Genomic DNA, 57,671 nt, shown 5'->3' with positions numbered 1-57,671 from the left:
CCGGTGCCCTGGCGGTGTCCGCGGGAGCCCAGCGCAACATCGAGGGCTGGGTGGAACGTCGTCGGCCCGGGACCGACGCGGCCCGCGCGGCCGAACGCATGCGCGTGGAGGCCGGCGGCTCGACCACCGGGCTCGGTGCGCAGGCCCGGGCGGAACGCGCACAGGCCGACCACCAGGCAACCCTTCCTGTTCCCAGCCCCCCAACCGCAACCGAGCACCAGGACGCGCCGCGCCCTGGGACCGGCGGCACCACTGAAGGACACCGCGACTGATGACTGGCATCATCTCCTCCGACGGCGAGAAGCGCATGGTTTTTGTCTCCGGGCGTGCGCACCCGGAGCTCGCCAAGGACGTTGCCCGCGAGCTCGGCACCGGGATCGTCCCGACCTCGGCCTACGACTTCGCCAACGGCGAGATCTACGTCCGCTTCGGTGAGAGCGTGCGCGGCGCGGACGTCTTCGTCCTGCAGTCGCACACGGCCCCGATCAACCAGTGGATCATGGAGCAGCTGATCATGTGCGACGCGCTCAAGCGTGCGTCCGCCAAGACCATCACCGTGGTGCAGCCCTTCTACGGCTATGCCCGCCAGGACAAGAAGCACCGCGGCCGCGAGCCGATCTCGGCCCGCCTCATGGCGGACCTGTTCAAGACCGCCGGCGCCGACCGCATCATGAGCGTGGACCTGCACAGCTCGCAGGCACAGGGCTTCTTCGACGGCCCGGTGGACCACCTGTGGGCCATGCCGCTGCTCACCGACTACGTGCGGACCCGGGTCGACCTCACGAACGTCGCCGTCGTCTCACCTGATGCCGGTCGCATCCGGGTCGCCGAGCAGTGGGCCGACAAGCTCGGCGGGGCGCCGCTCGCCTTCGTCCACAAGACGCGGGACGTCAACGTGCCCAACCAGTCCGTGGCCAACCGCGTCGTCGGTGAGGTCGAGGGCCGCAGCTGCGTGCTCGTCGACGACCTCATCGACACCGGCGGGACGATCGCCGCGGCCGTCCGGGTGCTGCTCCAGGCGGGCGCCAAGGACGTCATCGTCGCCGCCACCCACGGCGTGCTCTCCGACCCGGCGGCCAAGCGCCTGTCCGAGTGCGGAGCGCGCGAGGTGATCGTCACCGACACCCTGCCGATCTCGGCCGACAAGCAGTTCGACAAGCTCACCGTCCTCTCGATCGCCCCGCTGCTCGCTCGCGCGATCCGCGAGGTCTTCGACGACGGCTCGGTCACCTCGCTGTTCGAGGGCAACGCCTGACCTGCCCCGAGCCGGCTTGACCGCACGTCCCGGGCCCCGGCCCGCGTCTCTCGTCGGCGCGGTCCGGGGCCCGACGTGCACCCGCGCAGCCCGCACCCCCGCGCCCCCGGTATCCCCGCTATCCCGGTGTCACTGTCGCGCGGGGTGCGACGACCGCCACGACGGGCAAGGATGTGGCCATGGGACAGCACATGCACACGAAGAGCGGCCGGCGCCCCCGTGCGCGCGGGGGCATCACCGTGACCGGGAGCGGGGTCGTCGAGGCGGTCCCCGACGTGGTCCAGGTCGAGCTGGGCGCGCAGGCCACCGCGCCCGACGTGCAGCAGGCGATCGACGCTGCGACGGCCGGTCTCGACGCCGCACGCGCGAGCCTGCTCGACTCCGGGGTCGCCCCGCGCGACCTGGGCAGCTCCCAGTCCTCCACCTGGACCGAGCGCCCCGACAACGCCGCGCCGCGCACGACCGCGCGGCTCACCCTCCGTGTCCTCGTGCGCGACGTCGCGGCGGCGGGCGAAGCGGTCCGCGGCGCCTTGGCCGCGGCCGGCCCGGTCGCGCAGCTGGAGTCCATGCATCTGCGGGTGGGGGACCCCTCCGCGAACCTGACGCAGGCCCGCGACCGGGCCTTCGCCGACGCCCGCGCCACCGCCGAACAGCTCGCCGGCCTTGCCGGGCGCCGCCTCGGCAGAGTCGTCGACATCACCGAGGGCGGCGGCGGGGGAGCCGGCGCACGGATGATGGCCATGCGTGCGGACGTCGTGGGGGCGCCGTTCGGGGTGGACCCAGGGACCCAGGAGATCTCCGCATCGGTGACCGTCAGGTGGGAGTTCGACGGCGAGGTGCCCTGACGGGTATATTGGCCGAGTTGCCTCGGCGAGGGACGTCTGACGGGCCGGATGAGATCCGGGCGGTCATGGACGGTTCAGACCTCCGTAATCGACTGGGCGGTCGCTGTTCGCGCGTCCGTCATGTGTCCCGCGCCGATGCGTACCGCCCGTTTCCTGGATGAGGCAGCTTCACTCATCATGTCCCTCCAGGTGACAGCCGACTGCTCCCCACTGGTCGTCGGCCCACTTTCCTTTCCCTGGAGTCACACGTGTCTGACAAGAACAAGCTCGTCGCCGAGGCCCGCACCGAGTTCGGTAAGGGTGCCGCACGCCGCACGCGCCGCAACAACCAGATCCCCGCCGTCCTCTACGGGCACGGCACCGCACCGGTCCACGTCGCGCTCCCCGGTCACCAGACCATGCTCGCTCTCAAGCAGCAGAACGCGCTCCTGGAGATCTCGCTCGACGGCGAGATCCAGCTGGCCCTGGCCAAGGACATCCAGCGCGACCCGGTCAAGCAGGTCATCGAGCACGTCGACCTCCTCATCGTCAAGAAGGGCGAGAAGGTCGAGGTCGAGGTGTCCGTGCACGTCAGCGGCGCTGCAGAGCCCGGAACCATCACGATCCTGGAGTCGCAGACCGTCCTCATCGAGGCGCTCGCCACCAACATCCCGACCTGGATCGAGGCGTCCATCGAAGGCCTCGTCGCCGGTTCGGTCGTCTACGCCCGCGACCTCGTCCTGCCCGAGGGCTCGGCGCTCATCACCGACCCGGACGCGGACATCGTCCTCATCACCCTGCCCGAAGACAGCTCGGCTGACGACGCCGCCGCGGCCGAGGTCGCCGCGGCGCAGTCCGCAGCCTCCGCCTCGGCTGCCGAGAAGCTGCTCTAGCCCCTGGTGGGTCGGCCCGCGGCCGGCCCGTCAGCGTCTCACGAAGCGCCCAGCACCTCGGTGCTGGGCGCTTCGTCGTCCGTCACACTCCAACCAGGCATTGAGAAGGAGCACACCGTGTCCGATGATCTGTGGCTCGTGGTCGGCCTGGGCAACCCCGGCGCCGAGTACGCCGGGAACCGGCACAACGTCGGGCAGATGGTGCTCGACGTGCTCGCCGGTCGCTCGAGGGTGACCTTCTCCTCGCACCGCTCCCGTGCGGTCGTCGCGCAGGCGCGGCTGGGTGTGCTCCCGGGCGGAGCCCCCGGCCCACGCGTCATCCTCGCCAAGCCGTCGACGTACATGAACACCTCGGGCGGGCCGGTCGCATCCCTCGCGCAGTACTTCCAGGTGGATCCTGCGCACGTGCTCGTCGTCCACGACGAGCTCGACATCCCCTTCGGTGACGTGCGGTGCAAGATCGGCGGCGGCGAGGGCGGGCACAACGGCCTCCGAGACATCACCAAGGCGCTCGGCACCAAGGACTACGTCCGGGTGCGCACCGGGGTGGGACGCCCACCCGGACGGATGGACACCGCGGACTTCGTCCTCAAGGACTTCACCCCGACCGAGCGCAAAGAGCTCCCCTTCCTGCTCGACGACGCGGCCGACGCAGCTGAGCTCGTCCTCACCGAAGGCCTCGTCAAGGCCCAGCTGAAGTTCCACACGAAGCCCTGACCCGGTCGGCGGAGCCGGGACCGGCTCCGCCGACCGCGCCCGCCACGAGCCCTCGCGGGTGAACTTCCCCGGTCGCCGGTCGTCTCCTCGTGTTCTGATTTACGATCAGAGCCAGCCACGGTGAGGCGGGATATGACGGATATCGGCGGACTGCGCGCAGGAGACGAGCCAAGGGCGATCGTCCCCGGACGGGTGGCGCTCGCTCACGACTACGCCACCCAGCGCGGGGGAGCCGAGCGGGTGGCGCTGATCATGGCGGAGGCGTTCCCGGGTGCGCCGATGTACACGACGCTCTACGACCGGGCGCGGACCTTCCCGGAGATGGCCGACCTCGACCTGCGGGTCACCCGGCTCAACCGCTTCGGTCCGTTGCGCAGGGACCACCGGCTCGCGCTGCCGCTGCTGGCCCGGGCCGTCTCGACGTCTCCGATCGACGCGGACGTCCTGCTGGCGAGCTCGACGGGGTGGGCTCACGGATTCCCCACGGACGGCCGCAAGATCGTCTACTGCCACGCCCCGGCCCGGTGGCTCTACCAGCGGGACCGGTACCTCGGAGCCGGGAAGGCGGGGGAGACCCTGACCCAGCGGGCCCGCCGGTACGCCGCGACGGGCCTGCTCGGTGTGGTCTCACCCCCGCTGCGCGGCTGGGACCTGCGCGCCGCTCGCAGCGCAGACCTCTACCTCGCGAACTCGACCGTCACCCGGGAGGCGGTCCGGACCGCCTACGGCATCGACGCCGAGATCCTCGCGCCGCCCCCGGCGCTGTCCACAGGTGGAGAGCGGCGTCGGCCGGCCGGCCTGGACGCGCTGGCGGGTGATCTCGGGTCGGCTGGGACCTTCGTGCTCTGCGTGGCCCGGTTGCTGCCCTACAAGAATGTCGACATCGTCATCGAGGCGGCGGCGGACCACCCTGACCGGGGCTTCGTGGTGGTCGGGCAGGGGCCGGACCGGTCGCGGCTGGAGAGCCTCCTCGCCGTGAGCGAGGCACACAACGTGGTGCTCCTGGGTCGCGTCGACGACGCCGAGCTGCGGTGGCTGTACCACTCGTGCGCGGCGCTGGTCGCGGCGTCTTACGAGGACTACGGACTGTCTCCGCTGGAGGCTGCGGCATTCGGGCGACCATCGGTCGTGCTGCGCGACGGCGGGTATCTCGATACCGTCGTCGAAGGAGCTACCGGAGTGTTCTTCGACCAGCCCGAAGGTCCCCGCGTCGCGCGGGCGCTGACGGAGGCGCTGGCCGTGCGATGGGATCCGGAGGCGCTGCACCACCACGCCGAACGTTTCGGGGCGCAGCAGTTCGCTGGCCGTCTGCGGGAGATCGTCGGGGAGCAAGCACTGTTGGGCACCGCACCACGCAAGGAAGGCGGAACCGAATGACGATCCGAGAGTTCGTGCGCACCCTCTGGGAGGGCAAGTACCTGCTGCTTGCTGCGGTGGTGGTGGTGGTCCTGGGAACTGTCTTGTACCTGGACCGTCAGGACCCCCAGTACTCCGCGACCTCGACGGTCCAGCTCACGACGGCGACCTCGCCCCTGGAGACGATGCAGGAGACCGTGGTCACCGTCGCGACCAGCAACGAGGACGTGACCTCCGAACCGGTCGTCACGGCAGCCGCTGCCGAGCTCGGATACCAGGGTGAGCTCGGGGCGCTCGTCGCCACGGTGAGCGCCGAGCCCGGCTCCGAGGACGGGCTCTTCGTGAACATCAGGGCGGTGTCCGGCGACACGGACGAGGCGATCGCGGTGACCAACGCCTTCGCTGCCGCGTACGCGGCGCATCTGACGAGCCTGCGCGCCGACCAGGTCGCGGTGATCGACGCCCAGAAGGCCACGTTGAGCGCCCAGCTCGACCTGGTCCGTGAGCGCCTCGAGGTGGACCCGACCGACCCGCTGGCCACCGCCGAGCAAGGAGCGATCGTCTCCGGCTACCAGACGCTCGTCACCCAGGCCAACGTGCTGAACTCGATCAACCCGCCGGGCGCGGTGGAGTCCTCGGCGGACTCGGCCTCGCTCGTCGGTCCGAGCCCCGCGGTCGTCATCGCGATCGCGGTCCTGGCCGGGCTGCTCGCCGGGATCGGGCTGGCCTTCGCCCGCCGCGGCCTCGACCTGCGGGTACGCACCGCGTCCGAGGCCACGCGGCTGACCGGGGTGGCGGTCCTGGCCGAGCTCACCGGGGTGCGCGCTACCGACCGCCGGTACCGCAGCTCGCGGACGCTCCCCGTCTCGAGCATGGTCGCGACCCCGTTCACCGAGTCGATCCGCGAGCTGCGCACCGCCGTCCAGGTGTCGCTGTCAGACGTCGACCGCGTCGTCGTGGTCGTCACCGCCACCGACCCCCGGGCCGCGCGGTCCTTCGTCGCAGCCAACCTTGCGGCCTCCTTCGCCCTGAGCGGGCGGCGCACGATCGCTGTGTCCGGTGACCTGCGCAGGCCACAGCTCGATTCCTTGCTGCCGGCCCCGGAGGGATGGACCGGGCCCGACGACGAGCTGCGCCCCACGCAGGTCCCCAACCTCAGCGTGTTCCCGCTGCGCGAGGAGGAGATGGACCCCGCGGACTACCTCGCGTCCACGCAGGCTCGGCAGATCATGGACCGGCTGCGGGCGACCGCGGAGGTCGTGGTCGTCGACGCACCGCCGGTCCTGGCTGCTGCTGACGCAACGATCCTCGGCGGCTACGCCGACGGCACTGTGCTCATCGCCTCGGCCGGCCAGACCGACCGAGCTGTCCTGACCGAGGCCGTCGCCCGGCTGAAGATCAACAACGTCACGGTCGTGGGCCTGGCGCTTGCGGGAGTCCGTGGGAACAGGCGCATGCTGTACGCGTCGACCTACGGGGAGGAACGTCAGTCGCCCACGCAGATGACGACCACCGAGACGCCGGCGACCACGGCGACGGCTGCGGCTGCGACGGCTGCCGCGGCTGCGACGGCTGCGGCGGCTGCGGCGGCGGTGGCTGCGACCACGGCGCCCGCTGACGAACCAGAACCGAAGTCCGCCACCCAGGCGTCCGGTACGGAGGCCGCCGGTTCCCTGGCCGCCCCGGCCTCCGCCGAGGTCGACGCACCGGACGCAGCAGGTGCGGCGGAGCCTGCCCCGGAGACAGCGAGCGGCTCCACCCCCACCAGCACCGGCGCCGCCTCCGCGGACCGAGACGCCGGCCCCGCGGACCGAGACGCTGGCCCCGCGGACCGAGACGCCGGCGACGCGACCGAGGTCCGCCGCGACGACCTTCTCCCGGTCGAGGCCGTGCAGGGGCCGGGCCGGGAGAGCCCACGCAGCTGATGGCGAGCTCGCCGTCCACACACGCCCCGTCCGCACACTCGCCGTCCACACAACCGGGTGGCCGACCGCGGCCGTTGCGGGTCATGATCCTCGATCACACAGGTGAGCTGGGCGGCGCGGAGCTGGCGCTCGTGCGGATGTGCGAGGCCCTCGGCACCGAGGTCGACCCCCGCGTCCTGCTCTTCGCCGACGGCCCGCTGCGTGGGCGCCTCGAATCCGCGGGCGTCCCGGTCGAGATCGTCGAGCTCGACCCGGCGGTGGGCCGGATCGACCGGGGAGCCGCAGCCCGTTCCGCGGGGCTGCGCGCCGCGTTGGCGGCTATCCCGTTCCAGCTGCGGCTGGCGAGGCGTGTGCGCGCGCTCCGGCCCGACGTCGTGCACACGACGTCCTTGAAGTCGGACCTGCTCGGGATCGTGCCCGCCTGGGCGGCGCGGCGCCCGCTCGTCTGGCACGTCCACGACCGGATCAGCGAGGACTATCTGCCGGCCCTCATGGTGGCGTTGGTCCGCGCAGCCTCCCGTATCCCCGCGCGGGTGGTCGCGAACTCCCGAGCGACTGCGCGGACCTTGCCTGCGGGTGCCACGGTCATCTATCCCGGGTTCGCCCCGGGCCAGGCCCTCGACAGCTTCGACGAACGGGTGCCCCCTACCGGGCCGAGCGACCCCGTGGTGGTCATGATCGGGCGGATCAGCCCGACGAAGGGCCAGCTCGAGCTGGTCCGCGCCGCCCCGACGATCCTGGCGCGGTACCCGGGGGCGACGCTGAGGATCGTGGGTGCGCCGATGTTCGCCGCCCAGGACTACGCGGCGCAGGTCCGCGCCGAGGCCGAGCAGCTGGCCGTCGCCGACCGCCTTACCTGGGTCGACTTCACCGACGACACGGCCACCGAGCTCGACGGCGCGAGCGTGTTCGTCCACGCCTCCCCGGTCCCCGAGCCCTTCGGCCAGGTGATCGTCGAGGCGATGATCCGCGGTGTGCCTGTCGTGGCGACCCGAGGTGGTGGGGTCACCGAGATCCTCGCTGACGCTGACGCTGACGCTGACGCTGACGCTGACGCGAGCCCCGCCCGCCCCAGCCTCGCCGGAACCCGCGGTCTGCTGGTGCCCCCCGGCGACTCCCGCGCGCTCGCGGACGCTGTGCTGGCGGTGCTCGACCACCCCGACCAGGCCGTCGCCCGTGCCGCAGTCGCCTACGACTGGGCGATCGCGCGCTTCCCGGTGGCCTCGACCGCGCAGGCGATCAGCGCCGTGTGGGCGAGTGCAGCCGGACGCGGTCGATGACAGCGGCCATCTTCTCCCCCTGACCGGCCCAGGTCGGGATGTCGTCCAGGCCCGGTGCCGTACCACCGGGGGCCGAGCCCGCCGTCGCCGCGAGGGCACGGCGCACCGCCGCTGGGTAGTCGGCCGCGGGGGCCACGCTGACCTGCGGGTCGGTGCTGTCCCGGAACCCGGCCACCGGGGTGGCGACCACGGGATGGCCCACGGCGCGGTACTCGTAGAGCTTGAGCGGGTCGAGGCTGTCGGTGAACCGATTGACGAGGTGGGGAACGAGCAGCACGTCGGCGTGCTGGAGGTAGGCGGGGACCTGGTCCCACGAGCGTCGTCCCAGCGGCAGCACCCCGGCGTCCTTGAGCGCGCGGAACTCCGCCGACGTGAGGTCCAGGACCGGCCCGACGATCACCGCGGTCGCGTCCGCGCCGAGCTCCTGCGCGGTGGCCTTCATCGCCTCGACGTCGAAGCGGTCCCGGTGGACGGTTCCCAGGTACAACGCGACCGGTCCGTGCGGCAGGTCGCGCGGGCGCGGGACCGGGCTGCGGTACCGCTCGACATCCACCCCGTTGGTCACCAGGGTCACGGGGCGGGTCGCGCCCTTGACCTGGACGAGGTACTCCGAGCAGACCGTGACCTCCGCGCAGCGCTCGAGCAGCAGGTCCTCGTCGGCCACGAGGCGGGCGCGCTCGTGCGGAGTGCGGTCGGCCGCGAGCCAGTCGTCGGTGATGTCGTACAGGGCCGGCCAGCCCGTCGCGGACGCGAGGTTCGCCGCTGCCGGATCGTTGACCCAGAGCACGGGATCGGTGAGCCCGAGCTGCCCCGCCGCTCGGCGCACGGCCGCAGTCATGCGGTCGTCGACCCGCGGGTCGATCTTGCGCGGCAGCGCCTTGGTCGGCCGAAAGAACCACAGCTGGTCCGGGTGGACACCCTCGATCGCCTCAGCCCGGCGCACCCGGCCGCCCCAGCGCGGCCGGAAGCCGCGTCGCAGCTCGTGCAGCGGGTCCGCGGCCGGCTCGACGAAGAGGACCCGCAGGCCCGGGTCTGCGCGCAGCAGGCCTGCGATGAGGTACTGGTTGCGCCGCCACACGTGGTCCCAGTTCTCAAGGGAGGAGACCACGAGGTGGCGTGGGCTCGACGCCGTTCTCGGCGCATTTCTCGGTCTCATACGACCTCCTGGTAGACGGCGTCGGTCCCGGTGACCTGCGCGCGCGGGGTGAAGCGCAACCGTTGAGCGGACTGGGCGCGGCGTCCGTAGTCGTCGCGGCGCGTGGCGTCGTCGGCCAGCTCGGCGAGGTGCGCGCCCGCGGCCTCGGCCGCGTCGCCGGTGGTGGGAACGGGGAAGAGGGCGAGCGGATCAAGACCGGCGAGGGTCTCCAGGTGGCCGCCGGCGGCCGAGGCGACGACCGGCAGACCCGCCGCCATGGCCTCCAGGACGCTCAGGCCGAGACCTTCCACCGCGCACGGCGCGAGCAGCAGCCCAGCCGTGGTCATCTGGTCGAGCACGTCGCTGCGGGCACCGAGGAACACCACGGAAGCGCCCAGACCGGTGCGGTCGGCCAGGGCAGCGAGCTCTTCGCGCCGAGATCCGTCACCGGCGATCTCGAGGCGCCAGCCCCGAGCGGCCAGCCCCGACCGGGCGAAGGCACGGATGCCGACGTCGGTGTTCTTCTCGGCCTCCAGGCGCTGGACCATGAGCACCACCCGCCGCCGCCCCGCGGCGGGCGGACCGTCCGGGCGGTCTTCGACCCCGGGGTGCACGACGGTGCTCGCCCCGTCGATGTGGTCAGCCACGTACCGGCTGATCGCGATCTGTGCCGCGACCCGGTGACGGGCGGCTGCCGCGGTGACGCGGCCGGTCGGACCGGTGCCCCGCGGGCTGGCGAAGTGCCGGGTCGCCACGACAGGAGGGAAGCCCGCGGAGCCCAGGAGGCTCGTCGCCGCGAGGGTCGCCGCGACCTCCGCGGCCGTCATGTGGACGTGCAGCACGTGCGCGGTGGGAGCCCAGGCGCGCACCCGGGCGGCGACGTCGAGCATCGTCGCCGCGGGGAGGTGGTGGACGCCTGCCGGGGCCAGGGCCGCCCGCATGGGCGCCGGGTCGCCGCCGATCACGACGACCTGGTGGCCGTCGTCGGCCTGCGCCGTCGCGAGCCGGGCGACGTGCCGTTCGACCCCGGCGAACCCGTCGGACCGGATGGCGTGCACGATCCTCATCGGGTACCGCCCCCCAGCGGCAGCGCTCGGAACAGCGTGAGGTACGCGCCGGCGACCTGGCTCCAGGAGTGCTGCAGGGCGGACGCGCGGGCGGCCCGGGTGAGCGACTCGCGGTCCGCGCCGGTCAGGGCGAGGACCGCCTCGGCGATCTGTCCGGCGTCGGCGGGGGTGGCGTAGCCGTTGACGCCGTCGACCACCACCTCGGGCACGCAGCCGGTCGGTGTGGCGACCACCGGGATCCCGCAGGCGAGTGCCTCCAGGACCACGAGGCCGTACGACTCGTACGCGCTGGGCAGCACGAACATGTCGCTGGCGTGGAAGTAGCGGACGGGGTCGGGCGCTGCGCCGACGAGGTGGAGTCGCGCGTCGAGGCCACGCGCCGCGCCGTCGCGGCGGAGCTGATCGACCATGTCCGTCGTCCCGCCCACCACGACGAGGTGGACATGGGCGGGCAGCCGGGTGAGCGCCTCGAGCACGACGGGCAACCCCTTGCGGGCGAACTCGTGCCCGACGAACAGCAGGGCGACGTCGTGGTCGGTCAGCCCGAGGTCAGCCCGCGCGGCCAGGCGCTGCCGGGTGGTCGGGGGACGGTACCGGTCGACGTCGACGCCGTTGCCGATCGTCACGGTCGCCGGGCGCAGCCGCGGGTACGTCGCGCGCAGTGCGGTCTCCTCGGCCGCCACGAGGTTGACGACCCGGCGGTGCGTCGCCCCCCGGTAGCGCAGACCGTCGCGGGCCGCGATGAACAGGTGCATCGGGTTGCGGGCCATCCGCAACCGGTACCGTCCCCGTGCGCGCATGGCGACCTGGACGATCCCGTGGTTGACGTAGACGTCCCCGGCGACGGCGTCGTTGTGGCAGACGGAGACCGCATCGGGGTGGCGGCGGAGGAACCGGCGGGCGGCTATGGTTCCCACGGTCGAGAACCAGACGACCCGGGCCGCGAGGGCGACCTTGCCACGCAGCCCCGGGCCCGGGACGGGGAGCCAGCCGCCGTGGGCGTCGGTCAGGGTGAACTGGAGGGTGCTGACCCCGGCCCGGCGCCATTCGGCCTCCAGATGGTGGGCGACGGCGCCCACACCGGTCCCCGGCGCGATGACCGGCGCGATCTGGATGATCTTCATGCCTGCCTCACTGGCCCGGGCGCGGCCTGGTCCGGGGTGCGGCCGCCGCCGGCCACCTGACGAGGCGCCGTGCCCGGGAGGTCGTCCTCGGACGCCGCCAGGGCCTGCGCCCCCAGGCACACCCCGATCAGCAGGAACGGGACGGACACCACGACCGCTGACCAGAACAGGTCGAACTGGCCCTGGACCAGGCGCATGGCCAGGATGGCGAAGGCGAGGGTCCCGTACCGGCGGTCCAGGTGCCAGAGGACGACCAAGGCACCGCCCATGAGGAGGAGGAACCCGACCAGGCCCACGGTGCCGGCCGAGGACAGCACCTCGAGCTCGGCGTTGGGAGGCTGGAAGGCGTACTCCGTCCGTCCCGCCGTCCACCAGCGCAGCCCCACGCCGAACGCCGGGTTCTCCCGCCAGATGTCCAGGGCCTGCTGGTACCAGGCGAGGCGCTGGTGGGCGGAGTTGAAGCGGTTGGTCGACTCCAGCTGTTCCTGGATCACGGAACCCACGAAGTACAGGGCCGGCACGACCGCGACCAGGATGAGCTTGGACCGCTTGCGACCCGGCTCAGGTCGCAGCGCGACGATGAGGACCCCGATGCCGAGCCCGACGAGCGCCTGGCGGGCCTGGGAGGCGACGACCGCGAGCGTGCACACCCAGAACGCCGCCAGGGCCAGGGGCGGCGACCAGCCGACCCACCGGGGCCGGGCGTACGCCACGAGCGCGGCGAAGGCGACGACGCAGCCGATGAAGTTCTTGTGCATCGGCACGGGCCAGTCCAGGTAGACCGGCCCGGATTCACCCGCAGCAAGCTGCTGCACAGCGACGATGCAGGTCAGCACCGCGATCACGAGGCAGGCGAGGAGAAACAGGGTCAGGCCCGTGCGGGCCCTCCCCCCGCGCCCGACCGCCCATCCCACCACGAGCGCCCCGGCGACCGAGAGCCAGGAGTGGAACCACTCGATGGTGTTCTGCTGGTACGGGTTGAAGAGCACGGTGAACAACGTCGCGGCCTGGTAGGCGCAGGAGAGCCACAGCAGCGTCCGCATGGGCGGTGAGAACGGGCGTCGGCACAGCAGGACCGCGCACCAGAACGCCCCGAAGAGCGCGAAGTCGCTGAAGGAGAGGTTGGCGCCCTCTCCGCCGACCCGTTCGACGATCACCATCGCCGGCATGGCCAGCACGGGGATCGCGACGGGCTCGTGGGCGGTGAGCCCGATCGCCAGGACGAGGACGGCGGCCGCGAGAGCGACAGCGGAGTAGGAGGGGACGAGCATGCCGATGAGGACGAGGATCCCCAGCACCCCGACGACGAGGAGACCGTACGCGCCGAGGCGCCCGACCCGGCGACCGGTGCCGGGGGAGGCTCGCCTCAGCTCGACCCGACCCGCCCGCACCCATTCAGCCAGCGCGGTCATGCGGGGTCTCCGGCGCGCCGGGTACCGGTGATCGCGAGCTCGGCACGCACGGGTCCGCGCAGGTAGAGACGCAGGCGCCGGCGTGCGCCGGCCCGCCCCGGTCCGCTGAGCAGGAGGGCCCGCCCGGCCGCGCCCAGGACCGCGCCGACCTGCGCGAGGCGCCAGCCGGTGGACCCGTGGTGCTTGCGCAGGTACCGCTCCTGGGAGGCATGGAAGTGGGTCTCGCGCACGCGCGGGTCCGCGCTCGTCCCGCCCCCCACGTGCACCGCCCGCGCCTGCTGCACGACGACGTGCCGCCACCCCCTGCGGTTGGCGCGCAGCGCCCAGTCGGTCTCCTCGGCATAGAGGAAGAACCGCTCGTCGAATCCGCCGACCTCGGCAAGAGCCTCGGCGCGCAGCAGCAGCAGGGAGCCGATGACGAAGGACCGGTCGTCGGGCACCGGACGCAGCCGGCCCAGCCCGACAGCCTCGATCCAGGTGCCCAGCGGGGAGGGGTAGGGCCACCGGACCCGGGCGGGCGACCCGTCCGCGCCGACCTGGGCCGGGCCCGCGCTCGCGGCGCGGACGTCGCGGCGCAGTCCCCGGTGCAGCGCGTCGACGTCGTCAGGCAGCACGACCGCGTCGGGATTGAGGAGCAGCACGTCGCGGCCCGGGAGCTGACGGTTCGCGAGGGCGTAGTTGACCCCGGCGCCGAAGCCGCCGTTGCGTCCCGGGTCGAGGTAGCGCCCGCCGGCCGCCTCGGTCACCTCGCGGATCCGGGGGAGGGAGGAGTTGTCGACGACGGTGACGGTGTACCGGCCGGTGAGCGGGGCGAGCGCGGACTGGAGCAGGTCGGGGGAGCCGTAGGCGACGACGACGACCTCGGGCGGGTCGGGCTCGCCCAGGTCGATCAGGTCGCTCGGCTGACGGTGACCCGGCGGGCGTGCCGTGACCGGCGCCCGGCTTGCCACGACCGCGGAGTACATCTCGTGGTACCGCCGGGCCACCTCGGGCCACGAACAGGCTGCTGCCCGGGCCGCGCCCGCTGCCCGCAGCCGGGCCGCCAGGTCCGGATCCGTCCCGACCCGCACCAGCGCCGCGCCGAGCGCGACCGGGTCGCCGGGCGGAACGAGCACCCCCGCCTGCCCGACGACGTCGGCCAGGGCACCGGAGTCGCTCGCCACGACCGGTGTGCCGCAGGCCATCGCCTCCACGGCGACCCGGCCGAACTGCTCGACCCATCCCGGGGTGTCCAGGGACGGGATGGCCAGCACGTCCAGGCCGCGGTAGAAGGTGGGCAGCTCGGCCTCGTCGAGGGACCCGAGGAACGTCACCCTGTCGCCCAGCGACTGCCACCTGCGGCGCAGCGCGGGTTCCAGGGGTCCGCTGCCCGCCAGCCGCAGCTCGAGGCGGTCATCGTCGGCGACGGCCTCGAGCAGCACCTCGACCCCTTTGTGCGAGGCGAGACGACCGGCGTACCCGACGACGATCCCGGTGGTCGGGGCCGTCGTCTCGCGGGTGGGCCCGGTGGTTGGCCCGGCGGCGGACTCACTGGCGGACTCACTGGCGGCCTCGCTGGCGGACTCGGCGGACACGGTGGACACGGTGGACTCAGTGGGCCTGAGCTCGGCAGCGTCGAGCGCAGCCGGGGTGAAGACCACGGGGGACGTGGAGTCGTCGGGCGTACCGACTGCGGGGGTGGTGACGGCAGGGGTGAAGACGGCGAGGTCGATCCCGAGCGGGATCACCTCGGCCCGCCCTCGCAGGCCCTTCGCCGTGCAGATCTGCCCAGCCTCCTCGTTGCACACCGAGATCGCCGCTGCACCCCTCAGGGCGCGGGCCTCGAACCAGCGGAAGGGCGGTGGGTACCGCTTGGTGAGATTCTGCGCCGAGTAGAGGATGAAGGGTGCGGGCCGCGTGCGGGTGAGCACGGCGCGCAGGGTGCGCAGCGCGAGGATCTCGGCGGTGGCCAGAGCGAACGGTTCCTCGTGGATGTCGAGGACGTCCCACTGCTCGCCCAGGGCTCGCCACAGCGGTCGGGGGTCGTAGAGGAACAGTGCGGGATGGCTGCCCACCGTCCGCACCCCCCGCACCATCTCCCCGGGTCCACGGACGAGGGGGACGGTCGTCCCGCCCTCGTCCCACACCCGGGCGCAGAGCAGGCGGACGTCCACCCCGCGGGATCGCAGCTCCCGCTCGCGTGAACGCCACGTACCCATGACGGCACTGTGGGAGACCCGGAGGACCTTCATGTCGATGATTCTTGCCCCACACTCCTCGTCTCGCCTCCCGAATCACCCCAAGATCACCCATAGGAATCACCCCAAGATCACCCTTCGCGCTGATGCACACCCCCATGGGGTGCAGGACACTTCCGAAGAGGGGGCGGAAGAGGGGCGTCGGCGGACGTGTCGAATCGCCCCTGCCGACGAAGGGTGCGCAATGCGAGTTCTGGTAGACGGTGACAGGGGATACATCGGCACGGTGCTGGTCCCGTTCCTGCAACAGGCCGGGCACGAGATCGTGGGCCTGGACGCGGGGTGGTACGACGGGTGCGACTTCGGCCCCCAGCCCGGGGGCTACGAGCAGCGCACCGGTGACATCCGAGACGTGACGGCGGCGGACCTCGAGGGTTTTGATGCCGTGATCCACCTCGCGGCGATCTCCAACGACCCGATCGGTCACCTCAACCCGGGCGCCACGTACTCGGTCAATGCCCAGGGCGCCGTGCACATGGCCCAGGCGGCCAAGGCGGCCGGGGTCGAGCGGTTCCTCTTCTCCTCCTCCTGCTCCCTCTACGGTGCGGGCGGCGACGCCCCGGTGGCCGAGGACGGCACCTTCCACCCGGTGACCCCGTACGGGGAGAGCAAGGTGATGGCCGAGGAAGGGTTGTCGGCGCTCGCTGACGCCACCTTCTCACCCAGCTATCTGCGCAACGCGACCGCGTACGGGTCCTCCCCGCGGCTGCGCGCCGACATCGTCGTCAACAACCTCACCGGGACGGCGTTCACCCGGGACGAGGTGCGGCTGCAGTCCGACGGCAGCCCCTGGCGGCCCCTCGTCCACGTCGAGGACATCTCGAGGGCCTTCCTCGCCGTGCTCGAGGCACCCCGCGACCTGGTCCACGACCAAGCGTTCAACGTGGGCCGCGACGAGGACGTGGTGCAGATCCGCACGATCGCCGAGCAGGTCAGCGCCATCACCGGGTCGGCCGTCTCCTTCGCGGAGGGCGCCGGCCCGGACTCACGCAACTACCAGGTCGACTTCACCAAGATCCGCACCTGGCTGCCGGGCTTCGAGCCGCAGTGGACGGTGCCGGACGGCGTCCGGGAGATCTACCGCGACATGACCGCTCGGGGCATGTCGCTCGTGGACTTCGAAGGCCCGCGCTACGTCCGGCTCGAGAAGATCCACGAGCTGGCTGCCGCCCGCCGCCTGGACCTCGCCACCCTGCGAACCATCGGCTAGCCCGTTCGCCGGCGCAGCTCCGGACACCCGTCCCAGCCACCCGTCCCACCCACCCGTCCCACCCATCCGAGCCCCACCACCCAGACCCCATGGCCCAGCAGGAACACAGACCAGCACGACCACCGATGAGGAGAACACCTGTGAACGAGTCCGTCGCCCCCTCCCTCTCCCGGACATCGAGCGAGCCGCCCCTCCTGCCCGACCCGGATCCGAGCTGGGTCTGCCGGTGGTCGGGCGACCCCGCGGGGCGCGTCGTCCTGGACCTCGGGCAGCAGCCACCGGCTGACCTCTTCCCGCTGCCGGGCGACCCGCTGCCGGACCCCGAGCACCCGTTGCGCATGGTCATGTCCACCACGACCGGCCTGGTCCAGCTCGAGACGGACCCCACCACACCGCAGGAGCCGCGCGGGGTCGAACCGGCCGCGCTCGTCGCGCAGGCGGAGGCAGCCGTCGCCCAGGCGGAGGCAGCAGGGTTCGTGCGGCCCGGTACGCGGGTGCTGGAATACCCGAGCCCGCACGGGGGGTCCTGGGTCGACCAGCTCGCGGCGCGTCACATGGTCGAGGTGAGCGACGGCGAGGCCGAGCTCATCGTCGACATCTTCGGCATGATGCACGCAGCCGACCAGCGGGCCGCGCTCCTGGAGCGCGTGGGGCACCTCGCCGGTGACGGCGTGCTCCTCATGCAGTACCACACGGTGGCGGCGATCGTCCGTTCAGGGATCTGGAACGCGCTGCGGCACGGGCACTTCGCCTACTACTCCACCCCAGCCCTCGTCGAGATGGGCAAGGAGGTGGGCCTGGTCGCGGTCGGTGCGTGGGAGTACCCGCTCTACGGCGGCACGGTCATGCTGGCCTTTGCCAAGGAGGGCTCACCCTTCGGGGAGCAGACCCCTGACGTCACGGCGATGGTCGAGCGCGAGCTGGCCGAGGGGATCACCGACCCCGTCCACGTCGCCTCGCTGGGAGTCGCCCTCGACGAGTCCGTCGCAGCCATCGAGGAATATCTCGCGGGCACGACGGCGGCAGGTCTGACGGTGGCCGGCTACGGTGCGGCGTCACGCACCTCGGCGCTGCTGCGCTCGGCGCACATCGAGAAGGAGCACGTGGTCGCGGTCGCCGACGCCTCGACGGGGAAGCACGGGCGGACGATGCCGGGCAACCGGATCCCAATCGTCTCCCCGGCCGACCTCGTGGCCCTGCGCCCGGACCGGGTGCTGCTCTTCGTCCCGGACCTCCTCGACGAGGTGCGGGCGGCGTTGCCGCAGATCGAGGCCCAGGGCGGGCGATGGGTCGTGCTCGACCCGATGCCCCGCGAGGTCGTGCCGGTCACCGCGACCGATCCGGTCACCGCGACCGAGCCGGTCTGACGAGAGCGACAGGGCTTCGGGAGGCAGTGGTGAGACGTCCAGGCTCAGGCCACGCCGAGCGAAGCCTTGTACGCCGCCCACGACCCGGCCTGGCGGTCCCGCTCGCTGACCACCGTGATCGGCGCCGGCCACGGCACGGCGAGGTCGGGATCGAGGTAGTTGACCGTCACGTCCTCCCCGGGACCGTAGAAGTCGTCCATCCGGTAGACGAAGTCGGTCACCGACGTCAGTGCCTGGTACCCGTGCAGGAAGCCTCGCGGGATGTAGACCTGGCGGCAGAGCTGGTCGTCGAGCAGGAACGTCTCCATCTGGCCGAAGGTCGCCGACCCCGGCCGGGCGTCGATGGCGACGTCGAGCACGGCGCCGTGGGCGCAGCGCACGAGCTTGGCCTCGCCCTTGTTCGCGCGGCCGTGCAGCCCGCGCACCACTCCCTGGAAGGACTTGGACTGGTTCTCCTGCTTGAAGCCCGCAGGGTCGATCCCGGCGTCGGCGAGGATCGCGACGTCGAAGGTACGCGAGAAGTACCCGCGCTCGTCCCTGTGGGGAGTCGGCTGGAACACGATCAGATCCGGAATCGATGTCTTGATGATCTCCATATGCCCAGCGTAGGACACGATTCGGCGGTTCGCCCTGGTAGCCGCCCCGTCCGTGCAGACCGTCCCTCCCCCGAGCACACGAGGAGCCCCCATGCCTGAGATCGGACTCGAGACCCCAGAGGTCCACCCCGTCGGTGGAAACGGCCTGGGCGCGCCTGCGCCGGCTGTCACGGCCCCCCGGCGCACCTTCACGAAGTCGGCCGAGGCGCAGAGGCGCCTCCACGACCTCATCCCGGGCGGTTCGCACACCTACGCCCGCGGATCCGACCAGTACCCCGAGAACATGGCCCCGGTCATCGCCCGAGGGGCCGGAGCGCGGGTCGAGGACCTGGACGGCAACTGGTTCGTCGAGTACGGCATGGGACTGCGGGCGGTCACCCTGGGCCACGGCTACGCCCCGGTCGTCGACGCGGTCGTCCAGGCCGCCCGCGACGGCGTGAACTTCTCCCGGCCCAGCGTGTGGGAGCTGCGGGCGGCGGAACGCTTCGTCGAGCTGGTGCCGGGGGCGGAGATGGTGAAGTTCGCCAAGAACGGCTCCGACGTCACCACCGCCGCGATCAAGCTCGCACGAGCCGCGACCGGGCGGGATCTCGTGGCGATCTGCGGAACCCAGCCCTTCTTCTCCTTCGACGACTGGTTCATCGGCTCGACGGCGATGGCGGCCGGTGTCCCGCAGGCCCACCGGGACCTCACGGTCACCTTCCGGTACAACGACCTCGACTCCGTCCGCGCCCTGCTCGCAGCCCACCCCGGGCAGATCGCAGCCCTCATCCTCGAGCAGGCGACCGCCACGGTCGAGCCCGCACCAGGTTTCCTCGAGGGCCTGCGCACCCTCGCCGACGCCCACGGATTCGTCCTCGTCTTCGACGAGATGATCACCGGTATGCGGTGGGCGCTGGGCGGTGCGCAGGCCGTGTACGGGGTCACCCCGGACCTGTCCACCTGGGGCAAGGCCCTCGCCAACGGGTTCTCGATCTCGGCTCTGGCGGGACGGCGCGAGCTCATGGACCTCGGTGGGCTCAACACCGACGCCTCCCGTCCCTTCCTGCTCTCCACCACGCACGGCGCCGAGACGACCGGCCTCGCCGCCTACCTGGCGGCGACCGACGCCTACGCCGAACGGGACGTCGTCGGGATCATGGAGAGTCAGGGCGAGGCGCTCCGCAGCGGGCTGAACGCAGCGATCGCCGAGGCGGGGCTGGCCGAGGCGGTGACGATCATGGGGCGCGGCTCGTGCCTGGTCTTCGGCACCCGGGACCACGAGGGCAACCCGTCCCAGGCGATGCGCACGCTCTTCATCCAGGAGCTGCTCGACCGTGGTGTGCTGGCCCAGTCCCTGGTGATCTCGGCCGCCCACACCGACGACGACCTGGCGCTCACCATCGATGCCGCCCGCGGTGCGCTCGCCGTCTATGCCCGCGCCGTCGACGCCGGGACGACCGACGGGTTGCTGCGCGGGCGTCCCGTGGCCCCGTCCATGCGCGATCGGGCGGCACCTCGACGGCTCCCCGACCCACCCACGGCTGCGGCCGGACTGGAGGAATGATGAAGGTCGTCCTGTTCTGCGGAGGGCTGGGGATGCGCATGCGGTCCGGCACGGACTCGCTGCCCAAGCCCATGATGCCGATCGGGTCGCGCCCGGTCCTGTGGCACATCATGAAGTACTACGCGCACTTCGGGCACACGGAGTTCGTGCTCTGCCTGGGGTACGGCGCCCGCGCCGTCAAGGACTACTTCCTCGACTACCGGGAGACGCACTCCAACGACTTCGTCCTGACCAAGGGCGGCGAGCAGGTCGAGCTGCTCTCGAGTGACATCAGCGACTGGCGCATCACCTTCGTCGACACGGGGATGGAGACCGCGATCGGGGAGCGGCTGCGCCGCGTGCGCCGCTACCTCGAGGACGACGAGGTGTTCCTCGCCAACTACGGCGACGTGCTCTCCGACGCGCCGATGGACCAGATCGTCACAGACTTCCTGGCCACCGACGCCGTCGGCACCCTGCTCGCGGTCGACCCTCAGGACTCCTTCCACGTAGTGAAGATCGACGCGGACGGGAACCTGCGGGGGATCGAGCCGGTCGCCGACATGGAGATGCGGATCAACGGCGGGTTCTTCGTGCTGCGCCAGGGCATCTTCGACTATCTCGGCGAAGGGGAGGACCTCGTCATGGACGCCTGCATCCGGGCGGCCAGGGACGGCAGGTTCCGCGCCGTGCGCTACGACGGGTTCTGGGCTCCGATGGACACGCTCAAGGAGCGCTCCCAGCTCGAGGAGCTCTACCGGACAGGGCAGTGCCCGTGGGCGGTGTGGGCGGACCCGCCGGCCGCTCCGGGGCGCCGGGTTCCGGTGCTGGAGGTGCCTGAGGTGGCGCCCGCGCGGTCGTCCGTGTCGTGGCTGGAGGCCGCGTCGTCCTCGCCGTCGTCGTCCTCACAATCGTCGTCGTCGCCGTCGGGAGACGGACGATGATCAGCCTGGGGTTGCCGGCTGGGCCGATCGAGATCGTCTGCCTGGGTGCGCACCCGGACGACATCGAGATTGCCTGCGGCGGGCTGCTGCTCGAGCTCGGCGCGCGACGCGAGGTCCGCGCGACCTTCGCCTCCCTCACCGGGTCGCCCGCCCGCCGTGACGAGGCGCGCGCGGCCGCGGCGGCGTTCGTCCCGGGAGCCGACGTCCGCTTCTGGGACCTGCCCGACGGGCGGCTGCCGGCCCACTGGGGCGAGGCCAAGGCCGGGCTTGAGCTGCTCGCCCGGCAGACCAGCCCGGACCTGGTGCTGTGCCCCAGCAGGGACGACTCCCACCAGGACCACCGGCTGGTCGCCGAGCTCGTACCGACGGTCTGGCGGGACGCGCTGGTGCTCGAGTACGAGATCCCGAAGTGGGACGGCGACCTCCGTCCGGTCACCCACTACGTCCCGATCAGCAGGGAGAACGCGCGACGCAAGGCGGAGCTGCTCACCGCCTCCTACCCCTCCCAGCGGGGGCGGGACTGGTGGGACGAGGAGACGTTCCTGGCGATCCTCCGACTGCGCGGGGTCGAGTGCCGTCACCGCTACGCCGAAGGTTTCGTGATCCGCAAGGCCGTCCTGACGTTCGGAGAGTGATGCCCAGTGCGCCGGGGTAGGGCTGGGGTGCGGGGCGTGCTCAAGGTCGGGCTGCTCGGAGGGTTCGGTGTGGGCAACACCGGCAACGACGCGACCGCCGCGGTCACGGTCCAGCGACTGCGGTCGGTCCTGCCCGGGGTGGAGGTGCGCCTGATCACCTCGGTGGTCGACACCAGGGCGACGGCCGAGGCGTTCGACGTCGACGTCGTCACCCTGCACCGGGAGCGCTCACCGTGGACAGGTGGGTGGACAGGTGGGCGGGTCGGCCGGGGGGTCGCACGTCCCTGGAACGCGGCGCGTGACCTGGCCCGGATGTGGGTCACGGCCAGGAGCGTCGACGTGGTCGTCGTGGCGGGTGGGGGAGTCTTCGAGGGTGAGGCGTCGGCGGGGTCGCAGGGGTGGGTCGCGATGGCCGGACTCTTCGTGCTGTCGGTGGCCTCGTCGCTCGGCAGGCACCATCTGGCCTTCGTCGGGGTGGGGGGAACGTACCTCCCCTCGCGCTCCGAGCGGCGGCTCCTGGCCGCATCGATGCGCAGGGCGGACTACCGGTCCTTCCGCGACGAGGGAAGCCTGGAAGCGGTGGTCCGGATGGGTGGCGCGGGACCACGGGACCACGTGACGGCGGACCTGGCGTTCGCGGTGGACCTGCCGGCCGGGACGGACACCGTTGACCACACCGACCCGATCCGACCCGGACGGGTCGCCCTGGGGGTGATGGGATTCGACTGGATCACCCGCGACGCGCAGGGGTTCAACGACCGAGATCCCTACGTCCTGGCGCTCGTGGGAGCGACGGCACAGCTCGCGGCGGAGGGGAACGAGGTCATGGTCTTCTGCGGGGACTCCGCCGACGTCGGTGTGGTCGACCGGGTGACCGAGCTGGCCCACGACCAGCTCGCCGACGGCGGGCACTCGGACCTCGTCACGGCGAGCACCTCCGTCGCGTTCACCGACCACCTGCACGCGCTGGTGGGCTCCGACGTCGTGGTCTGCTCACGCTTCCACAACGCCGTCGCGGCACTGCTGCTCGGGCGGGCGACCGTGGCGGTCGCGGACCGGATCAAGGTGCGCGACCTCATGGACCGCGTCGGCCTGCACGAGTACGTCCTGGAGGCGCGGGGGATCACCGCGGGAGACCTCGTGCGGCTCGTCCGGCGGGCGCAGGAGCGCCGCGTCGCGATTGGGTCCGAGATCGCCCCCGTCGTGGCGAGGGTCCGCGCGCAGGCGACGGCGGAGCTCGACGAGCTCGCCCATCTGATCGAGGGATGGTCGAGCCTCTCCCGCCTGCGGGGGGACCACCGGCCGCGGGCGGGCGCCCGGCGGGCCGCACCGATCAGCGCTGGCGAAGACGTTGCTTCATCCAGCTGAGAGGTGCGCCTGGGGCGAAGCGCAACGCCCAGGCGATCTCGGACGCCGCCGAGACGTACGCGCGCTCCTGGACGAGCCGCTGGGACGCCCGGGCCGCGCTCCAGGCGGCGAACCGTGCGTTGGACTCGAGGCTGGCCCGGTAGTCGGGGACCAGGTCGGTCCGGCCCTTCTCCTGGGCGTTCCACAGGTGCAGCCGGACGATCATGTCGATGCTCCGGCACAGCTCACGGTGGCGCCGGGTGTTGTTGCCCCCGTGGAAGCGGTAGTCGACGAGCGTCTCGTCGACGAAGACGAAATCACCCTCCAGTGCCACCTTGAGGATCAGATCGAGGTCCTGGGCGCGGCGGAAGGAGGGGTGGAAGCCGCCGATCCGCAGGAACGTCTCCCGCCGGACCATGACGTTGGGAAGGATGATCCCGGTCGTGCGACGCAGGACGTCGTGGACCGAGCTCACCTGGTGCTGGTCGGCTGCCACGAGCTCGTGGCCGTCGGAATCGATCGTGCGCATGCCGCAGTAGCTGAGCACGGCGTCGGGGTGGTCCTCGAGCGAGGCGACCTGGCGAGCGATGCGCTCGGGGTGCCAGCGGTCGTCGTCGTCCAGGAAGACCAGGAGGTCCCCCGCGGACTGGGACACCCCGTAGTTGCGGGCCACAGACACGCCCGCATTCGCCTGGCGCAGGACACGGACGTCCGGGTGCTGGTCGGTGATCGCGCGCAGGGCTGCAGGGGCCGCAGAGCCGTCGTCGACCAGGATCGCCTCCACCCGAGGGTAGGTCTGCGCGGCGATCGAGGCGAGCGCCTCAGCCAGGTACGGACCCCCTCGATCGGTCGCCACGATGACGGAGACGACCGCCGGTCCTGTCCCGGCTGCTGCTGCGTGATTCACCCTGAACCTCCTGGTGGTGCGCCGACGGGGCAGTCCCGGCGGCGCGGAAGTGTGCCCGCGCGTGGTGCCCGTACCCGAAATAGTGTCGTGGGACCAGCCCGACCGCCAACCGTGCACGCCTTGATGAGAGGAAGTCACCCGATGGTCACAGCAGATGAGGTTCCCGGCGCGAGCGGTTCGGAGGGGAGACCGCTCCTCACGGTCGGTGTGCCGGTGTTCAACGGGGCACGGTTCCTCGAGCAGACCCTGCAGGGCCTCGCCGACCAGGACCTGGCTGACATCGAGGTGATCATCTCCGACAACGGCTCGACCGATGCGACCGCCGAGATCGCGGAGAAGTTTGCGCGGGCGGACCCGCGGTTCACCGTCTTGCGCAGCGAGGTCAACCGCGGGGTGCCGTGGAACTGGAACCGGGTGCTCGAGCAGGCGCGCGCGCCCTTCTTCATGTGGAACGCCGCCGACGACGTGGTGCGCCCCGGCCACCTGGCCCGCTGTCGGCAGGCGCTGCTGGACCATCCGGAGGCCTCGATCGCCTTCTCCCGGGTCGTGCTCGTCGACGTCGACAACGTGGTCGTGGGCGAGATGGACGACGACGGGCTGGACTTCGTGAGCCGGTCTCCGAGCCAGCGGGTCGACCACTTCCTCGACCGGCACGTCTATCAGGTGATCGGCTTCGGTGGGGTGATGCGCACGCCGGTGATCCAGGCGATGGGTGGGCTGCCCGGCTTCTACGGCGGGGACATCGCCCTCGGGGTGGCGATGGCCATGCGCCAGCCGTGGGTCCAGGTCCCCGAGCAGCTCTTCTACTCGCGTCGCCACGACGCCCAGACGAACAAGGTCCAGGGCTGTGACGTGCTCGACCAGGTCCGCACGTACGACCCGCAGTGGACCCGACCCCTCGCCTTCCCGCAGTGGTACCTCAACCACCGCCTGCTCGTCGAGGCCGCCGGTGCGCCCGCACCGCTGCTGGAGCGTGGGCGCGCCGTCGGGCACGTGCTGCGCCGGTGGACCGTCCCGAACTGGCGGTTCTTTCCCTTCGACATCAAACGCAACGTGGTCCGGATGACCCGCGGGCAGTACACGGGGGCCTTCTCCGAGAGTCGAGCGTGAGCCTGGTGAGCTGGCCCGGGCGCCAGCACATCAGCGACCGGGCGCGCGCCGTCGCGGGGCGGACCGGGCGGGCGGGGGTGGCGGGCATGACCCGCGCGCTCGGGGCTCCGCGGCTGGTCGCCTGGACGGTGGCGGCCACCCCCGACCCGGCGACCACCGTGGAGGAGGTGACCCGTGAGCTCACCCCGCTGCTCCCGGTCCGTCCGGCGGACGTCGTGGGGCACTATCTCCGCGGCTACGTGCTGCTGGGCCGTGGCGGGCAGGAGAAGCCGGAGATGATCTTCGTGCCGGGGGGACCGCGTGCCGTCATCGACGCCGTGTCCCGGCACGTGCCGAGCCGGGTGCGGACCCACCAGCGCCGCGGCGACGTCGAACTGGTCTGGGACGCACCGATGGCCGAGGTGGTGCGTCGGTGCGGGGATCGACCGGAGACGTGGATCATGGAACCGATGCCGCAGCTCTGGGAGGAGCTGGCCGGGCTGGGGCTCGCGCGCGCGGTGGGCGCCTCCCGTGACGGGGAGCTCGTGGCCGGGCTGTGGGGGATCGAGGTGGGTGGGACCTTCGGGATCATGAGCATGTTCCACCAGGAGAGCGCGGTCGGTGCGGTCGTGCTGGCCAGTGTGGTCGACGCGCTCACGCAGCGGTGGGACCTGATCGACTGCGGAGCGATGAACGCGAACTTCGCGCGCTACGGCGCGGTCGAGATCAGCCCGCAGGACTTCCAGCACCGGGTGCTCGCCGGCCTGGGCCGACGCGTCGACGCCGGGTGAGGCCGGGCGGGGCGCCGACCGCCCCGGGACGGCGCTCCCGACTCACCGGTGCTGCGGCACGGTCTCCGGGTGTCCCTGAGGCGGAGGTCGCAGGGGGTGCAGGCGGGCCCCGGCGGCGACCCGGGCGCGCAGCGCGGCGTCGGCCGTCCAGGGCCCCAGGCTCGTGGTGAACGACGTCGTGGTCACCCGGTCCGGGTACAGCAGGGTCTGCTCGGCGTATCGGGACGGGTCCATGCAGGTGTCCAGCAGGTCCACGGACGGGTCGGCGGCAAGGTGCACCGCGCCGAGCACCCGCCCCAGCACCCCCGGCGAGAAGTTCGCGGCCGCGGGGTCGTAGGCGTCGTACCAGCAGAACACCGTCGACCCCGAGCGCAGGTAGGTCGACATGTGCAGGGTGTCCGAGCCGGCGCGCAGAGCGAGCAGATAGGCGTCCCCGCGAGCGAGGAGTCCCTCGAAGACGTCCTGGAACCACTCCGACCCACCTGGGCGCAGGGCGAAGGCCGGGCCCTGACGACGGGGGTCCCCCTTCCAGCTCTTCTGCTCGAAGTCGAGATACTCACGGCAGGGCGCCAGCCCGCCAGCGGCGGGTTGCTCGGTGGACTCGTCGGTGGGGCTGTCGGTGGGGCTGTCGACAGACCTGCCTGCGGGGCTGTCGGCGCGGCTGCCGGTGGGGTCGGTCGCGGCGGGCCGGAGGGTGGAGGGACCGGCGAGCTCGACCATCGTGACCGGTTCAGCAGGGTCCTGGTGGTAGGCCACCCCGATGAGCCGCTGGCACCGGCGCAGCTCCCGCGCCCGCGACTTCGACACCAGGTCGGACGGGCCTGTGACGGTGCGCTCCCGGTAGCGCACCGCGGCGCGGGCGTCACCACCCCACGTGTGCACGGGGGACCCAGATGCCGCGATAGCGAGGCCCAGCAGCGCGGAGACTGGACCGTCGGCCGCGGCCAGGTGGACCGTGAGGGCGAAACCCAGCCGGCGACGGCGGGCGCGCAGGGCGTCGAGGAGCATCCGGACGTTGCCCTCGGGGTCGCTCGCGGCGACGAGAGGCAGACCGGCGGAGGTGTACTCGTGCAGGAGCGGCCCGTTGGTCGAGGCGTGGCGCAGCGGCCAGCGCTGGTCGCCCGGAGCCAGCTCGAAGGGCAGCGCCGCGAGCCAGGTGCCGTCCTCCTCGACCACGAGGAGCTGGATGTCGCCGCCGAAGTGACGGTTCGTGGGGACGAGGAACTCCGGGGTATAGAAGACGTTCGGTTCGAGGGCAGTGGCAGCGAGCCGGCGCCAGGCGGCCAAGGCCGGCTCGTCGAGCTGGCTGACCGGTGCGATCCAGTGGTTGGTCGGCATGATCCTCCTCGGGTCGGGTCGGGTCGGGTCGGGTCGGGTCGGGTCGGGTCGGGTCGGGTCGGGTCGGGTCGGGTCGGGTCGGGTCGGGTAAGGACGTCTGCTGGGCAGGGCAGGGCCGGCGCGACGATCAGACGGTGAGCTGATGCAGGACGTGGGCGAGCCGGGTGCGGGCGACAGCCCAGCTGTTGAGCTCGGCGTGCTGACGGCCGAGCTGAGCGGTACGGGCCAGCAGGAGCCGGTCGTCGGCGAAGGCCTCCAGGGCGGCGGCGAGAGCGGCCGGGTCGCCGGGGGGGACGAGGACTCCCGCGCCGCCGGCGGTCTCCGGGATCCCGCCGACGTCGGAGGCGATCACCGCGGCGCCGGCGGCCATACCCTCCAGCACGGTCAGCCCGCAGGGCTCGGACCACCGCGACGGCACCACGACGACGTCGGCCGTCTCGAGCACGGACCGAACCGCGGCGCGGTCCAGGAAGGGACGGAAGGTGATCGTGCCGCCCGCGGGCCCGGCCGCCCGACGACGCAGGTCACGTTCGTAGGTCGTCAACGGAGCGTCGGCCGCGAAGCCGTTGCTCCCCACCACCACCAGCTCGACGTCGGCCCGGCCGAGCCGGACGACGGCGTCGACGAGGACGTCGGGTCCCTTGTCCGGGATCACCCGCCCGACGAAGACGACCCGCAGGGCCTCACGGTTGGGTCGTGGGTGGCATCGGAAGGAGTCGACGTCGACCCCGTTCCCGACCACGACGACCCGGTCGTGGAGGGCGGGGGGCAGCTGGGCGACGGTGGCGTCGGCGAGGGAGCCGCTCACGCACACGATCGCGGCGGCAGGGTCCAGTGCGGCGCCTGCCTCGGCGGTGGAGTACGTGCGCAGCAGGTCGTTGTGGGCGTAGAGGACGGGCACGTGCCGGGCGACGTCGACGAGCGCGACCGCCTGGGGCAGGTTGTGGGCCAGCACCACCGAGGCGTCCCAGCCGTGCTGTGCGGCGAGCGCGGGCGTGAGCACCCGGCGTGCGCCGGGTCGTCCCAGCCCGATCCGGCCCAGCGCAGGATCGACATACCGGTCGGTGCGCCGGGCCGGTCGCAACGGATACTCGATGGCCTCGGCGCTGGGGTACCGGTCAGGGTAGGTGCCGCGGGCCACGAGGACCGCCGGGACCGGGTCGGCCTCCGGGGTCGCGGCGCACAGACCGTGCACGACCGTGGGGATCGCGCTGCCGGTCCGAGCGGAGAAGTGGTCACCGGGAGTGATCAGGTGCACGTGCCTCATGCCGGACCTGGCCTACCTGGGTCGTGCCCCCTCAGGGGGGTGGAGACCCCGTCCGCCCGGTCCTGGCGTCGGGCGCGCAGCGCCGCGGGGACCCCGGCGACCAGCCCGGACAGCTCCGCGACCGCCCGGGTGAGGATGATCGGTGAGGTCAGGCGACGGGTGAGGGTCGGCAGGTGGCCGTCGGCGTCGGGGCGTCCCCGCAGCAGGCGCGCGGTGGTGCGCAGGTAGTCCTGCTGGTCCCGGACCGTCGTGACGGCGTACCGGCGGACCATCGGGTGGGACCAGCCGAAGACCCGCGCGAGCAGCATCAGGTGGTTGCGGCGGGAGTAGTACAGGTACCGCCGGTCGAAGCGTTGGCCGCCGCTCTGGTAGGGAGCAGCCACGTGCCGGACGATCGCCTGCGGGGCGAACACCAGCCGGTGCCCGGCCGCACCGAGGCGCAGCGAGATGTCGGACTCCTCGCACAGGCAGGTTCCGGGGTAGTCCCCGCGGATCCCCCCGATCGAGGCCAACGCCGAGACGCGGAAGGACATGTTCGCACCGAGCAGGTGGTCGACGTCGATCTGGCGTCCTGGGTCTGCGCCGAAGTAGCCGGTGAGGTCGCCGTTGGGGAGCAGCCGGCCGATGCACCCCAGCCCCTCGCTCTCCTCGCCGGGGATGCCGTTGACGGCCCTGCCACCGACGGCGGAGACCGACGGGTCGGTGTACGGGGACGTGAGTGCGTCGAGCCAGAGCTCGTCGACGTAGGCGTCGTCGTCGATGAAGGAGATGATCTCCCCGCTCGCGCGGGCGAGGCCGATCTGGCGCGACTCCGGCATGGTCCCCGGCCCCAGGTCGTTGCGCAGGTAGACGACGTCGGGGAACTTCTCGGCGATCAGTGTCCGGCTGCGGTCGTCGGGCGAGGCGTCGACGACGAGGATCTCGTGCGGAGGAGTGTGCAGCGCGCCGAGGTGCTCGAGGCAGGTGGTGAGGAACTGCGGCCGGGCGTAGGTGATGATCACGACGGACACGCGGGGTGGGGGAGGTCGAGTCATCGGGTCACCTGCGGCGGGAGGTCGGCCAGGACGGCGACCGGCGCCGCGGGCGCGGCGGGCGGGTCGCTGATCCGGGAGAGGCGGAACCGGTCGGTGCGACGCAGGACCGAGGTCAGCGCGGTGGTCCGCGGGTGCTCCGAGCGCCACTTCCACCGGGAGTACACGAGGGGCTGGGTGTACTCGGCTGTGTGCCCCGACCAGCCGAACTTCTTGCGCATCGCCTCGTCCGAGCGCACCCAGCTGAAGTGGACCACGGCATGGGACTCGGGGACGACCTCGTGCACCACCACGTGTCGTGACTGGTACGGGTCGGTGTTCCACGGCCGGACGTCCACCCGGTACAGCGGCGCGTCCGCCTGCCGGCAGTGCCGCAGCACCGTTCCGGCGCGCACCGCGAGGGGACCGGGGTAGCTGGCTGCGAGGCGGCCCGCACGGGTGGCTGACTCGAGGTAGGTGGTGGTCCCGACCCGGGCGTAGAGCCACCGCGAGGGGTACTCGAGGCCGCCAGCCCCGGCTGCCTCGGCGTGGCTCAGGCTCGCCAGGAAGGTCGCCGGGCGCGGCATGACCTCGTCGGTGTCGAGCTGAAGCACCCAGTCCGCCCCCTCAGAGGCGACGTCGAGGGCGCACTGGCGTTGGAAGGTGTCGTTCTCGAGCGGCTCGTAGCCCTCGCGGGCGTAGTGGCCCGGGGCCAGGACGCACTTGTGCTCGGTGTCGAGACGGGCCACCGCGCTCAGGCACTCCTCGACCGGGAGCGGTGTCCCGGTCCACGAACGGGCGTTCTCGTCGTAGGACACCACGATCCTGTCGACGTGGGGATAGTACGAGAGGAGGCTCTCGGTGAGGAAGGCCGGATCGGCGGCCAGCACGTAGGCCGTGAGTCTCATCAGACGATGTCCGCGAACTCGCGCTCGAACTGCTGAAAGGTGAAGGCGCCCGCGGCGAAGACGAGGAGGGAGACGGCGAAGGCGCCGACGATCTTCCACGGCTCCGGTGCCGGCAGCTCGAGCAGAGAGAAGCGGAACAGCTCGAGGAACCAGGTGAGGGGGTTGAGGTTGTACAGCGTCAGGAGGTTCTCGTTGATGTTCTTGGGGACGGCGTAGGCGACCGGTGAGGCGAAGAGAAGCGTCTGCAGGATCCACGGGACGATGTAGGCGATGTCGCGGTACTTGACCATCACGGCCGAGGTGGCCAACCCGATCCCGGTCGCGAAGAGGACGATCAGCGCGACCCACACCGGCAGCAGGAGCACCGGCCAGCCCGGGGTGATCCCGTAGATGAACAGCAGCACCACGCCGAGCCCGAAGGCGACGACGAAGTCGAGCAGGACCGACAGGATCCCGGACATCGGCACGAGCATCCGGGGGAAGTAGACCTTGGAGATCATGCTCTGGCTGCTCACGACAGAGCCGGTCGAGCGCGCGATGATGTTGGCGAAGAGGTTCCACGCGAGCATGCCGACGTAGCTGAACATGAAGTAGTTCACGCCATCGCTCGGGAGCTGGGCCACCTTGCCGAAGACGATGGCGAAGATCCCGGCCGAGACGAGCGGCTGCAGCAGCACCCACACGATGCCGACGGCCGTCTGGCGGTACCGCAGGACCACGTCACGCATGCCGAACCGGTAGAGCACCTCCCGGGCGTCCCACAGCTCCCGCACCGAGGGCATGGAGATGCGTCCGGGGGGCGTGATCACCGTCTTCGCCATGGCTCACCCGTTCTTGTAGAGGAAGTCGGCGAGCACGAGCCCTCGGGTGAGGGACTCGTCCCCGGCGAGCTCGGGGTAGGGGTTGTGCGGGATCACCTCGAAGCCGGCGGCACCCTCCCAGGAGTCGAGGATCCCGGTCTTGCAGACGAACACGTCCACCGTGTACCGCCCGGGCTTGAGCCACGGGGTGCGCACGGTCAACGTGATGTCCTGGGCGATCGTCGGGTCGTACCAGCCGCCCACGACGCGTGAGTCGCACTGGACCAGGGCGCTGCCGTTGAGGTCGTTGATGTGGCAGGAGACGAAGTACTTCCCGATCATCGACGGGTTGGCCTCGACGGAGATGTGGATCGTCTTCTCGCTGTCGGGCTCGAAGTGGTCCTCGCCCATCTCCACGGCTCGTGCCCGCAGCTCGCCGGTGCCTGGGCGCAGGCCCGGGTCCTTCTGCTCCAGGGAGAACTTCTCGAAGCTCTGCCGGTAGAGGTCGAAGGCCCCCGCCACCGGGCCGTGGTAGGCGAGGCGGCCCCGGTCGAGGAACACCGCGGAGGTGCACAGCGCCGACACGGTCTGTGCCTGGTGGCTGACGAAGAGGACGGTGCGTCCGTCCTTGGCGACGTCGCGCATCTTGGCCAGGGACTTGGCCTGGAACTCCGCATCGCCCACCGCGAGCACCTCGTCGATCGCGAGGATCTCCGTCTCCAGGTGCGCGGCGACCGAGAACGCCAGGCGCACGTACATCCCCGAGGAGTACCGCTTGACCGGGGTGTCGAGGAAGGTCGCCACCCCGGAGAACTCCACGATCTCGTCGAAGCGCCGCTGGATCTCCTTGCGCGTCATCCCCAGCAGCGCGCCGTTGAGGTAGATGTTCTCCCGCCCGGTCAGCTCGGGGTGGAACCCGGTGCCCACCTCCAGCAACGACCCGATCCGGCCGTTCAGCTCGATCTGGCCACGGCTGGGAGCGGTGATCCGGGTGAGGACCTTGAGCAGGGTGGACTTCCCGGCACCGTTGCGCCCGATGATCCCCATCGCCTCGCCCCACGGGACGTCGAAGGTCAGATCGTCGAGCGCGTCGAAGAGCGTGTGTGAGCCTTTGCGGACCGGGTTGCGCATCCAGCGCATGGCCGCCTCGACCGCCGTCGTGGGGCGATCACCGGAGAGGCCGATCCGGTAGGTCTTGCCGAGCCCGCTGACTCGGATGGCCGGTTCAGGAGTTTGCTGCACGCCTGAAACACAACCACGGATCCGGATGAGCCGCCGGGTGAGTCAGGGGTGATCTTTGGGATTAATCCCTCCGCCGAGCACCCTGCGCCACACCTGACCATGGCCTCGTGCGCTGGCTTCCCAGGTGAACTGCGCGGCCCGCTCGCGCGCGGCCACGACGAGACGATCGATCTCCCCCCCGCCGGTCAGTGCGTGCACGAGACCGTCGGCGATCGCCGGGCCGCTGGGTTCCACGAGGATCGCCGCGCCGCCGCACACCTCCGGCAGCGAGGACCGGTCCGCGGCCACGACCACCACGCCGGCAGCCATGGCCTCCAGCGCTGGGAGCCCGAAGCCCTCGTGCAGGGAGGGCACCACGACGGTCGCGGCCCCCGCGATCAGCCCCGGGACGTCCGCGGCCGGCACCCTGCCCACCAGCACGGTGCCGGGGAGGTGGGCGAAGAGCGCGTGGCGCCGCGTCGAGGGCGGGCCGCTGAGCACGAGGGTGACGTCGGGGTGGGCGCTGCGGACCCGTGGCCAGGCCAGTGCGAGCCCCTCGAGGTTCTTGCGCAGCGAGGACCCGCCGGCGTGCAGGACGTAGCGTCCGGAGACCCCGAGCGCGGCGAGCGCCTCGCCGGACAGGGCGGGTGCGTCGAAGAACCGCTCGTCGACCCCGTTGTGGATGACGTCGACGTGGGTGAGCCCGAACCGTTCGCCGACGTCGTCGGCCGAGAACTGCGACGGGCACACGACCGCGGCCGCGCGCCGGGTCTCACGGTCGGCGTGCGGCTCGGGCACGGACTCGTCCGGGAAGCGCCAGGACACGGTGTCGTGGATGGTGATGATGTCCAGGACACCGGCGGGGGGCAGGCTCAGACCCATCCGGTGCACGACGTCGGCCCGCGGGTAGATCATCCGGCCGACGGCCAGGCGCACCGGGGCCGGGGCGCTGCGCAGGGCCCGCTCCGGGAGCCGCGTGGTGCCCGGCAGCCGGGACCGAAGGCTGCGGCTCACGACCCGTTCGACGGTGAAGTCGTCCCCGAGCACACCCTGGGCGCGGCGCGCGATCTCTTCCTCGTAGACCTGCTGGCCCATCGGGGCGGCTGAGGCGACGGTGGCGATCGTCAGGTGGTGGGTCATCAGGCTCCGATGCTGGTCGGGCGCGGGTGAAGTTGCTCACCCGATTGTGCACGTCTGGTCTGTGCGCCGCACCCGGCGCTTATGATCGGCGCATCTGGTCCCTCCACCGGGGACCCAGGAGCACGAGGAGCCCCCTCTGACTCGCATCGCACTGGTGACCAGCTCGTTCCTCCCGCGCTTCGGCGGGGTCGAGGAGCATGTCCTCAACACTGCGCGTGAGCTGCGCGACGCCGGGCACGAGGTGGTCGTGTGGACGGTCGACCAGGGCGACGACCCGTGCGAGGTCGCAACCTGCGCGGCGCTCGCTGGGATCACCGTGCGCGCGCTGCCCTGCCCCATGCCCGCGTCGTCCGTGCCGGCTGCCGCCAGGTTCCTCGCGGCGGCCCCGGGGGCGCTCACCAGCTGGGTTCGCGCGCTGCGCACGGACCGCCCGCAGGTGCTGCACGTGCAGTGCTTCGGCCCCAACGGCGTCTGGGCGATGGCCCTCGCCCGCCTCACCCGCACCCCGTTCGTGCTCAGCAGCCACGGTGAGACCTACATGGACGCCCACGGCGTGTTCGAGGAGTCGGCGCTGCTGCGTCGGGCGCTGCGTGCCGCGTTGGGCTCGGCGCACGCGGTCACGGGGTGCTCGGCCTACACGGTCGAGGATCTGGAGCGGCGGTTCGGGCTGACCGCGGGCACGGCCGAGGTGGTCTTCAACGGCATCGACGCGGGCGAGAGCGCAGGACCGGTTCCGCCGTGGCTGCCCGAGCGGTACCTGCTCGGCGTCGGCCGACTCGTCGAGACCAAGGGATTCGACCTGCTTCTGGAGGCCTTCGCGGCCGCCGACCTGCCCGGCGACGTGCGGCTGGTGATCGGGGGAGACGGGCCCTCGCGCTGCGAGCTCGAGAGCCTCGCGCGCCGACGCGGACTGGGGGACCGTGTCCTCTTCCCGGGGCGGTTGTCGCGCCCGGACGTCGTGACGGTGATGTCCCGCGCCGCCGCGCTCGTCGTCCCCAGCCGGGTCGAGGCCTTCGGCATCACGATCATCGAGGGCTGGCGCGCCGGGATCCCCGTCGTGGCGACCTCGCGAGGTGGGGCGCCCGAGTTCGTCACCGACCACGTCGACGGCCTCCTCGTCGACCCGCTCGACCTGCTCGCCCTGCAGGGGGCGCTCGAGGCGGTGCTCGCGGACCCCGTGGAGGCTCAGGCGCTGGGTCGCGCCGGGCAGCTGCGGTCGGCCGAGCTTACCTGGAAGCGGGTGGCAGACCGCTACAGCCGGATCTACGACCGGGTGCTGTCCCGACCTGGTGCGCTGACGGCCGGCTTCGTCGACGACCGGCTTCGCTGAGGACTGGGTGCGCTGACGGCCGGCTTCACTGATCCCGCGGCCGGCGCTCGCGGGGTGCCCGCCCGAGCACCTCACCCGGGTGGCCGATGCTCGGACCCGGCCCTACGATCGGGAAATCTGACACCCCAGGAGTCATCGTGCACTCTGAGACCAGGCCCTTGTCATCTCTCGACGCCACGACCCTGACCCGGTGGCGCGAGCTCTCGCGCCGCGCGCTGGAACCGAACCCGTACTTCGACGTCGACTTTCTGCTGTCCGCTCACCGGTGGTTGCGCCCGGACATCGACCCCCAGGTCGCCATGGTCTGGTCCGAGGACGATCTGCGGGCGGTGCTGCCCTTCGTGGAACGCCGGTCCGTGGGCCGTCTGCCCGTCATCGTGCGCAGCACGGCCGCGCCGGTGGGCGCGTCGGTCACCGACCTGCACCTGCCGCTGCTGGACGGCGCGTGCGCGCGTGCGGCGCTGGAGGTCCTGCTCGACGAGCTGGGGATGTCCCGCTGGGGCCAACCGGTCATCATCGACCTCGTCGTGCACCGGCTCGAAGGACCCGTCTGGGATCTGCTGGAAGACGTCGCCGCCACCCGAGGGACCCGGCTCACGCTGCGTGAGCAGAGACTCCGGGGAGGGTTCCGGATGCCTCGCGACGCGGACCCGGCCGATCGCGGCGCCGTCACCGTCCCCGCTGAGATACCCGCCGAAATACCCGCCGACATCCCCGCTGCCATCGCCGATCCGGACCCGGACGGTGTGGGCTCCGGTCTGGCTCGGGTCGACGCCACGATGCTCAGTCACCTCTCGCGCAGCCGGCGACGTTCCCTGGCCCGCTCGCTGTCTGCGTTGGAGAAGAGCTTCGGTCCGCTCACCTGGGAAGACCGCACGGACGACCACCAGGCGATCGACGACTTCGCCGCGCTGGAGGGAGCCGGCTGGAAGGGCGACGCGGCGAGCGGTGGTGAAGGCGTCGCCGCGGTCGCCGGTGGCATCGGATGGTTCCGCGAGGTCACCGAGCAGCTGCGCCGGGATGGCCGCCTCTTTGTCGGGGAGCTCCGGGCCGACGGCCACGCGGTCTTCATGGCCGTGGACATGCGGTCCGGGCAGGAGTGGTTCGGGATCCGTGACGTCTACGACGAACGGTTCGCCACCTTCAGCCCTGGTGCGCTCGGACGCCTGACCGAGCTCGCCTGGTTCCGGACGCGGACGCTGACACTGTTCGACTCCTGCGTGAATCCCGCGGTCTACCCGCAGGTGTCCGGTCTGTATCCGGAGGCGCTGCCGGTCGGCCGCGTGCTCGTCGCCGGCAACGCCTCGGCGCGCGCGGGCCTGCTGCTCGCCGGGCTCGCACTCCAGGTGCGCGACCGGATGCGCGACCGCACCGCGCGGGCCTCCACGGTCTCGGACGAGGGAGGCGCGGCATGAGGGCGGTGGCGGGCGCGTTCCGCCTGGGCAGCGCATGCGTGGTGGCCCTGCTGCTCGCGGCCTGCGCCGGCAGCTCGGTGTCGGAGGATCCGACATCCACCGACCTGACGTCCCCGGCGACGACGGCCCCACCCGCGCTCCCCCCGGACCAGCCCGGGGAGACCCCGGCGGCTCCGGTCCCCACCACCGCCGCACCCGTCATCACCGGTGTCAGCGACAGCGGGCGCTACTTCCTCGACCAGGAGGGTCGACCGCTGCTCCTCCAGGCCGAGACCATCTGGGCGCTGCTGCAGTCCCTGACGATGGACGAGATCACCGAGCACCTCGAGCTGCGCTCCAGCCAGGGGTTCAACGGCGTGCTGCTGAGCCCCTACCCGTGGATCGGGCAACCCGAGGACACGGGGCGGACTCCTGACGGGCTGACGCCCTTCGGCGACTCGGTGACCGACCTCGACGAGGCGTACTGGTCCCGGGTCGACGACGTCCTCGAGGTGGCACGCTCCCTGGGCATCACGGTGTTCCTGGCCCCGGGGGGCGCCAACGTCGGGCTCGAGGACTACGGCTACACCTACGACCTCGACGCCTCCCGAGGGCTCGGCGAGGCGCTCGGTGCGCGCTACCGCGACACCCCCGGGATCGTCTGGCTCATGGGGGTCGACCACTACGAACCCGAGTGGGACGCCGCCGACCCGCTCATGCTCGCCTTCGTCGAGGGGCTGCGCGCCGGGGGGGACACCCACCTCGTCACCGTCCAGCTGTTCAACACCTCGACGTCCTCCGACAACCCCGCGTGGCGGGAGGTGAACCAGATCGAGGCGGCCTACACCTACCGCCCCACCTACGCCGCCGTGCTCACGGCCTACGCGCACGGCACGGCCCCGGTCGTGCTCATCGAGGCGAACTTCGAGAACGAGAACAACGAGGGCGGTCCGCCCACGACCGATGAGACCCTGCGCCGACAGACCTTCTGGACGCTGACGTCGGGCGGGGTGGGTGTCACCTACGGCGAGCTGCACCTGTGGCGGTTCTCCCCGGGATGGCGGGAGTCGCGGGAGACCACGGCGGTGGACCAGCTCGAGGTGGGCCTCGACGTCGTCGCAGGGACCCGGTGGTGGGACCTGGTCCCTGACGCAGACGGGTCCTTCCTCACCGCAGGGCGCGGCGACGACGTCACGGCCGGCACGCAGGAGGGCGGCTTCGCTGACGTGCTCGAGTCCGACCTGGCCACCGCCGCGGTCACCCCGGACGGCACCCTCGCCATGGTCTATGTCCCCACCGCGCGCACGATCGCCGTGGACGCCGGCCGCCTCGCCGCCGGCGTGGAGGCCGCGTGGGTGGACCCGGCGACCGGCGTCGCCGTACCGACCGACCTCACCGCCACCCTGACCACACCGGGCCGGAACGCGGCCGGGGACGATGACTGGCTGCTGCTCATCACGGCTGCGCAGTCTTGACGTGGCAGTCCTGACGTCGCAGTCCTGACCGCGCAGCCCTGACCGCGCCGTCAGGACCGGCGCACCTCAACGGAGCGTGGCGTCCAGCGCCCCCTCGATGTGCCGGGCGATCTCCAGCGACGCGGTGGCAGCCGGCGACGGCGCATTGATGACGTGCACCTGTCGGGGACGGGTGCGCAGCAGGAAGTCGTCGACCATCGAGCCGTCGCGCTGGAGCGCCTGTGCCCGCACCCCCGCGGGCGCGGGGACCAGGTCGTCCGGTCCGATCCCCGGCACCAGGCGGGACAGCGACTTCGCGAAGAGCGCGGCCGACATCGACCGGGCCATCTCGCGGGCGCCCGGCGCCCAGTTCCGTGCGCCCAGGCGCCACAGCCCCGGCCAGGACAGGGCGTCGGCGACGTCGGCAGGGGAGACGTCACGGCGACGGTAGCCCTCCCGGGCCAGGGCGAGCACGGCGTTGGGGCCGGCGTGCACACCGCCGTGGACCATCTTCGTCAGGTGCACCCCGAGAAAAGGGAAGCGAGGGTCCGGGACCGGGTAGATGAGCCCCTTCACCCGGGTGGCCGCGGCCGGGGTGAGCTCGAAGTACTCCCCGCGGAACGGCACGATCCGCGCCCCGGGCTCGACGCCGCAGGCTTCTGCGAGGCGGTCGGCCTGCAGCCCGCCGCAGACCACCATGGCGTCGACGACGACATCTTCGCGCTCGGTGGTGTCGACGTCGTCCAACCAGGCGCGCACCTGCGCGCCCTCGGTGCGGGCGCCGCGGAAGGCGAGACCGAAGCGGATCTCGCCGCCGGCGTCGCGCACCTGGTCGGCGAGGGTCAGGCACACCCCGCGGTAGTCGACGATCCCGGTGTTCTCGACCCGCAGTGCGGCCACGCACGCGACGCCGGGCTCGTAGTCGCGGGCCTCGGAAGGGCCGATCATGCGGGCGTCGACGCCGTTCGCGGCACCGCGCTCGGCGAGCACCCGGAGCCGGGGCACCTCGGTCGGGTCGACCGCCACGACGAGCTTCCCGCAGGTCTCGGCTGCCACGCCGTGGGCGCTGGCGAAGTCCGCCATGGACCGGGCGCCGGCTGCACCGAGACGAGCCTTGAGGCTGCCGGGGGCGTAGTACAGCCCGGAGTGGACCACCCCGGAGTTGCGACCGGTCTGGTGCTGGGCGAGGTCGGGCTCCTTCTCGACGACGAGGACCTCGTCCCCGCGCTGCGCCAGGCGTGCGGCCGTGGCCAGCCCGATGATTCCTGCTCCGACGATGAGTACCCGCATGAGTCCCCCTCTGCAACCGTCGGCATCGGCCGGAGCGGCGTCGTGGATGGTGAATGTCCATCGAGCGTGGCACACACCGGTGCAAGCGGCGCGACGAGCGGGCCGCTGAGCAGGGCCGTGGCCGGTGCGGGCGGCTATCCGGTGCCGGAGAGCGACGGCGCGGGTCGAGCCTCGGCGGGGCGACGCGGCGCACCCAGGACGGCGATCACCAGCGCCGTGACGGCGCCGACGAGCAGGACCGAGGCGGCGACGTCGCTCGGGCGGTGGGTGTGGCCGAGCAGGGAGGCGACGCAGGCGGCAGCCGCCGCGGCGAGCAGGACGAGCAGGCCCGGGGTGCTGCGGCGCCACCCCCAGGTCGGGGGTCGCAGCAGGGCTGCGGCGACGAGCAGTGCCAGCGTCGCGCTCACGTGCCCGGAGGGGAAGGTGTTCGTGGCGTAGCCGTGGTCACCCAGATAGGGACGGTCGAGGACGATGTTCTTGAGCGCCTGGGTTCCCGCGACCGACACCACGACGACGAGGACGGCCGCGGTGAGGGGCTGCCACCGTCGCGCGACCAGGGCGACGATCCCCAGGAGCGCGCAGACGACCGCCGGGGCGACGATGAGGACCGGGCGCAGGGTGGTCGCGAGCGGCCCGAACGTGGAGTTGAGCCCCTGGATCACCGCGAAGAGCCGGACGTCGGCGGCCTGGCCGTCCGAGGTGCGCACCGCCCAGAGGTACAGGACGACCACGGCGACGGTCAGCACCGCACAGACGAGGAGTGCTGCGGCACGAGCCCACGCCGCAGGTGGGTGCATCGCTGGCCTCCTGTCGCCGCGTCTCCGGTTCCCCGAGCCTAGCGTTCTGGAGCCGTCGCGGCTGGTGGACGGGGAACGGCGCCGATGCGCACCCAGCCGCCGGCGACCCCATAGGATCGGGGTTCGCTTGCCGTCGAGTGCGGGCCCGGACCAGATCGAAGGTGCCATCGTGGAGCGTGCGGTGCTGGTAGCGATCCCTACCTACAACGAGCGGGAGAACCTCGCCGAGGTGGTCGGTCGCACCCGGAGGGCGGCCCCGCAGGTGCACGTCCTGGTCGTCGACGACGGCTCACCGGACGGCACAGGCGACCTCGCCGACGCGCTCGCCGCGGCCGACGACCACGTGCACGTCCTGCACCGGGCTGCCAAGCAGGGACTCGGTGCCGCCTACATCGCGGCGTTCCGCTGGGCCCTGGACCGCGGGTACGGGGCTGTCGTGGAGATGGACGCGGACGGCTCCCACCTTCCCGAGCAGCTGCCTCGGCTGCTGGCCGCGCTGGCCGGGGCCGACGTCGTGCTGGGCTCTCGGTGGGTGCCCGGGGGATCCGTGGTCAACTGGCCGCTGCACCGCAGGCTCTTGTCCCGCGGGGGGAGCCTCTACGCCCGCCTCGCCCTGGGAATCTCCGTGCGCGACGTGACCGGGGGATACCGCGCCTACCGGTCGGAGGTCCTCGAACGGGTCCTGTCCGGAGACATCGAGAGCCAGGGGTACTGCTTCCAGATCGACATGGCCCGCCGCAGCCTGGACGAGGGCTTCCGGGTGGTCGAGGTCCCGATCCGGTTCGTCGAGCGGACCCACGGGGAGTCGAAGATGAGCCGGGGGATCGTGGTGGAGGCGATGGCCCGGGTCACCCGGTGGGGGTTCGACCACCGTGTCGACCAGGTGCGAGCACGGCTGACCCGGTCGAGGCGTCAGGCCGACACCTCGTCCTGATCCACGCCGATCCACCTCCGTGCGGCTCAGCTCTCCGCGAGGATGGCGTAGAGGTCGCGGCGGGCGGCGTCGATGATCGTGATGGCCCGCTCGATCTGAGCGGGGGTCCCGGCCGCGCCGACCTGACGGACGGCCGCGTGCAGCAGGTGCGTCTGGTCGGCGAGCTTGTGACCCTCGCTCGCCTCGACGTCCCACGGCTGGCGCCCGGTCGCGGTGGCCTCGGCCGCGACGGCCCGGCCCTGGTCGGTGAGGGAGTAGACACGCTTGCCCTCGTCGTCGGTCGAGGTGGCCAGCCCGCTCTCCTCGAGCAGCTGGAGCACCGGGTAGACCGAGCCGGGGCTGGGCTGCCAGCGGCCCTGCGTCTTCTCCGCGAGGTCCTGGATGATCTGGTAGCCGTGGGCGTCGGTCTGTGCGAGGACGGCGAGGACGGCGGCGCGGACGTCACCGCGCCGGGCCCGTCCACCGAATCCGCCGCGGCCCCCGCCGCGTGGACCGCGCTGCTCGGGGTCGAATCCGCCGCGGCCACCTCCGGACCGGCGACGTTCGCCAGGACCGGCGGGGCCGAAGGGGGAGCCGGGAGCGAAGGGGTCGGGACCGAAGCCCTGCCCGCGCGCGAAGGGCACGTTGTGGTCGAGGCGGTCGTGGTGGCTGTTGCCACCGTCGTGGTGTGCGTGGGATCGCATGAGCTTCTCTTCTCGTCATGGCTCCCGATCGGGAGCGCCTGGTTCGCGGGAGGGCCTCTGTGCTCAGCGCCTCGGTCGCCCGCGAATACGTTAACGATATATCGCGATGGCTCACGATGCAATGGTGAATGCTCTGCCGAACTCGCGCCCGCTCGCCGAGCTCGTGATCCGCTCGCCGAGCTCGTGATCCGCTCGCCGAGCTCGTGATCCGCTCGCCGAGCTCGTGATCCGCTCGCCGAGCTCGTGAGCTAGGCCAGTTCTGCCGGGGGCGTCGGCGCGGGCTCACGAGTTCGGCGGCGCGTTCACGAGTTCGGCGCGAGACTTCGGCCGTGTGGGCGCGATGTCGGCGGCCGGGCGTAGGCTGGTTTCTGCTCAGCCCGGACCGCCTCACCGTCGGTTCGGGCCTGTTGTGCTGCCGGCGTCCCGCCGGTGTGCCACTGCCGACGTGGCTCGTCCGGCAGCGCGCGCCCAGACCCGCCGGAAGGAACCCCCCGCGCATGAACCTCACCGGAATCCTGCCCGCTCTGCTCGGCGATCCCGGAGCGAGCGCCGTCGTCGACCGCGTCCGCAGCCGCGGCGCCCTCGACGTGATCGGCCCCACCGGCGTGCGGCCCCCGCTGCTCGCCGCGATGGCCGGGGCCCGGGCGAACGACGGCGTGATCCCGGAGGCGGGCGCGCCCGGCTCGCGGCCCCTCGTCGTGGTCACCGCGACCGGACGTGAAGCGGACGAGCTCGCGAGCGCGCTGCGCTGCTACCTGCCCTACGACGACGTCGCCGTGCTCCCGGCCTGGGAGACGCTCCCGCACGAGCGCCTCTCCCCGCGCTCGGACACGGTCGCCCGCCGCCTCGCCGTCTTCCGCCGCCTCGCCCACCCCGAGGCTGACGGCGGGATGACCGGGGCGATCCGGGTGCTCGTCATGCCGGTCCGTGGGCTGCTGCAGCCGGTCGTCGAGGGCCTCGGCGACCTGGAGCCGGTGCGCCTGGAGGTCCGCGACCGGGCCGACCTCTCGGCCGTCGCCGACCAGCTCTCCGCGGCCGCCTATGCCCGCGTGGACATGGTCGAGCGACGCGGGGAGTTCGCCGTGCGCGGAGGGATCCTCGACGTGTTCCCACCGACCGAGGACCACCCGCTGCGGGTGGAGTTCTGGGGCGAGGACGTGGAGGAGATCCGCTGGTTCGCCGTCGCCGACCAGCGCAGCCTCGAGGTCGCCGACCACGGCGTGTGGGCACCGCCGTGCCGGGAGATGCTGCTCACCGACGACGTCCGCGACCGCGCGGCCGCGCTCGTCGCCCAGCTCCCCGGCGCCCACGAGATGCTCGACAAGATGGCCGCCGGGATCGCCGTGGAAGGTATGGAGTCCCTCGCCCCCGCGCTCGTGGACTCCATGGTCCCGGTCCTGGACCTCCTGCCCGACGACGTGCTCGTCGTCATCAACGACCCCGAGCGGGTACGCCGCCGGGCCCACGACCTCGTCGCCACGACGCAGGAGTTCCTCGCGGCCGCCTGGACCTCCGCGGCGGCCGGCGGGTCCACCCCGATCGACCTCAGCGCGGCCTCGTTCCTCTCCGTCGAGGACGTCCGCGACCTCTCCGCCCGGCGCGGCCTGGGCTGGTGGACCATGAGCCCCTTCGGTCTCGACGACCCGGCCGCCGAGGCCGCAGCCGGTGCGACCGAACCCGACGCGCCCGTCGTCGTGGACCCCGACGCAGACACCGTCCGGGTGGCCGCCCGCGAGGTCGAGAGCTACCGCGGGGACGTCACCCGGGCCCTCGACGACCTCCGCGGGCTGCAGCACGCGGGCTGGCGGCTCGTGCTGGCGACCGAGGGCCACGGCCCGGCCAAGCGCATGGTCGAGCAGCTCAGCGGAGCCGACACGGCCGCGCGCCTCGTCGGCGAGATCACCGCAGAACCCGAGGGTGGCCTCGTCTTGGTCACCCCGGCGCCGGTCGGCCCAGGGTTTGTCGCCCCCGAACTCCGCCTCGCGGTGTTCTCCGAGTCAGACCTCACCGGCCGCGCGGGGACCTCGACCCGCGACATGCGCAAGATGCCCTCGAAGCGGCGCAACGTCGTCGACCCGCTGCAGCTGCGCCCGGGTGACTTCGTCGTCCATGAGCAGCACGGCGTCGGCAAGTTCGTCGAGCTCGTCCAGCGCACGCTGGGGGCCGGGGCGAACGCCGCGACCCGCGAGTACCTCGTCATCGAGTACGCGCCCTCGCGCAAAGGCCACCCCGGCGACCGCCTCTTCGTGCCGACCGACCAGCTCGACCAGGTGACCAAGTACACCGGCGGCGAGTCGCCCTCCCTCAACAAGATGGGCGGGTCCGACTGGGCCAAGACCAAGGGCAAGGCGAAAAAGGCGATCAAGGAGATCGCGAGCGAGCTCATCCGGCTCTACTCGGCCCGGATGGCGACCAAGGGGCACGCCTTCGGCCCCGACACGCCCTGGCAGCGCGAGCTCGAGGACGCCTTCGCCTACGTCGAGACCCCCGACCAGCTCGCCACGATCGACGAGGTCAAGGCGGACATGGAGAAGACCGTCCCGATGGACCGCCTGGTCTGCGGGGACGTTGGGTACGGCAAGACAGAGATTGCAGTCCGAGCGGCGTTCAAGGCCGTCCAGGACGGCAAGCAGGTCGCCGTCCTGGTCCCCACGACGCTGCTCGTCCAGCAGCACTACGACACGTTCTCCGAGCGGTACGCCGGGTTCCCCGTCGTCGTCAAGGGCCTGTCCCGGTTCCAGACCGACGCCGAGGCGAAAGAGGTCATCGAGGGGATGCGGGACGGGACGGTCGACGTCGTCATCGGCACCCACCGCCTGCTCTCCGGGTCCATCCGGTTCAAGGACCTCGGGCTGGTCGTCGTCGACGAGGAGCAGCGCTTCGGCGTCGAGCACAAGGAGACGCTCAAGCAGCTGCGCACCAACGTCGACGTGCTCGCCATGAGCGCCACACCCATCCCGCGCACCCTGGAGATGGCGGTCACCGGCATCCGCGAGATGTCCACCCTGGCGACCCCGCCCGAGGAGCGCCATCCTGTCCTCACCTACGTCGGCCCCTACGAGGAGAAGCAGATCACCGCGGCGATCCGTCGCGAGCTGCTGCGCGAGGGCCAGCTGTTCTACGTCCACAACAAGGTCGACTCGATCGACGCGACGGCCTCCCGGCTCCGGGAGCTCGTGCCCGAGGCTCGGATCGAGGTGGCGCACGGCAAGATGAACGAGCACCAGCTCGAGCGGGTCATCCAGGACTTCTGGGAGAAGAAGTTCGACGTGCTCGTGTGCACGACGATCATCGAGACCGGGTTGGACATCTCCAACGCCAACACCCTCATCCTCGAGCGAGCCGACATGCTCGGGCTGTCCCAGCTGCACCAGCTGCGCGGCCGGGTGGGGCGTGGGCGCGACCGTGCCTACGCGTACTTCCTCTACCCGCCCGAGCGCCCGCTCACCGAGACCGCCCACGACCGGCTCGCGACCATCGCTGCGAACACCGACCTCGGCTCGGGCATGGCGGTGGCGATGAAGGACCTCGAGATCCGCGGGGCGGGCAACCTGCTCGGCGGCGAACAGTCCGGCCACATCGCCGGGGTCGGATTCGACCTGTACATCCGGATGGTCGGTGAGGCGGTGGCGAGCTTCCGCGGCGAGGTCGAGGAGGAGGCGCCCGAGGTGACGATCGAGCTGCCGGTCGACGCGCACCTGCCGCTCGAGTACATCGGGCACGAGCGGCTGCGCCTGGAGGCGTACCGCAAGATCGCCGCCGCCCAGACGAGCGCGGACCTCGACGAGATCCGCGCCGAGCTCATCGACCGCTACGGACCTGTCCCGGAGATGGTCTCCAACCTCTTCGACGTCGCGGGCTTCCGCAACCACGCCCGGGCTGCCGGGCTGTCCGACGTCACCTCGCAGGGCAAATTCGTCCGCTTCGCCCCGGTCGACCTCGCGGAGTCGGCCGAGCTGCGGCTCAAGCGGCTCTACCCCGGCACGATGCTCAAGCCGGCGATCCGCACGATCCTCGTGCCCTACCCGACGACGGCCCGCATCGGGGGGCGCCCCCTGCGCGGCGCGGAGATCCTCGCCTGGGCGACCGAGCTCATCAACGCGGTTCTCCTCGGGCAGGTCTCGGCGGCGGCGAAGGTCGGGACGCGGTAGCGGGGTCTGGGGAGCCGTTCTGCAGCCGCACTGCGGCTATCCTGCGCAGACTATTGGAAAGCGCTTCCCGATGTGAGAGGGTGTCTCTCGCGTACACGGACGCAAACCCGCCCCGCGCCCGCGTGACGTGTGCCACACGGCCCGGGAACGGGCGGTTCGTGGGGGCTTTGGTCCTGACGGATCATCGGCCGGGTGCGCGATCATGAATCCGTACGATCGTCTCAGAGGACCTCGAGGCGATCGGGCGCAGCACTCCCATCCTGGCTGTCGGTGCCCGGGTGGACACTGGAAGAACAGCGAACGAGGAGACTCGATGAGGATCGGCATCCCCCGGGAGACCCGGGACGGGGAACGGCTCGTCGCCGCGACCCCCACCACGGTGGCCCAGCTCGTCAAGCTCGGCTACGTCGTCGTCGTCGAGGAGGGTGCGGGCGCTCGGGCGAGCTTCCCGGACACCGCCTACCGGGATGCCGGTGCGAGCGTCGCCGACGCCGCCCAGGCCTGGACCAGCGACGTCGTCACCTGCGTCAACGCCCCCGAGCCCGCGCAGATCGCCCAGCTTCAGGCGGGCGCGACCATCGTGTCCATGATGGCCCCCGCCACCCACCCTGAGCTGGTGCAGGCCTTCGCCGAACGGGGTGTCAGCGCCCTCGCGCTCGACGCCGTGCCGCGCATCTCCCGCGCACAGGCACTCGACGTGCTGAGCACCATGTCCAACGTCGCGGGCTACCGCGCGGTCGTGGAGGCTGCTGAGTCCTACGGTGGCATGTTCACCGGCCAGGTCACGGCGGCCGGCAAGACCGCCCCGGCCAAGGTCTTCGTCATCGGCGGCGGCGTCGCCGGGCTCGCGGCCATCGGTGCCGCCGGCAGCCTCGGCGCCCAGGTCCGCGCCTTCGACGTGCGTCCCGAGGCTGGCGAGCAGATCGAGTCCATGGGCGCGCAGTTCGTCCAGGCCCAGGCCGCCCAGCAGGAGGTCTCCGCCGACGGCTACGCCCAGGCGATGACCGCCGAGCAGGAACGCCTCACCTCCCTCATGTACGCGGAGGAGAGCGCCAAGGCGGACATCATCATCACGACCGCGCTCGTGCGCGGTTCCGCCCCGCGGACCATCACGGCCGCCATGGTCGCCGCCATGCGACCGGGCAGCGTCATCGTCGACCTCGCCGCCTCGGGCGGGGGCAACTGTGAGCTCACGGTCCCCGGCTCCAGGATCGTCACCGACAACGGCGTGACGATCATCGGCTACACGGACCTCACGAGCCGCCTGCCCAAGCACACGTCGCAGCTGTTCGGCACGAACATCGTCAACCTCATGAAGCTGCTCACCCCGAACGCCGACGGCCAGGTCGTCCTCGACATGGAGGACGTCGTCCAGCGCGGGATGACGGTCACGCTCGCCGGCGAGGTCCTGTGGCCGCCGCCGCCCGTGCAGGTCTCGGCCGCACCGGCCGCCGCGGTGGTCACGGCCCCCGTCGTCGACCCCGCCGTCCGGGCGGCGCAGGAGAAGGAGGCCGCGCGGCTCAAGGGGCAGCGCCAGCTCGTCGGCTACGGCCTGGGAGCAGTCCTGCTCGGGCTCGCGATCACCTTCTCGCCCGCCGCCTTCGCCGGGTACTTCACCGTCTTCGTGCTCGCCGTCTTCGTCGGGTACTACGTCATCTCCAACGTGAGCCACTCGCTGCACACACCGCTCATGGCTCAGACGAACGCCATCTCCGGGATCATCCTGGTCGGCGCGCTGCTGCAGATCGGCAGCGACAACTGGTGGGTCACCTCGCTCGCCTTCATCGCGGCAACCGTCGCGAGCATCAACATCTTCGGTGGGTTCCTCGTGGCCTACCGGATGATCTCCATGTTCCGGAAGGATGCCTGACATGAGCCTCGCCTCCCTCGCGCAGGCCGTGTACGTCATCGCGGCCATCCTGTTCGTCCTCAGCCTCGCCGGGCTCTCCAAGCAGGCCACCGCCCGCCGCGGCGCGCTCTTCGGCATGACCGGCATGATCCTGGCCCTCGGTGCCACGATCGCCCTGAGCCTGGACGGCTCCGAGCGGTCCGTCCTGGTGACCGCCCTGCTCATCGCCCTCGTCTTCGGGATCGGCGCGTCCCTGGGCACCTGGCAGGCACGCCGCGTCGAGATGACGCAGATGCCAGAGATGATCGCGATGCTGCACAGCTTCGTCGGTCTGGCCGCGGTGCTCGTCGGGTTCAACTCCTACCTGACCGAGGCGCACGCGGACAAGGTGCACCTCGTCGAGGTGTTCCTCGGCATCTTCATCGGTGCGATCACCTTCACCGGGTCGATCGTGGCCTACCTCAAGCTGTCGGCGCGCATCAAGTCCTCCCCGCTCAAGCTGCCCGGTCGCAACCTCATCAACCTCGCCGGCCTCGTCGCCACGGCCGGGCTCATGGCCTGGTTCCTCGCCAGCCCGGCGGTCCTGCCGCTGCTGCTGCTCACCGCCGTCTCGCTGGCGATCGGCTGGCACCTGGTGGCCTCGATCGGCGGCGGCGACATGCCTGTCGTCGTCTCGATGCTCAACTCCTACTCGGGGTGGGCCGCGGCTGCCGCCGGGTTCATGCTGAGCAACAACCTGCTGATCATCGTCGGCGCCCTCGTCGGCTCCTCCGGTGCGATCCTGTCCTACATCATGTGCAAGGCCATGAACCGGTCCTTCATCTCGGTGATCCTCGGCGGCTTCGGGTCCGACGACGGCGCACCCGCCGCGGGCGGCGACGCCACCGACTACGGCGAGCACCGTGAGGTCTCCGCTGCCGACGTGGCCGAGATGCTCCTGGAGGCGCGCTCGGTCGTCATCACGCCCGGCTACGGCATGGCCGTGGCGAAGGCCCAGTACCCGGTCGCCGACCTCGTCGCGCGGCTGCGGGCGCAGGGTGTCGAGGTGCGGTTCGGGGTGCACCCGGTCGCCGGGCGCCTGCCCGGTCACATGAACGTGCTGCTCGCCGAGGCCAAGGTGCCCTACGACATCGTCCTGGAGATGGACGAGATCAACGACGACCTCGCCAGCACCGATGTCGTGCTCGTCATCGGCGCCAACGACACGGTGAACCCGGCCGCCCTCGACGACCCGAGCTCGCCCATCGCCGGGATGCCGGTCCTGGAGGTGTGGAAGGCGAAGCAGGTGATCGTCTTCAAGCGTTCCATGGCCACGGGCTATGCGGGTGTGCAGAACCCCCTGTTCTTCAAGGAGAACACCGCGATGCTCTTCGGTGACGCCAAGCAGCGCATCGACGACATCGTCGGTGCGCTGGCGGCCGAGCCGGTCGGGGCCGACCGCCGCTGACCCGACCGAACACAGCCCGGCTTCCCGCAACGGAGGCCGGGCTGTGTCGTGCGCACGCGTTCTGAGAACCCGACGCCGACCGGTGCCACGGTCACCGCAGCCTTCACCAACTGCTCGGGCACGTGGGACAGCAACGGCTCCGAGGGCTGTGTCCTCTCGGGAGCCGCCGTCTGGTCAAGGACGGCGTGGTGAGCGCGGCCGACCCCTGCCCCGATTAGCCCCTCCGTCGTGCCCGGATGAGGCTGTCCTGGACGAGAATGTGACCATGACCGACGCCTCCGTCACCCCTGTCACCCCTGTCACCCCGGACGCCGCTGCGGCCCTGGCGGCCCTCGTCGACGTGATGGACCGGCTCCGGTCCCCGGGCGGGTGCCCCTGGGATGCCCGCCAGACCCACCAGACGCTCATGAAGTACACGCTGGAGGAGGCGTACGAGCTGGTCGAAGCCGTCGAGCAGGGGGACCGGGCGGGCATCCGGGAAGAGCTCGGCGACCTCCTGCTGCAGGTGGTCTTCAACGCCCGGGTCGCCCAGGAGCACCCGGACGACGCCTTCGACATCGGCGACATCGCACGGGATCTCACGCGCAAGCTGGTCCGCCGCCACCCGCACGTGTTCGCCGAGGACACCTACGTCGACGACGACCGGCTGCGGGCGAGCTGGGACGCGATCAAGCAGCAGGAGAAGCGTCGTACCTCGGTCCTCGAGGGCATCCCGCTCGAGATCGGCGCGCTCTCCCGGGCCCAGAAGGTGCTGGCCCGCGCACTGCGTGCGGGCCTCCTGCCCGCCGCCCCACGTGTCCCGGCGTCGGGCGACGGCGAGAGCCGGGCTGGAGGAGCGAGCCCGGTCGACGCCGAGCGCCGCACGGACGCGATCGGCGCCGAGCTGCTCGACGTCGTGCGCAGGGCCCATGCCGACGGAGTCGACGCCGAAGGAGCGCTGCGGACGGCGTTGCGACGCGTCGAGTCAGACGTTGTCGCGCGCGAGGAGCGGCTCAGGACAGCGCCGGATCGGCTGATCGCTGATCACCCCGGAGAGCGCTGAGTCGAACGTGGTCCTCGCAGGTCAGCAATCCGATCTGCCCCGTGGGTGAGGTGAGGGGTGAGAGGGTGGGCTAGGGGTTTCACCCGCTCTGTCCCCCCGGGGTGATCTTGGAATGAACTACGCTCCCAGCGCTGGCGGACCCCCTAGGTGCCGATCCTACGATCGCTCGTGACCGACTCCCAGAGTGCGCACGAGCGAGGTTGAGGATGACACATTCACTGTGGCCGCGACTGCCGTCGATTCCCTCTCGCAGACCGATGACGATGATCCGAGCGGCCGGTGCGATCTCTCCCGTGTCCCTCCTGTCCCAGCAGCAGGCTCAGCCCGCGCCGCCGGCCGACTCCGTCGCCGGACCGGCGTCGGGAGACTCGACGCCGCCGCCTCCTGCGCCTCCTGAATCTTCTGCGCCGCAGTCTCCAGAGCCGTCCCGGGCGCGGCACCGCGACTCCAACAGCCCGGACAGCGGCGCCATCCCGGTCCAGCGTTCCCTGCGGGCCACGACCATGCGGCACGTCGCCACGATCGACGTCGCACACTGGTCCAAGGCCCACCAGATGCGGCTCCTCGTCGTCGACGCGCTCCTCGTGGCCGTCGCGCTGACCGTCGCGTTCATCGCGCGATTCGCCCTGGGATTTCCCGGTGGCGGCATCGTCGAACCGACGATGGCCTACGTCCTCATCTCCCTCCTCCTCTTCCCCGGGTGGCTCCTGGCGCTGTCGATGGAGCGGTCGCGCGACCGGCGCATCGTGGGGATCGGTGTCACCGAGTACCGCAGGGTCTTCCAGGCCACGTGGAAGTTCTTCGCCGTGGTCGCGGGCGTCTCCTACCTCCTGCGGTTCGACCTCGCCCGCGGATACGTCGCCGTCGCGCTCCCGGTCGGGGTGGGGCTGCTGCTCGGCGGGCGGCTGCACGCCCGCCGGTGGCTCCAGTCTCAACGTCGGTCGGGGGAGTGCCTCTCGCCGCTGATCGTCGCGGGGTCACGCGCCGGCGTCTACGACCTCATCACCGAGCTGCAGGCGAACCCGCAGGCAGGATACGTCGTCGTGGGGGCCTGCATCCCCGACGGAGACCGCGAGCTCGGCGCGCTGATCGAGGGGGTCCCGCTGCTGGGTGACGTGCTCGACGTGCCCGCCGCAGTGCGCCAGACCGGGGCGCGCAGCGTCGCCGTCGGAGGGTGCGACTCGCTCACCACATCTGTCGTGCGCACCCTGGGGTGGGAGCTCGAGACGACCGGCACCGAGCTCATCGTCGTCCCAGGTCTGGTCGACGTCGCCGGACCTCGGGTGCTCATGAGCCCGGCCGAGGGGCTGTCGCTCGTGCACATCGACGCGCCCACCTTCTCCGGCGGGAAGTACCTCGCCAAGTCCGTGATCGACTGGTTGCTCGCGCTCGTGGCCGTCGTGGTGCTGGCCGTCCCGCTGGTCGTCATCGCCGTGATCGTCAAGGTCACCAGCCCGGGTACGGTCCTCTACCGTCAGGAGCGCATCGGCCGTGACGGCAGACCGTTCCAGATGCTGAAGTTCCGGTCGATGCGGACCGGAGCCGATGCCGAGCTCGCTGCGCTCGCCGACCAGAACGAGGCCGGTGGACCGCTGTTCAAGATCCGGGACGACCCACGGGTGACGAGGTTCGGCCGGTTCATGCGCCGGTACAGCATCGACGAGCTGCCGCAGTTCTTCAACGTGCTGCGTGGTGAGATGGCGCTCGTGGGTCCGCGCCCGCAGCTGCCCGGGGAGGTGGCCCAGTACGACGGCCACGCCGCCCGCCGGCTGCTCGTCAAGCCCGGCGTCACAGGGCTGTGGCAGGTGAGCGGTCGCTCCGACCTTGAGTGGAAGGTGGGCCTGCGCAAAGACGTCTTCTACACCGAGAACTGGACGGTGTTCAGCGACTTCGTCATCCTCGCCAAGACCGCCAAGGCGATCGTCGCCCACAAGGGTGCCTACTGACCTCTGCGCCCAGCGGGCGCGCCCCGTGGGCTGCTGGCGGGCGGCGAGGCGAGATGAACAGTGCCGTTCCATAGGTCAAACATCCTGTTCGCACCCAGTCGATTCCGACTACTCTTGGGTGGTAACCCCAAAGTCCCACGAAGGAGCATCTGTGGCCAGCATCGAAGTTGTTTACGCACGCGAGATCCTCGACTCCCGCGGAAACCCCACCGTTGAGGTCGAGGTCGTGCTCGACGACGGCTCGACCGCCCGCGCCGGAGTGCCCTCGGGCGCATCCACGGGTGCATTCGAAGCAGTCGAGCGCCGCGACGGAGACAAGGCCCGTTACCTGGGCAAGGGCGTGCAGGACGCCGTCGACGCCATCAACGACGAGATCGCCCCCGAGGTCATCGGCCTCGAGGCCGACGAGCAGCGCGAGCTCGACGCCACGCTGATCGACCTCGACGGAACCCCCAACAAGGGCAAGCTCGGCGCCAACGCGATCCTCGGTGTGTCCCTCGCCGTGTCCCAGGCCGCTGCAGAGTCCGCAGGCCTGGAGTACTTCCGCTACGTCGGTGGCCCCAACGCCCACGTGCTGCCCGTCCCGATGATGAACATCCTCAACGGTGGCTCCCACGCCGACTCCAACGTCGACATCCAGGAGTTCATGGTCGCCCCCATCGGCGCGACCTCCTTCCGCGAGGGCCTGCGCATCGGCGCCGAGGTCTACCACTCCCTCAAGTCCGTCCTCAAGTCCGAGGGCCTGTCCACCGGCCTGGGCGACGAGGGTGGCTTCGCCCCGAACCTCTCGAGCAACCGCGCCGCGCTCGACCTGATCCTCGTCGCGATCGAGAAGGCCGGCTTCAAGCCGGGCGTCGACGTGGGCCTCGCGCTCGACGTCGCAGCGACCGAGTTCTTCAAGGACGGCGCCTACCAGTTCGAGGGCAAGGCGACGACCCCGGCCGAGATGGTCGAGTACTACAAGCAGCTTGTTGCTGACTACCCGCTCGTCTCCATCGAGGACCCGCTGTCCGAGGACGAGTGGACCTCCTGGTCCGACCTCGTCGCCCTGGTCGGCGACAAGGTCCAGATCGTCGGCGACGACCTCTTCGTCACCAACCCCGAGCGTCTGGCCCGCGGCATCAAGGAGCGCTCGGCCAACTCGCTCCTGGTCAAGCTCAACCAGATCGGTACCCTCACCGAGACCCTCGACGCCGTGCAGCTCGCGCAGCGTGCCGGTTTCACCGCGATGATCTCGCACCGCTCCGGCGAGACCGAGGACACCTCGATCGCCGACCTCGCCGTCGCGACCAACGCTGGCCAGATCAAGACGGGTGCTCCCGCCCGTGGCGAGCGCATCAACAAGTACAACCAGCTGCTGCGCATCGAGGAGAGCCTCGGCGACTCCGCGCGCTACGCCGGTGCGTCGGCCTTCCCGCGCTGGAACGCCTGACCTCGTCGTCACGCCAGCGATGAACGGCCAGCGATACGCTGACCAGGACCGCGCTGAGTGATGCGCTGACACTCGTGCCCGGTGGACTTCGGTCCGCCGGGCACGCGTGTGTGTGGGGGGTGTGGAGGCGGCGCGTCGCTGACCGGCTCGCGACCGACGCAGGGGGAGAATCGCCAGGTGCCTCCCGCTTCACGCCCCCCCGCGCCCCGCCCCTCAGGCGGCGGCTCCGCTGCGCGTTCCACACCGCGCCGCTCGGGCGAGCGCACGGGCCGCACCGGGGACACCCCGACTGTGGCTCGGCCCACCGGGAAGACTGCGGGCACGGGGCGGTCCGGGGGACACCCGTCGACGACCAACTCCGCCAAGGCCTCGTCCTCACGCACGGCATCGCCCCGCACGCCGGCCGGCCGTCGCCCTCCGCCCGCCGTCAGGCCGACCGGATGGATGCGGATCTTCACGGTACGCTCGGCCGTCCTGCTGCTGGTCACCCTCATGGGGTTCATCCTCATCATGCCCACGGCCCTGCAGTACGGGAAGCAACGCACCGACAACCAGCTGCTCAACGCCGAGCTCGAGGACATCCGTGCGATGAACGCCGAGCTCGAGAACGAACGAAACCGCTGGCAGGACCCCAAGTACGTGATCTCGCAGGCGCGCGGCCGGCTGACCTTCGTGTTCCCGGGCGAGATCCCCTACCGGGTGATCGACCCGGACTCCGTCGTGGAGGCGCCGGCCGTCGACGCCAACGAGCCGATCACCGACGGCGCGGTGACGAGCGGGCTCACCGACTCCCAGCTGTGGTACTCGACCATCTGGGAGTCCGTGCAGATCGCCGGCAACGCCACCTGACGCAGGCGAGTGCTGGCGCCCAGTGGACTCGGGGGACAATAGGGCAGCGAACCCGCCCGCCCCATGATTGGAAGAGATCCGTGACTGACCCGGCCTCCGCCGTACCTGACCCCCGCGTCGTGACCGAACGCGACCTCGAGGTCCTCGCCGAACAGCTCGGCCGGCTCCCGCGGGGAGTGGTGGGCATCGCAGCGCGATGCGTGTGCGGGCGCCCGCTCGTGGTGCGCACGGCGCCCCGGCTCGACGACGGCACCCCCTTCCCGACGACGTTCTACCTGACCAGCCCGGGCGCGGTCGCGGCGACCAGCACGCTCGAGGCCAACGGCGTCATGCGGGAGATGTCCGAGCGCCTGGTCGAGGACGCCGAGCTGGCGGCGGCCTACCAGGTGGCGCACGAGCACTACCTTGCCCAGCGTGAGGCATTGGGACACGTCGACGAGATCGACGGGATCTCAGCCGGCGGGATGCCGACCCGGGTCAAGTGCCTGCACGTCCTGGTCGGCCACGCCCTCGCGGCCGGCCCCGGCATCAACCCCCTCGGCGACGAGGCCCTCGAGCTGATCAAGCACACCTGGCGCCCCGACCGCTGCACCTGCTGACCCCCCGCCCCCGCCCCGACCCTCGCGGGTGTACGGTTCCCGCCCTCTTTCCGTCGAGAAATGGGCGGAAGGTGTGCACTCACGGGTGGGACCGCGTTCGCAGTCAGGCGGTCGGCTGGCGGGCGCGGATCGCGGTCCGGACCCGGGCGATGAATCGAGCGGGGTGGCGCACGTCGTCGGCCGTGACCGTGATGATGCGCCAGCCGGCGTCCTCGAGGCGCTGACGACGCTCGACGTCGCGTCGCCAGGTGCGCTTGTTCGTGCGATGCACATCGCCGTCGTACTCGATCGCGATCCGCAGCTCTGGATAGCTCATGTCTGGTAGTGCCAGGAACCGTCCGTGCTGGTCATACGCAGGAACGTTCACCTGGGGGCAGGGGAGTCCGGCGTCGACGAGGATCATCCGGGTCCGTGTCTCCATGGACGAGTCCGTCCCGGGGCGCAGGAAGGCGAGCGCCGCGCGGGCCTTGACGATCCCCGGGGCCTTCGAAGCTCCCTGCACCACCACATGCAGCTGGGTCAGTGACGTCGCCGGTTCCCTCCGGCGGAGCATCGCATCTCCGAGGACGACAAGTTCGACGAGTGAGAGGGATCGCGAGCAGTGCATCCATGTCTGCGCGGGGGTAGTGACGGGGAGCCCGTCGACCCGCGTCAGGGCCATCACCTCGCTACGGTGGGCGACGACACCGGCCCGTCTCGGTCGCCGCGCCCGATCAGAGGTCGTGACATGGACCCGACGATCGGTGTCCAAGGTCCAGGGAACATCGATCCTCTGGATCCGTAGCGCACTGACGTGACTGAACGCGACGCCGTCATGCAGAACCGGTGCTACCGCACGGAACGGGTCGAGCAGCCCCGCGGGTGCATCCGCCCTGATCCGCACACCGCGGATCGGCGCCCGGAACCGGCGGCCGCGCAGCTGCTTCTCGCTCAACCCCGCGCGGAGGCCAGCCTTGATCGTGAACATCGTCATAGCCCGGCATCCTGCCCGTCCAGACCCTCGCGGACGCTTGCCTGCTTGCGCCCCTGTGGCCCAAGAGCCCTCAACCCTGCCTGTGCGCAGCCTGTCCACCCCGAGAGCCCCCGCTCGGTGCACACTTTCCGCCCCCTCTCCTGGCGGCAAAGTCAAGTAGTCAGGACAACGGGGTGGGCTATGCCGCCAGCAGCAGGTCGTTGAGGCGGTTGGCGGGGGTGTCGAGGTTGAGGGTGGGGCGGGGCCGGCGGTTGAGCTTGGCGGCGACCTGGCGGAGGTCGTCGGGGGTGTGAACGGACAGGTCTGAGCCTTTCTCGAACCAGAACCGCAGGAGCCGGTTGGTGTTCTCGTTGGTGCCCCGCTGCCAGGGCGAGTGGGGGTTGCAGAAGTACAGCTGCAGGTCCAGGGCCGTCTGGATCTGGGCGTACTGGGCCAGCTCGGTTCCGCGGTCCCAGGTGATCGAGCGGCGCAGGTGGTCAGGGAGGTCCTTCATCTCCTCGATCATCGCAGCCGCGACCGTCTCGGCGGTGTGGTCACCGGGGACTGCTGCACGAATAGGGGACAGTTCGTCTCAGGCGGCGAGTGCGACCTGAGTGGTCATGATGGCTTCGTATTCGATGGGGGTCAACCGGCCGAGACGGGCTTGCCTGCGGCGGCGGTGGTAGGTGCGTTCGATCCAGGTGATGATCGCCAGTCGCAGCTCGGTCCGGGTGGTCCAGCGGTGCCGGTCCAGGACGTTCTTCTGCAGCAAGGCGAAGAAGGATTCCATGGCTGCGTTGTCACCGGCTGAGGCAACCTGACCCATGGATCCGATGAGGTGGTGGCGGGTGAGTTCGCGCAGGAACTTCCGGGATCGGAACTGGCTACCGCGGTCGCTGTGGACCACGCAGCCGGCCACGTCACCGCCCCGACGCTGGACCGCGGAGCGCAGGGCATTGACCGCGAGAGAGGCTTCCATGCGGTCGCTGATGGAGTAACCCACGATCCGGTTCGAGTAGACGTCCTTGATCGCGCAGAGGTAGACCTTGCCCTCACCGGTGGCGTGCTCGGTGATATCAGTCAGCCACAGCTCGTTCGGGGCGTTGGCGGTGAACTTGCGCTCGACGAGGTCGTCGTGGGCTGGTGGGCCCGGCTTCTTGCCGTTCTTTCCGCGCTTCTTCCCGAACGCGCTCCACCAGCCGTTGGCTGAGCAGATCGCCCACACCGTCCGGTCGCAGGCCCTGTGGCCCACGGCGCCTGCTTCGTCGGCCAGGAGGCGGTGCCCGAACTCCGGGTCGTCGCGGTGGGCGTCGAAGAGGGCGTTCGCCAGGTGCGCTTGACGCAGTTCCAGGGTGGTCACCGGGTCAGCGAGCCAGCGGTAGTAGGGCGCTCTGGAGAGCTTGAGAACCCGGCAAGTCACCGTGACGGGGATCCCGTCAGCGGCAAGGTCACGGACCAGCGGGTAGCTCATTTTCCCGGCAGGTGCGCCTGGGCGAAGTACGCCGCTGCACGGCGCAGTACCTCGTTCTCCTGCTCGAGCAGCCGAACGCGCTTCTTGGCTTCACGCAGCTCGGCCGACTCCGACGCCGTCACGCCGGGACGTTTGCCGTCCTCGACATCCGCGGCTTGGAGCCAGTTGCGCAGGCACGAGTCGGAGATCCCGAAGTCCTTGGCGATCTGGGCAATCGGAGCCTCGCCGCGCCGGGCGATCGCCACGACGTCGTCGCGGAACTCCTTGGGGTGAGCTTTAGGCATGGTCAACATCCTCCCAGCAGTGCCCACAGGCACCACAAGTGGGGTGTCACCTATTCGTGCAGCAGTCCCCCGGGCAGGTGCAGCAGGATCGTGAACCGCGTGGCCCGCTCCACCAGGGTCCCGATCGCGGTCCCGTCGCACCCGATGATCAGGTCCCCTTCCCAGTGCCCCGGGACCGCCCGGTCCTGGACCTCGGCGGGCCGGTCGCTGATCTTCAAGGCGTCCTTGTAGGGGCTGTTGTTGGGCCGGGTGTCGATGTTGGGGACGCGTTTGCGGCGCTTCAACGAGAGGTTCTTTGCCAGGTCGGCCCGCAGGTTCCCGCGGGTCTGGACGTAGAGGGCCTGGTAGATCGTCTCGTGACTCACCTGCATAGTCTCGTCGCCGGCGAAGTGGAACTCCAGCATCGACGAGATGAGCTTCGGGCTCCAGCCGTCGTCCATCCAGACC

49 protein-coding genes and 1 pseudogene (2 of these 50 only partly in view) are annotated in these 57,671 nt (G+C 71.4%); 29 read left to right on the top strand and 21 right to left on the bottom strand.

The window, feature by feature from the left end:
* From glmU to ACWA15_RS14955, 8 genes are all read left to right on the top strand, one after another.
* A protein-coding gene (gene glmU, locus ACWA15_RS14990; RefSeq protein ID WP_464056211.1) for a bifunctional UDP-N-acetylglucosamine diphosphorylase/glucosamine-1-phosphate N-acetyltransferase GlmU crosses the window boundary here: on the top strand, positions 1-272 show its final stretch. Its footprint begins 1,327 nt before the window's first position; 272 of the gene's 1,599 nt are visible here — the last part of the coding sequence; its start codon lies beyond the left edge, outside the window; it ends in the stop codon at positions 270-272.
* Positions 272-1,255, top strand: coding sequence for a ribose-phosphate diphosphokinase (locus ACWA15_RS14985; protein WP_464056210.1), 984 nt, complete (start codon positions 272-274; stop codon positions 1,253-1,255). The genes glmU and ACWA15_RS14985 overlap by 1 nt, the downstream gene beginning before the upstream one ends.
* 179 nt (positions 1,256-1,434) lie before the next feature.
* Positions 1,435-2,100, top strand: a complete 666-nt coding sequence (locus ACWA15_RS14980) for an SIMPL domain-containing protein (protein ID WP_464056208.1) — start codon at positions 1,435-1,437, stop codon at positions 2,098-2,100.
* Between the two features lie 248 nt (positions 2,101-2,348).
* Positions 2,349-2,972 (top strand): 50S ribosomal protein L25/general stress protein Ctc, encoded by a 624-nt coding sequence (locus tag ACWA15_RS14975; protein ID WP_464056207.1) that lies wholly within the window; start codon positions 2,349-2,351, stop codon positions 2,970-2,972.
* 117 nt (positions 2,973-3,089) lie between these two features.
* Positions 3,090-3,689, top strand: a complete 600-nt coding sequence (gene pth / locus ACWA15_RS14970; RefSeq protein WP_464056205.1) for an aminoacyl-tRNA hydrolase — start codon at positions 3,090-3,092, stop codon at positions 3,687-3,689.
* Positions 3,690-3,881: 192 nt separating this feature from the next.
* The gene (locus tag ACWA15_RS14965; RefSeq protein WP_464056204.1) at positions 3,882-5,066 is read left to right on the top strand and encodes a glycosyltransferase; all 1,185 of its coding nucleotides are present in this window, start codon (positions 3,882-3,884) and stop codon (positions 5,064-5,066) included.
* Positions 5,063-6,970 (top strand): polysaccharide biosynthesis tyrosine autokinase, encoded by a 1,908-nt coding sequence (locus ACWA15_RS14960; RefSeq protein WP_464056202.1) that lies wholly within the window; start codon positions 5,063-5,065, stop codon positions 6,968-6,970. The genes ACWA15_RS14965 and ACWA15_RS14960 overlap by 4 nt, the downstream gene beginning before the upstream one ends.
* Positions 6,971-7,053: 83 nt before the next feature.
* Positions 7,054-8,250 (top strand): glycosyltransferase family 4 protein, encoded by a 1,197-nt coding sequence (locus ACWA15_RS14955; protein WP_464056201.1) that lies wholly within the window; start codon positions 7,054-7,056, stop codon positions 8,248-8,250.
* On the opposite strand, the gene ACWA15_RS14950 is transcribed toward ACWA15_RS14955, so the two are convergent.
* The 5 genes from ACWA15_RS14950 to ACWA15_RS14930 are packed head-to-tail and all read right to left on the bottom strand — an operon-like array spanning position 8,210 to position 15,219.
* Entirely contained in the window at positions 8,210-9,358 is a 1,149-nt protein-coding gene (locus ACWA15_RS14950; protein ID WP_464056200.1) for a glycosyltransferase, read from the bottom strand. The two genes, ACWA15_RS14955 and ACWA15_RS14950, sit on opposite strands and share 41 nt — an antisense overlap.
* A gap of 44 nt (positions 9,359-9,402) precedes the next feature.
* Positions 9,403-10,452, bottom strand: a complete 1,050-nt coding sequence (locus tag ACWA15_RS14945) for a glycosyltransferase family 4 protein (RefSeq protein ID WP_464056199.1) — start codon at positions 10,450-10,452, stop codon at positions 9,403-9,405.
* A complete protein-coding gene (locus ACWA15_RS14940; RefSeq protein ID WP_464056197.1) occupies positions 10,449-11,576 on the bottom strand; it encodes a glycosyltransferase family 4 protein in 1,128 nt (375 codons plus the stop codon). The genes ACWA15_RS14945 and ACWA15_RS14940 overlap by 4 nt, the downstream gene beginning before the upstream one ends.
* On the bottom strand, positions 11,573-12,988 hold the full coding sequence (locus ACWA15_RS14935) for an O-antigen ligase family protein (protein WP_464056196.1): 1,416 nt from the start codon (positions 12,986-12,988) through the stop codon (positions 11,573-11,575). Before ACWA15_RS14935 ends, ACWA15_RS14940 begins: the two co-directional genes overlap by 4 nt.
* Positions 12,985-15,219 (bottom strand): glycosyltransferase, encoded by a 2,235-nt coding sequence (locus ACWA15_RS14930; RefSeq protein ID WP_464056194.1) that lies wholly within the window; start codon positions 15,217-15,219, stop codon positions 12,985-12,987. The genes ACWA15_RS14935 and ACWA15_RS14930 overlap by 4 nt, the downstream gene beginning before the upstream one ends.
* A gap of 190 nt (positions 15,220-15,409) precedes the next feature.
* Between ACWA15_RS14930 and ACWA15_RS14925 the strand changes: the two genes are divergently transcribed.
* Together ACWA15_RS14925 and ACWA15_RS14920 are read left to right on the top strand one after the other, a co-directional pair.
* Positions 15,410-16,435, top strand: coding sequence for an NAD-dependent epimerase/dehydratase family protein (locus tag ACWA15_RS14925; RefSeq protein WP_464056192.1), 1,026 nt, complete (start codon positions 15,410-15,412; stop codon positions 16,433-16,435).
* Between the two features lie 140 nt (positions 16,436-16,575).
* A complete protein-coding gene (locus ACWA15_RS14920; RefSeq protein ID WP_464056191.1) occupies positions 16,576-17,802 on the top strand; it encodes a hypothetical protein in 1,227 nt (408 codons plus the stop codon).
* 44 nt (positions 17,803-17,846) lie between these two features.
* On the opposite strand, the gene rfbC is transcribed toward ACWA15_RS14920, so the two are convergent.
* A complete protein-coding gene (gene rfbC, locus ACWA15_RS14915) occupies positions 17,847-18,398 on the bottom strand; it encodes a dTDP-4-dehydrorhamnose 3,5-epimerase (RefSeq protein WP_464056189.1) in 552 nt (183 codons plus the stop codon).
* A gap of 91 nt (positions 18,399-18,489) precedes the next feature.
* Here rfbC and ACWA15_RS14910 point away from each other — a divergent pair, with 91 nt between their 5' ends.
* From ACWA15_RS14910 to ACWA15_RS14895, 4 genes are read left to right on the top strand one after another with little or no spacing between them, the layout of a single operon-like run.
* A complete protein-coding gene (locus ACWA15_RS14910) occupies positions 18,490-19,944 on the top strand; it encodes a glutamate-1-semialdehyde 2,1-aminomutase (protein WP_464056187.1) in 1,455 nt (484 codons plus the stop codon).
* Positions 19,941-20,867, top strand: coding sequence for a sugar phosphate nucleotidyltransferase (locus tag ACWA15_RS14905; protein ID WP_464056185.1), 927 nt, complete (start codon positions 19,941-19,943; stop codon positions 20,865-20,867). The genes ACWA15_RS14910 and ACWA15_RS14905 overlap by 4 nt, the downstream gene beginning before the upstream one ends.
* A complete protein-coding gene (locus tag ACWA15_RS14900; protein ID WP_464056184.1) occupies positions 20,864-21,502 on the top strand; it encodes a PIG-L deacetylase family protein in 639 nt (212 codons plus the stop codon). Before ACWA15_RS14905 ends, ACWA15_RS14900 begins: the two co-directional genes overlap by 4 nt.
* Positions 21,503-21,538: 36 nt before the next feature.
* Complete coding sequence (locus tag ACWA15_RS14895; RefSeq protein ID WP_464056183.1) at positions 21,539-22,870, top strand: polysaccharide pyruvyl transferase family protein; 1,332 nt, start codon at positions 21,539-21,541, stop codon at positions 22,868-22,870.
* Here ACWA15_RS14895 and ACWA15_RS14890 read toward each other — a convergent pair.
* The gene (locus ACWA15_RS14890; RefSeq protein WP_464056181.1) at positions 22,836-23,756 is read right to left on the bottom strand and encodes a glycosyltransferase family 2 protein; all 921 of its coding nucleotides are present in this window, start codon (positions 23,754-23,756) and stop codon (positions 22,836-22,838) included. The two genes, ACWA15_RS14895 and ACWA15_RS14890, sit on opposite strands and share 35 nt — an antisense overlap.
* Positions 23,757-23,897: 141 nt before the next feature.
* Here ACWA15_RS14890 and ACWA15_RS14885 point away from each other — a divergent pair, with 141 nt between their 5' ends.
* A complete protein-coding gene (locus ACWA15_RS14885) occupies positions 23,898-24,866 on the top strand; it encodes a glycosyltransferase family 2 protein (RefSeq protein WP_464056179.1) in 969 nt (322 codons plus the stop codon).
* Complete coding sequence (locus ACWA15_RS14880; protein ID WP_464056177.1) at positions 24,863-25,636, top strand: hypothetical protein; 774 nt, start codon at positions 24,863-24,865, stop codon at positions 25,634-25,636. Before ACWA15_RS14885 ends, ACWA15_RS14880 begins: the two co-directional genes overlap by 4 nt.
* Before the next feature lie 42 nt (positions 25,637-25,678).
* On the opposite strand, the gene ACWA15_RS14875 is transcribed toward ACWA15_RS14880, so the two are convergent.
* From ACWA15_RS14875 to ACWA15_RS14845, 7 genes are all read right to left on the bottom strand, one after another.
* Positions 25,679-26,974 (bottom strand): GNAT family N-acetyltransferase, encoded by a 1,296-nt coding sequence (locus ACWA15_RS14875; RefSeq protein ID WP_464056175.1) that lies wholly within the window; start codon positions 26,972-26,974, stop codon positions 25,679-25,681.
* A gap of 127 nt (positions 26,975-27,101) precedes the next feature.
* A complete protein-coding gene (locus tag ACWA15_RS14870) occupies positions 27,102-28,241 on the bottom strand; it encodes a glycosyltransferase family 4 protein (protein ID WP_464056173.1) in 1,140 nt (379 codons plus the stop codon).
* Positions 28,238-29,275, bottom strand: coding sequence for a glycosyltransferase family 2 protein (locus ACWA15_RS14865; RefSeq protein ID WP_464056171.1), 1,038 nt, complete (start codon positions 29,273-29,275; stop codon positions 28,238-28,240). Before ACWA15_RS14865 ends, ACWA15_RS14870 begins: the two co-directional genes overlap by 4 nt.
* Positions 29,272-30,159: a hypothetical protein gene (locus tag ACWA15_RS14860; protein ID WP_464056170.1), complete on the bottom strand. Its 888-nt coding sequence runs from the start codon at positions 30,157-30,159 to the stop codon at positions 29,272-29,274. Before ACWA15_RS14860 ends, ACWA15_RS14865 begins: the two co-directional genes overlap by 4 nt.
* The gene (locus tag ACWA15_RS14855) at positions 30,159-30,980 is read right to left on the bottom strand and encodes an ABC transporter permease (protein ID WP_464056169.1); all 822 of its coding nucleotides are present in this window, start codon (positions 30,978-30,980) and stop codon (positions 30,159-30,161) included. Before ACWA15_RS14855 ends, ACWA15_RS14860 begins: the two co-directional genes overlap by 1 nt.
* Positions 30,981-30,983: 3 nt before the next feature.
* Complete coding sequence (locus ACWA15_RS14850) at positions 30,984-32,201, bottom strand: ABC transporter ATP-binding protein (RefSeq protein ID WP_464056168.1); 1,218 nt, start codon at positions 32,199-32,201, stop codon at positions 30,984-30,986.
* Positions 32,202-32,243: 42 nt separating this feature from the next.
* A complete protein-coding gene (locus ACWA15_RS14845; protein WP_464056167.1) occupies positions 32,244-33,320 on the bottom strand; it encodes a glycosyltransferase family 4 protein in 1,077 nt (358 codons plus the stop codon).
* A gap of 154 nt (positions 33,321-33,474) precedes the next feature.
* Between ACWA15_RS14845 and ACWA15_RS14840 the strand changes: the two genes are divergently transcribed.
* The 3 genes from ACWA15_RS14840 (at position 33,475) to ACWA15_RS14830 (ending at position 37,519) form a co-directional block, all read left to right on the top strand.
* Positions 33,475-34,650 (top strand): glycosyltransferase family 4 protein, encoded by a 1,176-nt coding sequence (locus ACWA15_RS14840; RefSeq protein ID WP_464056166.1) that lies wholly within the window; start codon positions 33,475-33,477, stop codon positions 34,648-34,650.
* A 158-nt stretch (positions 34,651-34,808) separates the two neighbouring features.
* Complete coding sequence (locus tag ACWA15_RS14835) at positions 34,809-36,065, top strand: GNAT family N-acetyltransferase (protein WP_464056164.1); 1,257 nt, start codon at positions 34,809-34,811, stop codon at positions 36,063-36,065.
* Positions 36,062-37,519 (top strand): apiosidase-like domain-containing protein, encoded by a 1,458-nt coding sequence (locus ACWA15_RS14830; RefSeq protein WP_464056162.1) that lies wholly within the window; start codon positions 36,062-36,064, stop codon positions 37,517-37,519. The genes ACWA15_RS14835 and ACWA15_RS14830 overlap by 4 nt, the downstream gene beginning before the upstream one ends.
* 66 nt (positions 37,520-37,585) lie before the next feature.
* On the opposite strand, the gene lhgO is transcribed toward ACWA15_RS14830, so the two are convergent.
* Both lhgO and ACWA15_RS14820 read right to left on the bottom strand, forming a co-directional pair.
* Positions 37,586-38,788 (bottom strand): L-2-hydroxyglutarate oxidase, encoded by a 1,203-nt coding sequence (gene lhgO / locus ACWA15_RS14825; RefSeq protein WP_464056161.1) that lies wholly within the window; start codon positions 38,786-38,788, stop codon positions 37,586-37,588.
* A 134-nt stretch (positions 38,789-38,922) separates the two neighbouring features.
* On the bottom strand, positions 38,923-39,585 hold the full coding sequence (locus ACWA15_RS14820; protein WP_464056160.1) for a phosphatase PAP2 family protein: 663 nt from the start codon (positions 39,583-39,585) through the stop codon (positions 38,923-38,925).
* A 181-nt stretch (positions 39,586-39,766) separates the two neighbouring features.
* Here ACWA15_RS14820 and ACWA15_RS14815 point away from each other — a divergent pair, with 181 nt between their 5' ends.
* A complete protein-coding gene (locus tag ACWA15_RS14815; protein WP_464056159.1) occupies positions 39,767-40,519 on the top strand; it encodes a polyprenol monophosphomannose synthase in 753 nt (250 codons plus the stop codon).
* Between the two features lie 26 nt (positions 40,520-40,545).
* Here the strand turns inward: ACWA15_RS14815 and ACWA15_RS14810 are convergent, their stop codons facing one another.
* The gene (locus ACWA15_RS14810; RefSeq protein ID WP_464056158.1) at positions 40,546-41,202 is read right to left on the bottom strand and encodes a PadR family transcriptional regulator; all 657 of its coding nucleotides are present in this window, start codon (positions 41,200-41,202) and stop codon (positions 40,546-40,548) included.
* Positions 41,203-41,699: 497 nt separating this feature from the next.
* Between ACWA15_RS14810 and mfd the strand changes: the two genes are divergently transcribed.
* The 9 genes from mfd (at position 41,700) to ACWA15_RS14765 (ending at position 54,517) form a co-directional block, all read left to right on the top strand.
* A complete protein-coding gene (gene mfd / locus ACWA15_RS14805) occupies positions 41,700-45,353 on the top strand; it encodes a transcription-repair coupling factor (protein WP_464056157.1) in 3,654 nt (1,217 codons plus the stop codon).
* Between the two features lie 313 nt (positions 45,354-45,666).
* Positions 45,667-47,223: a Re/Si-specific NAD(P)(+) transhydrogenase subunit alpha gene (locus ACWA15_RS14800; RefSeq protein WP_464056156.1), complete on the top strand. Its 1,557-nt coding sequence runs from the start codon at positions 45,667-45,669 to the stop codon at positions 47,221-47,223.
* A 1-nt stretch (position 47,224) separates the two neighbouring features.
* Positions 47,225-48,649 carry a Re/Si-specific NAD(P)(+) transhydrogenase subunit beta gene (gene pntB / locus ACWA15_RS14795; protein WP_464056155.1) on the top strand — a complete coding sequence of 475 codons (1,425 nt, stop codon included), beginning with the start codon at positions 47,225-47,227 and terminating at the stop codon, positions 48,647-48,649.
* Positions 48,650-48,697: 48 nt separating this feature from the next.
* Positions 48,698-48,841: a hypothetical protein gene (locus ACWA15_RS14790; protein ID WP_464056153.1), complete on the top strand. Its 144-nt coding sequence runs from the start codon at positions 48,698-48,700 to the stop codon at positions 48,839-48,841.
* A 73-nt stretch (positions 48,842-48,914) separates the two neighbouring features.
* Entirely contained in the window at positions 48,915-49,691 is a 777-nt protein-coding gene (locus ACWA15_RS14785) for a nucleoside triphosphate pyrophosphohydrolase (protein WP_464056152.1), read from the top strand.
* A 257-nt stretch (positions 49,692-49,948) separates the two neighbouring features.
* A complete protein-coding gene (locus tag ACWA15_RS14780; protein WP_464056151.1) occupies positions 49,949-51,637 on the top strand; it encodes a sugar transferase in 1,689 nt (562 codons plus the stop codon).
* Between the two features lie 151 nt (positions 51,638-51,788).
* The gene (eno, locus tag ACWA15_RS14775; RefSeq protein WP_464056150.1) at positions 51,789-53,069 is read left to right on the top strand and encodes a phosphopyruvate hydratase; all 1,281 of its coding nucleotides are present in this window, start codon (positions 51,789-51,791) and stop codon (positions 53,067-53,069) included.
* 444 nt (positions 53,070-53,513) lie between these two features.
* Positions 53,514-53,918, top strand: a complete 405-nt coding sequence (locus ACWA15_RS14770) for an FtsB family cell division protein (RefSeq protein ID WP_464056149.1) — start codon at positions 53,514-53,516, stop codon at positions 53,916-53,918.
* Positions 53,919-53,998: 80 nt separating this feature from the next.
* Positions 53,999-54,517 (top strand): DUF501 domain-containing protein, encoded by a 519-nt coding sequence (locus ACWA15_RS14765; RefSeq protein ID WP_464056147.1) that lies wholly within the window; start codon positions 53,999-54,001, stop codon positions 54,515-54,517.
* 103 nt (positions 54,518-54,620) lie between these two features.
* Here the strand turns inward: ACWA15_RS14765 and ACWA15_RS14760 are convergent, their stop codons facing one another.
* From ACWA15_RS14760 to ACWA15_RS14745, 4 genes and pseudogenes are all read right to left on the bottom strand, one after another.
* Positions 54,621-55,070: an endonuclease domain-containing protein gene (locus ACWA15_RS14760; RefSeq protein WP_464056146.1), complete on the bottom strand. Its 450-nt coding sequence runs from the start codon at positions 55,068-55,070 to the stop codon at positions 54,621-54,623.
* Between the two features lie 598 nt (positions 55,071-55,668).
* Positions 55,669-56,034, bottom strand: a pseudogene (locus ACWA15_RS14755) (IS30 family transposase); the annotation flags it as partial.
* Between the two features lie 27 nt (positions 56,035-56,061).
* Positions 56,062-57,224 (bottom strand): IS3 family transposase gene (locus ACWA15_RS14750; RefSeq protein ID WP_464054785.1). Its coding sequence is split into 2 segments (ribosomal slippage): positions 56,062-56,943 and positions 56,946-57,224, totalling 1,161 coding nucleotides; the frame shifts between segments, so codons are not numbered across the junction.
* A 50-nt stretch (positions 57,225-57,274) separates the two neighbouring features.
* On the bottom strand, positions 57,275-57,671 hold the 3' portion of the coding sequence (locus tag ACWA15_RS14745; RefSeq protein WP_464056145.1) for an IS30 family transposase. It continues 308 nt past the right edge of the window; 397 of the gene's 705 nt are visible here — the last part of the coding sequence; the start codon falls outside the window, past its right edge; its stop codon occupies positions 57,275-57,277.

The sequence above is a fragment of the Sanguibacter sp. TS_SC_8 genome (assembly GCF_055361235.1).
The sequence above is the reverse complement of the archived record's forward strand: the minus strand, read 5'-3'. Positions and strand labels throughout refer to the sequence as shown.

Excerpts from the sequence above, each read along its gene's own strand:
- ACWA15_RS14985 (WP_464056210.1), top strand. The coding sequence starts at position 272 with ATGACTGGCATCATCTCCTCCGACGGCGAGAAGCGCATGGTTTTTGTC.
- ACWA15_RS14980 (WP_464056208.1), top strand. The coding sequence starts at position 1,435 with ATGGGACAGCACATGCACACGAAGAGCGGCCGGCGCCCCCGTGCGCGC.
- ACWA15_RS14960 (WP_464056202.1), top strand. The coding sequence starts at position 5,063 with ATGACGATCCGAGAGTTCGTGCGCACCCTCTGGGAGGGCAAGTACCTG.
- ACWA15_RS14955 (WP_464056201.1), top strand. The coding sequence starts at position 7,054 with ATGATCCTCGATCACACAGGTGAGCTGGGCGGCGCGGAGCTGGCGCTC.
- ACWA15_RS14945 (WP_464056199.1), bottom strand. The coding sequence starts at position 10,452 with ATGAGGATCGTGCACGCCATCCGGTCCGACGGGTTCGCCGGGGTCGAA.
- ACWA15_RS14940 (WP_464056197.1), bottom strand. The coding sequence starts at position 11,576 with ATGAAGATCATCCAGATCGCGCCGGTCATCGCGCCGGGGACCGGTGTG.
- ACWA15_RS14935 (WP_464056196.1), bottom strand. The coding sequence starts at position 12,988 with ATGACCGCGCTGGCTGAATGGGTGCGGGCGGGTCGGGTCGAGCTGAGG.
- ACWA15_RS14930 (WP_464056194.1), bottom strand. The coding sequence starts at position 15,219 with ATGAAGGTCCTCCGGGTCTCCCACAGTGCCGTCATGGGTACGTGGCGT.
- ACWA15_RS14925 (WP_464056192.1), top strand. The coding sequence starts at position 15,410 with ATGCGAGTTCTGGTAGACGGTGACAGGGGATACATCGGCACGGTGCTG.
- rfbC (WP_464056189.1), bottom strand. The coding sequence starts at position 18,398 with ATGGAGATCATCAAGACATCGATTCCGGATCTGATCGTGTTCCAGCCG.
- ACWA15_RS14910 (WP_464056187.1), top strand. The coding sequence starts at position 18,490 with ATGCCTGAGATCGGACTCGAGACCCCAGAGGTCCACCCCGTCGGTGGA.
- ACWA15_RS14905 (WP_464056185.1), top strand. The coding sequence starts at position 19,941 with ATGATGAAGGTCGTCCTGTTCTGCGGAGGGCTGGGGATGCGCATGCGG.
- ACWA15_RS14900 (WP_464056184.1), top strand. The coding sequence starts at position 20,864 with ATGATCAGCCTGGGGTTGCCGGCTGGGCCGATCGAGATCGTCTGCCTG.
- ACWA15_RS14885 (WP_464056179.1), top strand. The coding sequence starts at position 23,898 with ATGGTCACAGCAGATGAGGTTCCCGGCGCGAGCGGTTCGGAGGGGAGA.
- ACWA15_RS14875 (WP_464056175.1), bottom strand. The coding sequence starts at position 26,974 with ATGCCGACCAACCACTGGATCGCACCGGTCAGCCAGCTCGACGAGCCG.
- ACWA15_RS14870 (WP_464056173.1), bottom strand. The coding sequence starts at position 28,241 with ATGAGGCACGTGCACCTGATCACTCCCGGTGACCACTTCTCCGCTCGG.
- ACWA15_RS14865 (WP_464056171.1), bottom strand. The coding sequence starts at position 29,275 with ATGACTCGACCTCCCCCACCCCGCGTGTCCGTCGTGATCATCACCTAC.
- ACWA15_RS14860 (WP_464056170.1), bottom strand. The coding sequence starts at position 30,159 with ATGAGACTCACGGCCTACGTGCTGGCCGCCGATCCGGCCTTCCTCACC.
- ACWA15_RS14855 (WP_464056169.1), bottom strand. The coding sequence starts at position 30,980 with ATGGCGAAGACGGTGATCACGCCCCCCGGACGCATCTCCATGCCCTCG.
- ACWA15_RS14845 (WP_464056167.1), bottom strand. The coding sequence starts at position 33,320 with ATGACCCACCACCTGACGATCGCCACCGTCGCCTCAGCCGCCCCGATG.
- ACWA15_RS14830 (WP_464056162.1), top strand. The coding sequence starts at position 36,062 with ATGAGGGCGGTGGCGGGCGCGTTCCGCCTGGGCAGCGCATGCGTGGTG.
- lhgO (WP_464056161.1), bottom strand. The coding sequence starts at position 38,788 with ATGCGGGTACTCATCGTCGGAGCAGGAATCATCGGGCTGGCCACGGCC.
- ACWA15_RS14820 (WP_464056160.1), bottom strand. The coding sequence starts at position 39,585 with ATGCACCCACCTGCGGCGTGGGCTCGTGCCGCAGCACTCCTCGTCTGT.
- ACWA15_RS14810 (WP_464056158.1), bottom strand. The coding sequence starts at position 41,202 with ATGCGATCCCACGCACACCACGACGGTGGCAACAGCCACCACGACCGC.
- mfd (WP_464056157.1), top strand. The coding sequence starts at position 41,700 with ATGAACCTCACCGGAATCCTGCCCGCTCTGCTCGGCGATCCCGGAGCG.
- ACWA15_RS14800 (WP_464056156.1), top strand. The coding sequence starts at position 45,667 with ATGAGGATCGGCATCCCCCGGGAGACCCGGGACGGGGAACGGCTCGTC.
- pntB (WP_464056155.1), top strand. The coding sequence starts at position 47,225 with ATGAGCCTCGCCTCCCTCGCGCAGGCCGTGTACGTCATCGCGGCCATC.
- ACWA15_RS14785 (WP_464056152.1), top strand. The coding sequence starts at position 48,915 with ATGACCGACGCCTCCGTCACCCCTGTCACCCCTGTCACCCCGGACGCC.
- ACWA15_RS14780 (WP_464056151.1), top strand. The coding sequence starts at position 49,949 with ATGACGATGATCCGAGCGGCCGGTGCGATCTCTCCCGTGTCCCTCCTG.
- ACWA15_RS14770 (WP_464056149.1), top strand. The coding sequence starts at position 53,514 with ATGCGGATCTTCACGGTACGCTCGGCCGTCCTGCTGCTGGTCACCCTC.
- ACWA15_RS14760 (WP_464056146.1), bottom strand. The coding sequence starts at position 55,070 with ATGCTCCGCCGGAGGGAACCGGCGACGTCACTGACCCAGCTGCATGTG.